We start from the raw sequence: 55,967 nt of genomic DNA, 5'->3' as shown, positions 1-55,967 counted from the left end.
CGCCGAACAGGTCGTGCAGCTGCTCTTTGGTCTCCGGTTCGACGGCCATGATCCAGCCGATGCGCGGCCATTCGAAGAGGCCGAAGTACTGCATCGGATGCGTGGCCGCATCCTTCCAGGCCGAATCGTGCATCCAGCCCGACAGCGGCAGCATGAACATCAGCAGGTACAGCACCCCATGCGCCGCATGCGCGCCCAGGCGCTCGAGCCGGCCGTAGCTGCCGGGCATCGGCGGCGGCCTGTGCGTGGCGCGCCAGAGCAGCCGCAGGATGGCCAGCCCGAGCACCGTGATGCCGATCGACTTGTGCGTGTCGACGACCGGTCGAATCCACTCGTCGCGCAGGCTTTCGGCCGACAGGCCCAGGATGACGTTCACCACCATCAACGCGGCGATCACCCAATGCAGGACGATGGCGGGTTTCGTGTATTTGTCGGGAATGGAAGGCATGCGGAATTTTCTGGCTTGGGCGGAGTCTGTCAGCATTGTCCGGGCCGCGGCCTGCGTACCTCCCGAATCCACTGGATCCCCATTTGAAAGACTCCCTCCAGCACGCCTTTGCCGCGGCCTCCCCCAGGCTGGCGCCACCTCCCACGCCCGGGCGCAGCGTGCTCATCCACGGCGGCGTGCTGCTGTTGTGGATCGGGCTGTTCAGCATGGCCTTCATGGCCGGTGGCGTCTGGAGCTGGTCCGTCGGCATGGCCTACGTGGCCTATGACACGGCGCTCCTGCTGTTCACCGCGTGGGCCACCTTGCCCATCCTTCGCGCGAAGACCCGGCTGGCGATGCCCGCGCCACCCTGCACCGTCGGCGTCATCGTCGCCTCGCACAACGAGGCCGCCGTGCTGCCGGTGACGCTGGGCGCCCTGCTCGCCCAGACCGATGCGCCCGACCAGATCGCGATTGCCGACGACGGCTCGACCGACGGCACCGCCGAACTGCTGCAGACGCGCTACGGCCTCATCGCCCCCGCGCTGGGCGAGATCAGCCCGGCCAGCGCCTTGTATCCATCGCTGCAGTGGCTGCGGCTGCCCCACGGCGGCAAGGCGCGCGCGCTGAACGCGGCCATGCTCTGCATCCGCACCGACACCGTGCTCACCGTCGACGGCGACACGCTGCTCGACGACAAGGCCATCGCCGCGGTGCGCCGTGCCTTCTCCGAGGAACCGTCGCTGGTCGCGGCCACCGGCGTCATCACGCCGGTCTGCAGCCGCAGCCTGGGCGGGCGCTGCTTCCAGTGGTTCCAGACCTACGAATACATCCGCAACTTCCTCTCGCGCTATGCATGGATGCGGCTCAACGGCCTGTTGCTGGTCTCCGGCGCCTTTGCCGGCTTCCGGCTCGACGCGGTGCGCGCGGTCGGCGGCTTCGACCCCGAATGCCTGGTGGAAGACTACGAACTCATCCACCGCCTGCACCGCTATGCGCAGGCGCACGGCTTGCCCTGGCGCGTGCGCGTGCTCGGCGATGCGCAGGCGCACACCGACGCGCCGAGCAGCGTGCCGGCGTTCCTGCGCCAGCGGCGGCGCTGGTTCGGCGGCTTCCTGCAGACGCAGTACCTGTACCGCGCGATGGTCGGCGACCGGCGCTACGGCTGGCTCGGCACCCTGATGCTGCCGGTGAAGGCGATCGACACGCTGCAACCGCTGTATGGCCTGGCCGCGTTCTTCCTGCTGCTGGTGTACCTGGTGCGCGGGGATCTCGGCGTGCTGGCGCCGGTGGCCGGCGTGATCGGCGCGAAGATCTTGCTCGACCTGGCCTTTCACCTGTGGTCGGTGTTTCTCTATCGGCGCTGGATCGGCAAGCACGGCGAGGCCGGGCTGTTCCAGGCCGTCATGGCCGCGCTGGTCGAGCCCTTCAGCTTCCAGATCCTGCGGCACACGGGGGCGGCGATGGGGTGGTGGGTTTTCCTGACCGGGAATCGGAGCTGGGGGCGGCAATCACGCGCGGGGCTGCGAGCGCGGGACGAGGACGGGCGGTCGCAGTGATGCGTTCGATCGCAAAGTCGTATCAGGCGTTTGCAGCCGCGCCGAAGCGGTAACTCGACACCACCAGCCCACCCATGAAGTCGTCCTCGTGATAGACGCGGACGCCCTCCTCCGACTCGGCCGCGCCGACGGCAACCATCAGCGGAATCAGGTGCTCCTCGCGCGGATGTGCCGCACGGGCCGACGGCGCCGCTGCCCACTGGCCCAGTTGCCGCGCACGATCCGCCGCTGCGCCCTGCACCACCGCTTCATCGAGCCAGTCGTCGAAGGCCTTCGACACCCCGTGCGCCTGCGGACCGAAGTTGCGCAGGTTGTGATAGCTGAGCCCGCTGCCGATGATGAGCACGTCCTCGTCGCGCAGCGGCGCCAGCGCGCGGCCCAGCGCGACGTGCTCCGCCGGATCGAGCCCGCGCCGCAGCGACAACTGCACCATCGGCACCTCCGCCTCCGGATAGATCGCGGCCATCGGTGAAAACGCGCCGTGGTCGAAGCCGCGCTCGGCATCGATCGCGGCCGGCAGGCCCGCGGCCTCGATCAACTGCTTCACGCGCAATGCCACGTCCGGCGCACCGGGCGCGTTGTAGTGGACCTGGTAGGTGTGCGCCGGAAAGCCGCCGTAGTCGTAGATCATCGGCGGCTTGGGGCTCGCCTGCACCGTGAAGGCAGGCTCCTCCCAATGTGCCGACACCATCAGGATGGCGCGGGGCTTGCGGCCGATCTGGCGCGGCATGTCGGCGAGCGACGCCTCCAGCCGGGCGTAGGTGTCGCCCATCTCCTTCTTCATCCAGGGCCAGGGGCCGCCGCCGTGCGAGATGAAATAGGTCGGCAGGCGCGTATTCGTGTGGGTCGTGTTCATGCTGGGAATCTCCGTTGCATCGAATGTAGTGATTTCCCCTGCAGAATTCGAGAGCGATCGATTCAATGATTCATTTCTCCACAGGAAACCATCCATGGACCGCCTGACCAGCCTGCGCGTCTTCCGCGAGGTCGTCGACGCCGGCAGCTTTGCCGCCGCGGCGGAGCGCCTCGCCATCTCCGCGCCCATGGCCAGCAAGCATGTTGCGCAGCTGGAGAAGTCGCTCGGCGCGCGCCTGCTGAACCGGTCGAGCCGGCACCTGAGCCTGACGGAGGCCGGCAGCGCCTGGTACGCGCAGAGCAGCCAGGCGCTGGACCTGCTGGATGCGGCGCAAGCCTCCATCGGCCAGCGTGACGAAACGCCGCGCGGGCAGCTCAAGGTCAGCGCGCCCGTCTGGTGCGCCACGCCGCGCTTCGCCCGCCTGCTGGCGGACTACCGCGAGCGCTGCCCCGAGGTGCTGGTCGACATGCACCTGGAGAACCGGAAGGTCGACCTGGCGGCGGACGGCCATGACCTGGCGCTGCGCGCCACCCACGAGCCTTCGCCCGCGCTGATCGCGCGACCGCTGTGCAAGGTGCAGTTCCACCTGGTGGCCGCGGCGGCGCTCGTGGAACGCGTCGGCACGCCCGCCGTTCCCGCCGACCTGGCGCGGCTCGGCGCCATCGTGCCGAGCTACGTCAACATCGAGGGACTCTCGCTCAAGGCAGCGGGCGGCCGGCAGGCGCCGCTGCGGCTGGCGCCGGTGCTGCGTTCCGACGACACCACTCTCAGCCTGCACGCAGTGCGCGCGGGCATGGGCATGGCCTTCCTGCCCGAATGGCTGGTCGACGACGACCTGGCGCAGGGGCTGCTCACGCGCCTCGTGCCCGACTACAGCGCGCCCGCGGTGACGCTGTTCGCGGTCTACACCAGTCGGCAATACATGGCGCCGAAGCTACGCAGCTTCATCGACTTCCTGGCGCAGCGCTTGTCGTGATGTACCGGATCAAGGCAGCAGCGCCCTGCCACCCTTGCCCTTCCAGGCGCGGCCAGCAAATCGAGATGCAACGATCTCATCGGGTGCAGCGAAAGGGTTCAGCCAAGGCCCTGTACAAAACATCGAGCGAGTTCGACACTCCGCATCCCGCACGACACCCGAGGAAAGTCATTGAATCCAGCAGACCCCAGCCGCACCGCACTTGCCACCTCCATGATGCGCGCAGTGCATTCGCGCACGGCCCCCAGGCCCGTGATCGACGACCCCTGGGGCGATCGCCTTGTGCCGGACTCCGTCCGCGCCGCCGCCCTGCAGACAGTGCTCGCGCGCATGGATTCCGAAGCGCGCGCGAAGGCACTGCAGGCGCCCGAGGCGGTGCTGGACGCTGCGTTGCGCGCCAATGCGGCCCACGCGGACGTCATTGTCCGGACGCGCTATGCGGAGGACGCGCTGGCAGCGGCTGCGCAGCGCGGCATCGACCAGTACGTGATGGTCGGTGCGGGCTTCGACAGCTTTGCGCTTCGCCAACCACCGTATGCCGAAGCCATGACGATCTTCGAAATCGACCATCCCGCGACGCAAGGGATGAAACGGCGGCGCCTGGACGAGTGCGGCGTGCATGTGCCGGACAACCTGCACTTCATCGCCGCGGACCTGGCCAGCGAAGGCCTCGACGCGGCGCTCGCCAGGTCATCGTTCCAACCCGGGCGGCCCACCTTCTTCTCATGGCTGGGCGTCACGATGTACCTCACGCGCGAGGCCAATCTCGCAACCTTGCGCGCCATCGCCTCGTGCGCAGCGCCCGGCAGTGAACTCGTCTTCAGCTACGTGGACAACGCCGTCTTCACGCCAGGGCACGCGCGCAGCGAGGCGTTCCGGCAACTCCAGGCTTCGGTCGCGTCGGCCGGCGAGGCATTCCTGTCTGGGTTCGATCCCACGACGCTCGAGGAAACGCTTCGCGAGACCGGCTTTCTGCTGCTGGAAGACTCAAGCGGCAACGAGACGGTCGCGCGGTACGACGAGACCGGCATCAACGGGCTGCGTTCAAGTGCTGCGGCGCATCTTGCGCATGTGCGAGTCGTCGGTGAAGCGCGTCAGCACAACGCGCCATAGTATTCAGCGCCACCCTACGGCCGATCGGCGCCCGCCCTCGGCAGCAGCCGCTTGATCCGCTGGCGCACCAGCGCGGGCGGAACGTGCGCCATCGCCCTGTCAAAGCCTCGGTTCCCCGCTTGGCCCAAAATCACCTCCCCGCACGAAGACCGTGTTGCGCCAGGAGCCGACTCCCCTTGTTCCGCCTTTTCGAAAAACTCCTCCACCCCTACCCGCCCTCCGAGCCCACGCTGCCGCCCTCGGGCTTCTTCGCCTTCGTCTGGGCCTGCACGGATGGCGTGCGCAGCAAGATCCTGGCGATGGCCTTGCTCACCGCAGTCATGTCGTCCTTCGAGGCATTGCTGTTCGCCATGCTCGGCCGCATCGTCGACTGGCTGGGCGGGCAGGACCCGGCGCGGCTGTGGCAGGAGCGCGGCGGCACGCTGATGTGGCTGGCCTTCGCGCTCGTCGCGAGCATCGGCGTGGTGGCGCTGCAGACCATCGTCAAGCACCAGACCCTGGCGGTGAACCTGCCGATGCGCCTGCGCTGGAACTTCCACCGGCTCATGCTGGGCCAGAGCATGGCCTTCTACCAGGACGAGTTTGCCGGCCGCATCACGGCCAAGGTCATGCAGACCGCGCTGGCCGTGCGCGACACCATCTTCGTGCTGGCCGACGTGCTGGTGGCCATGGCGGTCTACGTCGCCACCCTGATCGTGCTGGCGGCGGTGCTCGACCGGCAACTGATGCTGCCCTTCATCGCGTGGCTGCTGCTGTACATCGTGCAACTCTGGTTCTTTGTGCCGCGGCTCGGCCAGATCGGCAAGGCCCAGGCCGATGCGCGCGCGATGATGACCGGCCGCGTGACCGACGCCTACACCAACATCGCCACCGTCAAGCTGTTCTCGCACACGCACCGCGAGGCTGGCTTCGCACGCTCCGCGATGCAGGACTTCATGCAGACCGGCTATGGCCAGATGCGGCTGGTGAGCGCCTTCGAGATCAGCAACCACATGCTGAGCATGGGCCTGACCGCCGGCATGGCGGGCACCGGGCTGTGGCTGTGGTCGCAGGGCTCGGTGGGCATTGGCGCGGTGGCCGCATCGACCGCGATGGCCTTGCGCCTCCAGGGCATGTCGCACTGGATCATGTGGGAGATGACCAGCCTGTTCGAGAACATCGGCACCGTGCAGGATGGCATGAAGACGCTCTCGCGTCCGCGCAGCGTGCTCGACGCGCCCGATGCCGTCGCACTCGACGTGCCGCACGGCGAAGTCCGCTTCGAGCATGCGGTGTTCCGCTATGGCACGGAGGCGGAAAAGGGCCGCAACGTGATCGATCACATGAGCCTGACCGTCGCGCCGGGCGAGAAGATCGGCCTGGTCGGCCGCTCGGGCGCGGGCAAGTCCACGCTGGTCAACCTGCTCCTGCGCTTCCATGACCTGCAGGGCGGACGCATCCTCATCGACGGGCAGGACATCGCCCATGTCACGCAGGACTCGCTGCGCGCGCACATCGGCATGGTCACGCAGGACACGTCGCTGATGCACCGCTCGGTGGCCGACAACATCTCCTATGGCCGGCCCGACGCCGGCGCCGCGGCGGTCCGTGCAGCAGCAGAGCGTGCCGAGGCGCACGACTTCATCCAGACCCTCAGCGACGCCAGCGGCCGCCGCGCCTATGACGCCCATGTGGGCGAGCGCGGCGTGAAGCTTTCCGGCGGCCAGCGACAACGCATCGCCATCGCGCGCGTGATGCTGAAGGACGCGCCGATCCTGCTGCTCGACGAAGCCACCAGCGCGCTGGACTCCGAGGTCGAAGCCGCGATCCAGGCCAGCCTCTACCAGCTGATGGAAGGCAAGACCGTGATCGCGATCGCGCACCGGCTTTCGACCATCGCGGCCATGGACCGGCTCATCGTGCTCGACGAAGGCCGCATCGTGGAGCAAGGCGACCACAGGACGCTGTTGGCGCAAGGCGGGCTCTATGCGCGGCTGTGGTCGCACCAGAGCGGCGGCTTCCTGGGCGAGCTCGACGAGGAAGCGCAAGAAGAAGCGGCCTGATTCCTACACCACGCGACCACGCCCGCCGACAGCTTTGGCGCGCAATGCGCCTAAAACTTGAGTGGTCTTAAACAGAGGAGTCCTCCGTGAATTCCATCATCTATATCGTCGGGCTGGTCGTTGTCGTGGTTGCGGTGCTTTCGTTCTTCGGCCTTCGCTGAACGCGCCCACACTCGACGAGAGAGATTCCGCCTGACGGGACTCTGACCAGGTCCGTGGAGGACTTGATCGGAGTCTCCGAAAGGCGGCACTCGACGGGCTGCCTTGGCAGCCCTTTTCCATGGGGCAGCGCCGGGCATAATTTCAGCGCTCTGATGCCCAAGGGACGCTATTGAACACCGCACTGCGCGAAACCGATTGGCTGCTGAAGGATGCGGTGGTCACCGAGGCGGTGCAACTCGTCGAGCAGGCCGGGCCGCTCGACGACGCCGCCGCGCTTCGCGATGCGGTCGTTACGCAAACATCCCCCGCAGGCCGCATTGCCCGTCGCGCCGCTGCGCTTGGCGAGCGCATTGGTCTGCAAGCCGAACTGCGACGTGCGCGGCATTGGGCGCCCTGGGTCGGCTTGGGGATCGTGCTGGTGGTCGTGCTGGCCGGGCTGTCGCTGGCGGGCAATGTCGTCGGCGGCAGCGAGCGCCGCATCAACATCATGGTTGCGCTCGCGAGCCTGCTGGGCGTGCACCTGCTGACACTCCTCCTGTGGCTGGCCGGGCTGGTGCTGCCGCTCACCTCGTTCAACACTTCGCTGGGATGGCTGTGGATGGCCTTGACCGCGCGCGTCGCTGGCGGAAAGCGGGGCCAGACGCCCATGCTCCTGCGCGCGGCCACGCAGTTGCTCGGGCGCGCGCGGCTGGTGCCCTGGGCCTTCGGCTTCGTGAGCCATTGCATCTGGGCCTTGTCCTTCGCGGTAGTGCTGGCCGCGCTGCTCTTCGCGCTGGCCTTTCGCAGCTACACGCTGAACTGGGAGACCACGATCCTCGAACCCGGTTTCTTCGTGAATGGCGTGAAGTGGCTGGGCTGGGCGCCGGGCCTGCTGGGCTTCCCGGTGCCGGACGCGAGCACCGTGCTGGCCCCCATTGCCGGCGCGGCGGAGCAACGCGACTGGGCGCTCTGGCTTACCGGCTGCATCGTGACCTACGGCCTGCTGCCGCGCGTGTTCTTCGCCGTCGTCAGCGCGCTGGTATGGCAGCGCCGCAAGCGCCGCCTGCGGCCGGACCTCGCACAGCCCTACTACGTCAAGCTGCTCGCGCGCCTGGAGGCGATGGCGCCGGCCCGCATCGTCGATGGCGACCCCGGCTTCGTTCGTGGACAGTCGCCGATGGGCCTGGGTGCCGGCGAGACCAGCGACAGGCAGGTGCTGGTCGGCTTCGAGCTGCCGGAAGAAGCGCCGTGGCCGCCCGCCGGCCTGCCGCCCGCCGTCGCGCCGGTGCTGCATGTCGACGGCAGCGCCGGCCAGCGCCACGCCCTGCTCGCCACCATCGGCCGGCTGCGCCCGCGCACCTTGCTGATGGCCTGCCACGCCGCATCGAGCCCCGACCGCGGCACCGAGCGCCTGCTGCGCGAATTGCTCGCGCATTGCGGCGAATGTCGCCTGTGGCTGATGGCCGGTGACGAAGCCGCGCGCGGGCGTTGGCGGCGCTGGCTCGGCGACGTGGGGCTGGACCGCATCGAAGCCTGCGACGACCTTGCGGCGACACTGCGAAGCTCATGAACGACACCAGCATCCGCATCGCCGTCGTCGGCCACACCAATGCCGGCAAGACTTCGCTGCTGCGCACGCTCACGCGCCGCATTCGATTCGGCGAAGTGTCGGAGCGCCCCGGCACCACGCGCCATGTCGAGAAGATCGCGCTGGAAGTGGCTGGCCGCGCAGCCGTGACCTTCCTCGATACGCCGGGCCTGGAGGACGCGGTCAGCCTGCGCGAGCACCTTCAAGCCTTCACCGCCCGCGCGCCGACGCCGCCGGAGCGCATCCGCGCCTTCCTGCAAGGCCCGGAAGCGCATGGCGCCTTCGAGCAGGAGGCCAAGGTGCTGCGCGCGATGCTCGACGTCGACGCGGCCTTCCTGGTGATCGATGTGCGCGAACCGGTGCTGCCGAAGTTCCGTGCCGAGATCGAGTTGCTCAACTCCTGCGCGCGGCCGGTGCTGCCGGTGTTGAACTTCGTGCGCAGCGACGCCAGCCGCGAGCCCGCGTGGCGCGAACTGCTTTCCGCCTACGGCCTGCATGCCGTCGTGCGCTTCGACGCCGCCGCGCCCTTCGTGGGGGCCGAACGCGCGCTCTACGAGGACCTGGGCACGCTGCTGCGCGAGCGCCGCGAGCAACTCGCCCGCGTCGCCACGTCGCTTTCCGCCGAGGCCGGCGAACGCCGCGACGCCGCCGCCGCGCGCATCGCGGAACTGGTGGTCGACGTAACCACCGTGCGCCGCACCGTGCCATCCGGCGAATTCAACGATCCGACGCGGCGCCAGAAGCTCATCGCCGACCTGCAAGCCACCGTCTCCAGCAAGGCACAGCGTTGCGCAGACGACCTGCTTGCGCTCTATGGCTTCCGCGAAGGCGACGCCGACGAGGCGCCGCTGCCGCAGCTCGAAGGCCGCTGGAGCATGGACTTCTTCAGCGCCGAGGCGATGAAGGACGCCGGCCTGCGCCTGGGCAAGGGCGCGGCGGTCGGCGCTGCCGTCGGCGTGGTGGCGGACATGGCATTGGCCGGCCTGTCGCTGGGGGCGGCCACTGCCCTTGGCGCGACGATTGGCGGGGCGTTGTCGCAGGGCTTCGGGCCGATGGGCCGCAAGCTGGTCAACCTGATGAACGACGTGCAGGAGCTGACCGTGGAAGACCGCGTGCTGCAAGTGCTCGTGGCCTGGCTGCTCGCCTTGGTCCATGCGCTGGAGCAACGCGGCCACGCAGCCACGGGCCGCATCGCCGCATCGGCCGACCCGCAGGGCGAGCCATTCATCGGGCACCGCCTCGAAGCCATCGTCGAAGCCGCCGAGCCGGCGCGCGGCCACGCGGATTGGGAGGCTGGCCTGGGCACGCGCTGGTTCGCCCCGACCGAACGCCGGGAACTGGTCGACGAGGTGGCACGCGCCGTGCGTCCGGCCATCGAGCGGTCTTGAACAAGGAGCACACCGTGATGAAGGAAGACCTTGGCGATGTCACAGCGCCTGGCACCCTGCGCTTCGAGCGGCTGTTGCCCGTGGGCATTCACCGTGCGTGGGCCCACCTCGTGGAGCCCGAATTGCGCGCGCATTGGCTGGCCGGTGGCGCCATGGGCACGCAGCCTGGCGATGCTTTCGAGCTGCTGTTCGACCACACGGCGCTCAGCGGCGAACAGGCGCCCGAGCGCTTCAAGCAGTTCCGCGCGCCCGTGTCGCAAGCATCTCGCGTGCTGCAGATGGAGGAGCCGCATCTGCTGGTCCTGGCCTGGCGCAACGACGCCAACGGCCCTGGGGGTTCTGAAGCAAGGTTCGAACTGACAGCCCAGGGCGACAAGCAGACCGCGCTGCATCTGACGCACAGCGGCCTCCGCGGCGTGGCAGAAACGCGCGACGTGGCGGCCGGCTGGCATGCGCACCTGGGCGTGCTGCTCGACGTGCTGCACGGTCGCATTCCACGCCCCTTCTGGTCGCACCTGGACAAGGTCGCGGCCGAGTACGAAGCAAGCATCACCGAATGAACATGGAAGACGCCCTCCCCCATCCGCTCGTCATCGTCAAGGCCGGCGACACTTTCGACGAACTGCGCAACGAACACGGCGACTTCGAGCACTGGATTGCCGAGGGCCTCGGCGACACTTGCCTGCCGGTGGTGGTGCTCGATCCGCGCCGCGGCGATACGCTACCGGCGCCCGCGCAACTGTCCGCCGTGGTGCTGTCCGGCTCGCATTCGATGGTGTCGCACCGCGAGGACTGGAGCGAGGCCACCGCGGCCTGGCTCGCAAGCGTGGTCCGGCAGGGCAAGCCGGTGCTCGGCATCTGCTGGGGTCACCAGTTGCTGGCCCATTCGCTCGGCGGCGAGGCGGACGACCATCCCGGCGGCCTGGAGATCGGCACCGTGACGGTGTCGCTCACCGACGCGTCCACCGACGATCCGCTGTTCCAAGGCCTGCCGCGCGAGTTCCCGGCCAACGTGGTGCATCGGCAGAGCGCGCTGCGGCTGCCGCCCGGCGCCGTGCGCCTCGCGGGCAATGCCTTCGAGCCCCACCAGGCCTTTCGCGTCGGGGAGCGCGCCTGGGGCGTGCAGTTCCATCCCGAGTTCGACGCCGCCGCGATGCGCGGCTACGTCGACGCGCTGGCCGAGGACCTGCGCGCCGAAGGCGTCGACCCCGATGCACTGCGCGAGGACGTCCGAGCGACGCCTGCCGCCGCGCAACTGCTCGGCCGTTTCGCCCGACTGGCCGAAGCGCAGGACGCAACGGCGTCACGCTTGCGTTAAGGTGCACTTGTTCCCCCGGAGGTCCCTCATGCCCCTGCCCAGCCCCGCCACCCGGCCCCGCAAGCACTTCTCGATGATCCGAGGCTTTCACCTGGCCGACGCCTTCACCCTCGGCAACGCGGCGTGCGGCGTCGGTGGCGTGTTCCTTGCCATGGCCTATGCGGCCAAGGCGGACCTCCCCCTGTTCATGTGGGCGGCGGCGCTGGCACCCGCAGCCTTCATCTTCGACGTGTTCGACGGCCGCATCGCGCGCTGGCGCCAGACGCATTCGGCGCTCGGCCGCGAACTGGACTCGCTGGCCGACGTGATCTCCTTCGGCGTGATGCCCGCGGCGCTGGCCTTTGCCGCCGGCGCCAACGGCGGCTGGGATGCCGCGCTGCTGATCTATTTCGTCTGCTGCGGCGTGAGCCGGCTGGCCCGCTACAACGTCACGGCCGAGGCACTTTCCGAAGGCGCCGACAAGGTCAGGTACTTCGAAGGCACGCCCATCCCGACCAGCGTGGTGCTCGTGGGCGTGTTGGCATATGCCGCGTGGAAGGGCAATATCGGGGCCACGCTCTGGGGCGGCGCATGGACGCTCGGCCCCTGGGTGCTCCACCCGATCGCCTTGCTGTTCGCGCTGTCGGGCACGTTGATGATCAGCAAGACGCTGCGCATCCCCAAGTTCTGAGGAGCGCAAGCCATGAGGAGACGAGCATGCAGCTCTACTACAACCCGCACAGCCGCGCCGTCACTGCCAAGTGGATGCTGGACGAATGCGGCATCGACTACGAACTGGTGAACATCGACTTCAGCAAGCGCGAGCACAAGCAACCCACCTTCCTGCAGATCAACCCCGCCGGCAAGCTGCCGGCGCTGGTGGACGGACACACCCGCCTCTTCGAATGCGCGGCCATCTGCATGTACCTGGCCGAGCGCTTTCCGCAAAAGCGCCTGGCGCCACCGGTGGGCGCGGATGACCGCGGCCGCTACCTGTCGCTGATGGTGTATTCGACCTCGCAGCTCGAACCCGCGATGAGCGATGCCTTCATGAAGATCACGCCCACCGCTGCGCGCGGCTGGACGGGCTTCAGGGAGGCAGTGCACGTCGTGGAACGCGAACTGGGCTACGGCCCCTGGCTGCTGGGCGCCCAATTCACCGCGGCCGACATCATGATCGGCTCCGTCTTCATCTGGCAGAAACTCTTCGGCGGCCACTCGGGCAGCGCCAAGATCGACTCCTACATCAAGCGCCTGCTGGCCCGGCCCGCGGCAATGAAACTCGGCACAGCCTCCAGCAAGACTTCATGAGCAGCACCCACGCCGCATCCCTCGTCACCCCCGCCCACTTCCATCCCGACGGGCTCGACCTGCTGGTCCAGCTGGCTGCCGCAGAGCCGATCGCGCCCGCCTGCGACCACTTCTATTTCCTGCGCCACGGCCAGACCGGGCGCAACGCGCTGCGCATCTTCCAGGCGGCCGACGAGCCCCTGAGCGAACTCGGGCTGGCGCAGGCAGCGCAGGCCGCGAGCGTGCTGGCCGGGGAGACCATCCGCAGCGTCGTCTGCAGCGACGCGCCGCGCGCCCACGTCACGGCGCAGACCGTGGCGGCGCCGCACGGGCTGGTGCCGGCCGCCGACGCGGGCTTGCGCGAGCGGCATTTCGGCGCGCTCATCGGCACCTCGTCGGCCAACATCGACTGGGCCTGCGAGCCCGAGGGCGGCGAGACGCTCAAGCAGTTCGTCGACCGCAAGCGCGTCGCACTCGCCGCCGCGCTGGCCCAGCCTGCGCCCGTGCTCGTGGTCGCGCATGGCGGCAGCCTGTTCGTGCTGGCCGCGCTGCTTGGCGTGAAGATCGACCTGAGCGTCCTCGGCAACGCGCAGCCATTGCGATTCGAGCGCAACGGCCCCATCTGGTCGATCAGGGCGCTGCAGGCCAAGGGCGACGCAGAATCCGCCATTGCATAACCCGACACCATGGAATTCAAGGACTACTACAAGACCCTCGGCCTCGAGCGCGGCGCCACCGAAGACGAGGTCCGCAAGGCCTACCGCAAGCTCGCGCGCAAGTACCACCCCGACGTCAGCAAGGAAGCCGACGCCGAGGTGAAGATGCGCGACATCAACGAGGCCAATGACGTGCTGCGCGACAAGGAAAAGCGCGCTGCCTACGACGCGCTGGCCGACCGCGTGGCGCGCGGCGGATCGCCCGAGGGCGACTTCCAGCCGCCACCGGGCTGGGACACCGGCTACGAGTTCCACCGCGGCCCGGGCGCCGGCCCGGCTGACCATGCCGACTTCAGCGAGTTCTTCTCGTCGATCTTTGGCGCCGGTGAGCGGCGAGGCGCTGCGCGCCAGAACATGCGCGCACGCGGCGAGGACCATCACGCCGCCATCGAGATCGCGCTGGAAGACGCGCTCAACGGCGCCGAGCGCGAGATCACCTTGCGCGCCCAGACCATCGACGCGCAAGGCATGCCGCAGTGGGAGAACCGCACGCTCAGCGTGAAGATCCCGCCCGGCGTGCGGCCCGGCCAGTTCATCCGCCTCGCGGGCCAGGGCATGCCCGGCCACGGCGGCGAGCCGGCCGGCGACCTGTACCTGGAGGTGCGCATCGCACCGCATGCGCACTACCGCATCGAGGAGCGCGACCTGTACATGACGCTGCCGGTGACGCCGAGCGAAGCGGCGCTGGGCGCCAAGGTCGAAGTGCCGACGCCGACCGGCGGCGTGGTCGAGGTGACCGTGCCGCCTAATGCGCGCAACGGCATGAAGCTTCGGCTCAAGGGGCGCGGCCTGCCGGGCAAGACGCCGGGCGACCTGTACCTGCTGCTGGAAATCGCGCTGCCCCCCGCCGACAGCGATGCCGCCCGAGCCGCCTACGAGGCGCTCGCCAAGGCCTCGCCTTCCTTCAACCCACGCCGCCATCTGGGAGTTTGATCATGGCGACTCGTTCCGTGATTGCGACCACCACGGTGGTCAGTTCCTCGCAACCCCTGGCTGTGGCCGAGTTGGCCCACGCCTGCGGCGCCGACGTCGCCTGGGTGGTGCAACTCGTCGAGGTGGGCATCGTGCAGGCGCGCATCGAACAACAGCATGCGCCGCCGGCCCAATGGCGCTTCGGCAGCAGCGACCTGCAACGCGCATTGGCCGCGCGCCGGCTGGAGCGGGACTTTGGCGTGGGGCTGGATGCGGCTGCGCTGATCCTGGACTTGGAGCATGAAGTGCGCAGGCTCAAGGCGGTGCTGGCGTCGCGCGGCGTGGACTGACCATCCGCCCTTCGCGCGCTGCAGCCCAGGCGCAGCGCGTGACCTGTCCATTCATTTGATGACGCACCGAGCCCTCGTCGCTTGACCCCGCGTGCCGATGCCCTCAGGCTGTGATCCCGCCTTGTGGGGCCGCATTGGAGCGCAGCAATGAGCTATCAGGACATGAACAACGGCCGCCTTGGCGTGGGCGGCAACAAGAGCTCGATCGACTACCAGGAAGGCGTTGCGGCCCGGGACCGGCAACGCGAGCAGGCGCAGCGCGAGACCGCGCATGCCAGCAGGCCGTACTCAAGCGGAACGACCGATACCTATCGCCCCGGCACCTGGCACGCGCCCGGCGCCAGCGCAGGCGGCGGCCCGACTCTGGTGCAACCGGAGACCCTGGCCACCTCGGCAAAGTCAGGCGCCGGGCTGTTCGCGGTCCTCTGCGTCGGCTACATGCTGCTCCAAGGGGGCTGGACGCTCGGCAGCCTTGCGGTCTACGCGGGGGTGGGGGCGGTGGCGGGCGCGCTGGCGGGCGCGGCGCTGTACATCGCGCTCAAGGTGCTGGCTGTCGCGGCAAAGGTCGCCGGGGCCCTGCTGGTCATCGGCATCGTCCTGCACTGGCTGGGCGTCATCAACCTGTGGCCGATGCTCGCAAAGGCCAGGCACCTGCTCGGACTGTAATTGGCGGCTTGAAACCAGGCGACGTGCGAACCTTGAAGGAGCGGACCATGAAAGCAGCGCCAAGGGCAATCGTTGTTCCCCCTTCAGCGTGGCGCCGCGCCCACTCGCCGTTGCTCGCACTCGCCGCAGTGCTCCTCGCCGGCACAGCAGGGGCCGTCGATCAATGGATCGGCACCCCCACGGGGGCGGACTATTTCCGGGAAAACGCCAACGCCGCGATCCGCGATGCGATCGCATACAAGGGAAAGGCCGCGCAGTTCGAGGCCACGATCCAGGCTGCGCGCGAAGCCTACTTTCTGGCACCGCCGGCCAACCGAAGTGCCGCGGGCGCCGAGTTCGCCACGCGGCTTTTCGAAAAGGACATCGTCCTTGCCCAGGTCCTGGTCATCGATGGCGTCAATCCCCATTCGGACGCCGTGAACAAGCTGACCGCGGCACTGAATGGAGGGCGCGAACTCGACGGCGGCATTCCCCGTCCCGCCAAGGGCTCCTTCATGAGCTGGGTAAGGAGCATGCGCGGCGAACTGGGCGCGCGTGGCGACGATCAACTGATCCTCTTTGACGAAGCCGCATTCGCGAAGGCGCTGCGCGCAACCGAACCGCAGTACACGGCCTACCGTGCCGAACGAGACCAAGCGGAGATCAATCGTTGGGCCGGACAACATCCCACGCAAGAGGAAAAGGACCGCAAGCTCCCGCTGCGTGCCTCCAGGCCCCTTCCACCCAGCACCTTCATGCGCTTGAAGGATTCGCCGCCGCTCTTCAAGGTGGAACTGAAAAAGAGCGACGATGCCGGCGCCCTGATGCTCAACTGCGAATACGGCCCGTACCTCAATGCCAACGGCGAGCAGGACTACAGCAGCTACCTGTTCTGGAAATCGCGGCCGCCGGAAAACGTCCAATGGCTCATGGCCCGAGGGGTGGCCGACATGACCCGGGTTCAGGATCGCGCCCTCGAAGAGTGTCCCGCCCTCGAGGAGGATGCGCGCAAGGCCGCCAAGGTGCCGCAGAAGATCTTCCCGACCGAGGAGATGAGGAAACAGGCGCACGCGGAAGGCGATGCTCAGTGGAAGGCATCGCGGCCCGATATTTTTGGCAGGCCGGTGCCCGCCGCGCGAACCGCTCCGCCGGCCAACCGCATCGCGGAAGGCTCCGACCCCGACGCGAACCAGAAGACGCAGGCGCAAATCTCCCAGGAGCGCATCGCCAGGTCGCGAGAACAACAAGTGGCAGGCAGGGCGTGCTACACCGAATACGCCTCGAACCGAGCCTCCGACCCGGCCGGCGCGCGGGACAGATGGAGTGCATGCCTGCGCGCGGTCAGGGCTACGCCGTAGTTTCAGTTTCGGGTCGGAGCAAGCTCGCGCGTCAACGCGCCCTGGTATGTCACGAGACGACGGGCTTGCCAATTACTCTGTGCAAGACGGGCAGGCAACCGTTCCGAGTACCGCAATGGCGCCTCAATCCAGGCTGATATTCCCCCGCACCACCAACTCCCCATACACCTTCGACTTGGCCTCCACGTTCCGCGCGATCTCCTCCGGCGACCAGGCCAGCGGCTCGAAGGCGAAGGTGTCGAAGCGGGCGCGGATGTCGGGGTCGGCGATCACCTTGGCCATGTCCGCGTTGATCTTCGCCTTGATGGCCGCCGGCACGCCCTTGGGCGCGACCAGCGACACGAAGGAGTTGACCTCCAGCCCCGCAGGTCCGCCGGACTCGCCGATGGTCGGCACGTCCGGCATCTGAGGCACCCGCCTGGGCGCGGCGACCGCGATGTAGCGCAGCTTGCCGGCCTTGTAGATGCCCGCGCTCGACGGGAGGCTCGCGAAGGCCCAGGCGATGTCGCCCGAGCCGACGCTGGCGTACAGCTGCGACACCTCCTTGTACGGCACGTGCTGCATGCGCAGGCCGCCCGCCATCGCTTCGAGTTGCTGAGCGCCAAGGTGGCCGGGGCTGCCGATGCCCCATGAGCCATAGCTCAGCGCATCGGGCCTGGCCTTCGCGTCGGCGACCAGGTCGGCCATCGACTTCCACTTCGATTCGGTCGGCACCGCGACGAAGAAGGGTGTGCGAAACAGCGACGCCACCGGGTCGAAGGTCTGCAGCGGCTTGAAATTGCGCGACTTGTAGAGGTGCGGCAGCGCGGCAAGGTGCTCGCTGTCGAGCTGCAGCAGCGTGTAGCCGTCGGGTGCGGCGCGCGTCGCCTGTTCGATGGCGATGAAGCCGGCGCCGCCCGGCTTGTTGTCGATCACCACGCGCTGGTTCCACAGCTTCGAGAGCTTGTCGGAGACCAGGCGCAGCACCGCGTCGGGCCCGCTGCCCGCGGCAAAGGGCGTGACGATGGTGACGGGCTTCGACGGGTAGTCCGTGGCCTGGGCCAGCACCGGTGCGCTGAAGAATACGGCGGCGATGCCGGCCAATGCGAAGCGTGTTTTCATGATGTCGTTGCGGTCTCTTGCTGGATATGGATTTCTTTGGGCAGGGCGGGTTGTACCGCGGCGGCGTCGAGGCAGCGTTCGGGGCGCCAGCCGTAGAGCCATTCGACCGCATCGTGAAAGCGCTGCTCCGAGCGGCCTGGCCACAGGCTGTTGCGAACGAGCCGCTCCACGCCTTTCGCGTGATAGAGCCTGCCCATCTCGCGCACCGACAGCACCACACGCGCCGTGCGCGCCGCACGCGCCGATTCGTAGAGGCGAAAGGCGCGTGGCAGGTCGTCGGTGCCGTCTTGTTGCGAACGACATGCGCGAATGGCCTCGCCCAGCGTGACCGCATCCTCGAGCGCCATGCACGCGCCCTGCGCGAGGTACTGCATCATCGGATGCGCCGCATCGCCGATCAGCGTGGCCGGGCCTTGGCCCCAGTCCAGCACCGGCTCGCGGTCGGCCGTGCTCCAGCGCTTCCACGAGGTTGGGCGGTCGAGCAGTTGGCGCGGGGTGGGATGGATGCCCTGGAAGTACGACAGCACCTCTTCCTTGCTGCCTTCGGTGACGCCCCACTCCTCCTTGTCGCGACTGTGGAAGGTCACGACCAGGTTGTACTGCTCGCCCGCGCGCAGCGGGTAGTGCACCAGGTGGCAATCAGGGCCGGCCCACACCACGGGCGCGTTCATGCGCAGCTCCGGTGGCATGTCGGCGGCCGGCACCACGGCCCGGTAGACCACATGGCCGGACACGCGCGCCTCGTCGCCGACCAGCCTGGCCCGCACCACCGACTTCACACCGTCGCAGCCCACCACGGCACCGGCGCTGAAGCGGCGACCGTCCTTCGTGGTCACTGTCACGCCGTCGTCGCGGATATCGACCTCTGCCACCGCCGCGCCGGTGTGAAAGCGGATGCGCGGATCACTGCGCACCGCGTCGAATATCGCGCCGTGCAGGTCGGCACGGTGGCTCACCGCATAGGGATTGCCGAAGCGCTTGCGAAACGATTCGCCCACCGGCACCGAAGCCACTTCGGTGGCGTCGACCGCATCCATCATCACGAGGCGATCGGTGAACACCGCCTTTCGCCGCACCTCATCGCCCACACCCAATGCGTCGAGCGCCGCGAAGGCATTGGGGCCGAGTTGCAGGCCGGCCCCGATCTCGCCGATGGAGGAGCTTTGCTCCAGCAGTTCGACCTGCAGGCCGAGGCGCGCCAGCGACAGCGCAGTGGCCAGCCCGCCGATGCCACCGCCGACCAGCAATACCGATGCACGTTCAGGATGCGTCATGGTGGATTTGCTCCTTCAGTCGATGCGAACGGACAGCGGCGAAAAGCCGTCGATCCGCACGGTGATGGTCTCGCCGCGCTTCACCGCGCCCACGCCTTCGGGCGTACCGGTGAAGATCACGTCACCGGGCTGCAAAGCGAACAGCGTCGACAGGTTCGCGATGACTTCGCTCACCGACCAGATCAGGTTGCGGATGTCGCTCTTCTGGCGCGTAGCGCCATCGACTTCGAGCGTGATGGCGCCGGCGTTGTATTCGCCCATCTTGCTGATCGGCCTCACCGGGCCGATGGGCGCGGAATGGTCGAAGGCCTTGCCTATTTCCCAGGGCCGGCCCTGCTCGCGCATCTTCATCTGCAGGTCGCGCCGCGTCATGTCGAGGCCGACCGCGTAGCCGTAGATGTGGCTGGCCGCCTGCTGGACCGGGATGTCGCTGCCGCCCTTGCCGATCAGCACGACGAGTTCGGCCTCGTAGTGGTAGTTGGCCGTCTGCGCCGGATACGGCAGCGCAGCCGTGGTGCCCGCGGGCACCGGGATCACCGACGCATCGTCGTTCGGCTTGCAGAAGAAGAACGGCGGCTCGCGGTCCGGGTCGAAGCCCATCTCGCGCGCATGCGCCGCGTAATTTCGGCCGACGCAGTAGACGCGGCGCACGGGGAACAGGTCGGTTGAACCTTCGACCGGCAAGCCGACGACGGCCGGCGGTGTGATGACATAGGACATGGTGCCTCCTGCCGCAACGATGGCGGCGAATGGTTGAGATGGAAAGCGGTCGCGCAGTGCGCGACTCAGAAGGCTTCGCGCAGGATGCCCATGGCCTGTTGCACCGGGCGATCGGAAAAACTGAACAGCACGACCTCGTCATCCGCCGACAGCTTGAGCGGCGCCCACGACGGCACGACGAAGGTATCCCGCGGCCCGAACGCCAGCCGCTGGCCGCCGATGTCGGCCGTGCCGTGGCCTTCGACCACGCTGTAGACCGCGCCATCGGTCTGCCGATGCGCCTTGCCGGCAAAGCCCCCGGGCAGCAGTTGCAGGAAGGTCGCGATGGTCGGCATCGGCGAGCCGCCGGTCAGCGGGTTGATGTAGCGCAGCTTGTGGCCGTGCCAGGCGTCCGGCGCTTCCTGCCGTTGTAGTGTGGCCAGCGCCTCGCGGCTGCGCGCATAGGAATAGTTGAAGATCGGCGACGTAGGCGACTGGTGGTCGTGTTTCACCGGCACCATGTTGTGGCCGAAGCGCGCCATGCTGTGACCTTCGGGCACCGCCACCTTCTGCGCCTTCGCATCGTCGTTCTCGGCAAAGCCTGCATCGAAGAAGCGCACCATCGGGATGTCGAGCCCGTCGAGCCACACCACCGGCTCGCTGCTGCCGCCGATGCCCTCGTTGCCATGGTCATGCCAGGCCCACGAGGGCGTGATGATGAAGTCGCCGGGGTACATGGTGGTGCGCTCGCCGCCCACCGTGGTGTAGGCGCCCTTGCCGTCGACGATGAAGCGCAGCGCCGACTGCACATGCCGATGCGAGGGCGCGATCTCGCCCGGCATGATGAGTTGCAGGCCCGCGTAGAGCGACTGCGTGATCGACGAGCGCCCCGGAAGGGCCGGGTTCTCGAGCACCAGCACGCGGCGCACCGCTTCCTCGGCCGTGATGAGCGCGGCGGATTCCATCAGGAAGGGGCGGATCTCGTCGTAGCGCCAGATCGCCGGCACGCACGGCGTCTGCGGCTCGCGCGGCACCAGCGCGTGCAGTTCTTCCCACAGCGGCGTGAGGCCGAGCGGCTTGATTCGGTCGTAGAAGTCCTGCCGCTCGGGTGGACGCGCGGCGGCTTGGGCGGGGCGGTTGGCAACGGCGGTGTTCATGGAGCGGATTGTTCGCCGCCGCCACTATTCCTTCAAGCACACTGGCGGATACTTCGAATTGCGTTTTTGAATACTGGAGCAAGCGATGGCAAAGCTGGACGTGGAGTGGCTGGCCGTGTTCGACGAGGTCTACAAGACCGCGAGCGTGTCGAAGGCGGCGGACCGTCTCGGCATGGCGCAGGCCGCGGCCAGCACCGCGCTCAACAAGCTGCGCGCGCACTTCGACGACCGGCTGTTCGCGCGCACCGCGCAGGGCATGCAGCCCACGCCGCATGCTCAGCAGATCTACCCAGCGCTGCGCGAGGCATTGGCCCAGCTCGCACTCGCGCGCGGCAGCCAGGCGGCGTTCGACCCTCATACGGCGGATCGCCACTTCCGCATCTGCCTGACGGACATCAGCGAGGTGGTGCTGCTGCCCCGGCTGCTGAACCATGTGCGGCGCGAGGCCCCCGGCGTGCAGATCGAGACCGAGATCGTCTCGACCGCCAGCGGCCGTCGCTTGGAGGACGGCGAGGTCGACCTGGCCGTCGGCTTCATGCCGCAACTGGAGGCCGGCTTCTACCAGCAGGTGCTGTTCCGCCAGAACTTCGTCTGCCTCGTTGCGAAGGACCATCCGCGCATCGGCCAGAAGCTCACGCGCAAGGCCTTCGCCGCCGAGGCGCATGCGCTGGTTTCGTCTTCAGGCACTGGTCATGCCATCGTCGACAAGACCATCGCGCGCCACGGCATCGAGCGGCGCATCGCCGTGCGCCTGTCGAGCTTTCTCGGCGTGGCGCGCATCGTGGCGCAGACCGAGCTGATCGTTGTCGTGCCGCGCATCCTCGGGCAGATCCTGGCGACGCAGGAACCGGTGAAGCTGGTCGAGCCGCCGATCGCGCTGCCGGCCTATGCCGTCAAGCAGCACTGGCATGAGCGCTTTCATGCAGACGCCGGCAACGCCTGGCTGCGCCGCACGATCGTCCAGTTGTTCGGCGAGGGCGGAACTGGCGCGTGAGCGAATGCGCCTATGCGCCGGTACGAAGCTCGTAGCGGGCAAAGGCCACCGAACCCTTCTGGATGCAGCTGTGCAGGGTGAAGCCGAAGCCTTCGTACAGCGTGCGCAACGCCGTGCGATCCGCCACGCAATCGAGGCGCAGATAAGGCAAACCCATGCTTTCGGCCCGCGCCTTGGCGAAGGCGAGCAGCGCAGCGGAGACGCCCTGGCCCGCCCACTGCCGGCGCACCGCGAGCTTGTGGATGAAGGCCGAACTGCCGCTGTCGATCTCGGGCCAGAAGTACGGGTCTTCCAGATCGAACCTCGCGACTCCCACGATCTCGCCACCCTTGTCACGCGCGGCGAAGAACAGCCCCGCCGCCACATCGCGCAGCACGCGCTCGTCGCTGACGGCCGACGCGACCCACAGCGCCCTGCCGCCATCCGCCAGCCATTGCGCGGCCTCCTGCAGCACAGCCGCAACCTGCGGCGCGTCGGCGACCGCGGCCTGCCGGATGTCCAGCATCAGGCCAGCATCTTGTCGACGATCAGGTGCCAGTGCACCGCCTCGACCGGCGTGATCGACAGCCGGTTGCCCTTGCGCAGCACCAGCATGTCGGCCAGCGCGGGTGTGTCGCGCAGTCCCGGCAAGGCCAGCAGGCGCGTCTTGCGCAGGGCCTGCACGTCGAGCAGCAGCCAGCGCGGGTCCTCTGGCTTCGACTTGGCGTCGTAGTACGGCGACTTGGCATCGAACTGTGTCGGGTCGGGCCGCGTTGCGGAGGTCACGCGCGCGATGCCGTAGATGCCGGGCTCAGGGCAACTGGAGTGATAGAACAGGACGCCGTCGCCGACCTTCATCGCATCGCGCATGAAGTTGCGCGCCTGGTAGCTGCGCACGCCGGTCCACGGCACGGTGGCGTCGGGGGCGGCCAGCGCGTCGTCGATCGAGCATTCCTCGGGTTCGGACTTCATCAACCAATAGTTGGGCATGGCATGTAACGTCTGTTGTGAGCCGGGGCCCGATTTTGCCGTGGCAAACTGCGGCCCGCTTCGCGACCTCGCCTCCCCCTTGTCCTGCCAATGAGTACTTCCGAAATCTTCCTGATCGCGATGCTGATCATCTTCACCGGCCCGTACCTGATCTGGCGGCTGGGGCGCACCGAGTACTTCGCGCCGCTGGTGATCGTGCAGATCATCACCGGCGTGCTGCTCGGTCCCGGCGTGCTGGGCGCCATCTATCCGGACTACTACAACTTCGTCTTCAGCGCGCCGGTGATCCAGTCGCTCAGCGCCATCGCGCAATGGGGGGTGATGCTGTTCGTCTGGATTGCCGGCATCGAGCTCGACCTGCGCGAGGCGTGGACGCATCGGCGCGAAAGCGGCATCACGGCCGGTCTTGCGCTGGGCGTGCCGCTGGTGTTCGGCAGCGTCGCCGGCATCGGGATGGCGATGTACCCGGGATGGATGGGCGCGCAGGCGCAGACCTGGCAATTCGTGCTGGGCATCGGCATGTCATGCGCCGTGACCGCGCTGCCGATCCTGATCCTGCTCATGGAGAAGCTCCACATCCTCCGCCAGCCGATCGGCCAGCGCATCCTGCGCTATGCGAGCCTGGACGACATCGCGATCTGGAGCGTGCTGGCGCTCATCCTGCTGGACTGGGAGCGCGTCGGCAGGCAGGTCGCGTTCCTCGCGTTGTTCGCTATGGCCAGCGCCGCCTTCCGCTGGCTGATGGTGCGCATTCCGGAGCCGGATCGCTGGTATGCCGGCATCGTCTGGCTGGCCGCCTGCGGGCTGGGCGCCGACTGGTGCGGCCTGCACTACATGGTGGGCGCCTTCATTGCCGGCGCGGTGATGGATTCGCACTGGTTCGACCAGGCCGACATGGACTCGCTGCGCCACAAGCTGCTGATGGTGGTGATGCCGGTGTACTTCCTGAGCACCGGGCTGCGCACCAACTTCCAGGGCGGCGGCGCCGCGGTGCTCATCGCCGCGGCGGTGCTGCTGGTGGCATCGGTCGGCGGCAAGCTGATCGGCACGCACATCGCAGGCCGCGTCCTTCGATGGAAGCCCGGCGAAGGCTCCCTGGTCGGCTGGCTCCTGCAGACCAAGGCGCTGATCATGATCGTCTTCGCCAACGTGCTGCTCGACAAGGCCCTGATCACCAACGCGACCTTCACCGCACTGCTGCTGATGGCCGTGGCCAGCACGATGCTGACCGTGCCGGTCGTCTCGCCCAAGCTGGCGCGGATGAAGGAGATCGTGTTTCGCAACCGTTAGATCAGGCGCGCACCGCTTGGGCGCCGAGTTCCGCCCGCTTGTCGTGGCCGATGACGAGCACCAGCGCAAAGGCGACGACCGACAGCAGCGCAAGGAACAGCACCGCATAGAAGTCGTTGCCCATCTTGTCCTTCAGCATGCCGAAGATCGTCGGGCCGATGTAGCCGCCGAGGTTGCCGATGGAATTGATCCACGCGATGCCGGCCGCCGCCGCCACGCCGCTCAGCAATGCGGTCGGCACGGTCCAGAACACGGGCAGCGCGGCGAAGATGCCGAACGCGGCGAGCGTCACGGCCGCCATCTTCGGGATCGGCGCGGAGATCTCGGCCGCGGCAACCAGCCCGACGAAGATGCAGGCCAGCGGGATCAGCAGGAACACCTTGCGCTCCTTCGTCGCGTCGGACCAGCGGGTCCAGAACAGCATCGCGATCGCGCCGATCAGGTACGGGAAGGCGTTGATGAAGCCGATCTCCACGTTGCCCAGCCCGCCGAAGCCCTTGATGATCTGCGGCAGGAAGAAGCCCAGGCCGTAGAGCGGCACCGTGATGCCCATGTAGACGAAGCCCAGTGCGATCACGCGCCAGTTGAACAGCGACTGCGTCCACGAGATCTTGTGAATCGACTCGCGGTTGCGGCGCTCGGCCTCGAGCGTGCCCTGCAGCCAGTCGCGCTCTTCCGTGGTCAGCCACTTCGCGTCCTTGGGGCGGTCCGGCAGGTACAGCAGCACGAAGAAGGTCAGGACCAGCGCCGGCACGGCTTCGAGGATGAACAGCCATTGCCAGCCGTGCATGCCGTTCACGCCTTCCATGTTCAGGATGAAGCCCGAGATCGGCGAGCCGATCACCGTCGAGATCGGGATCGCGAACATGAACCAGCCCACGATGCGTGCGCGGTACGCCGCCGGAAACCAGAGCGTGATGTAGAAGATCACGCCGGGGAAGAAGCCCGCTTCGGCAATGCCGAGCAGGAAGCGGATCACGTTGAAGCTCGTCGCCCCGCCGACCCAAGCCTGCGCGGCCGAGATCAGGCCCCAACTGAACATGATGCGGGCGATCCACCTGCGCGCGCCGAAGCGCTCCAACGCCAGGTTGCTCGGCACTTCGAACAGGAAGTAGGCGATGAAGAAGATGCCGGCGGCGCTGCCGAAAATGGCGGCGGTGAAGCCCAGGTCTTTCGACATCGAGGCGCCGGCAAAGCCCAGGTTCACCCGGTCGAGGTAAGCGACGAAATAGCTGACCATGAGCAGCGGCAACAGGCGCCAGCTGACCTTGGACACGGTTCTTTGCTCTATCGAATTCACATTTATTCTCCGGTGTTTTAATTTGTGACGCACAAGCGTCGGCAGGTTATACCGCGCGCGGCGCTCGCGTGCTTGCGACCATGGCGACCGGTGCCGGGCGCAGCGGCGCACCCTGACCGACGCTTGCATTTGCACCATCGCCGGTGGCTTGACAACACCCCCGGTCACTTCAATACTCAACCCTTTGGTTGACTATTGAAAACCCGATCCACCAGTTCGACCCAAGAGGCCTGACATGACCCATCAAGGAAGTTGCCACTGCGGGCGCAACAAGTTCGAGGTCGAAGGCGATATCGCCTCCGTCACCGAGTGCAACTGCTCGATCTGCCAGCGCAAGGGCGCGTTGCTGTGGTTCGTCTCGCGCAGCGCCCTGCACCTGCTCTCACCCGAGTCGGACGGCAGCGTCTACCAGTTTCACACGCATGCGATCAAGCACCACTTCTGCCCGCATTGCGGCATCCACACCTACGGCGAAGCCAAGACGCCCGACGGCAACACGATGGCGGCCATCAATGCACGTTGCATCGAGGGCATCGACTTGCAGGCAATCCCGGTCCAGCACTTCGACGGCCGCTCGATGAAGTAAGGCGTGCGGAAGTCCGATCGGGCTCAGCGCCAGACGCCGAGCGCCGAAAGCAGCGTGCGCACCGTCATGAAGACCAGGATCAGCGAGCCCACCGTCCACAGCGTGGCGCGCATGTCGTGGGTCTGCGCGCTCAGGTAGGCCGCGAAGTGAAGAAACCGTGACACGACATACCCATACAGCAACACCTGCGCCAGCAGCAACGGCGGGCCGGTCAGCACGTACAGGAAACCGGCGGCCAGGAAGAACGGCAGGTTCTCCAGATCGTTGAGATGAATGCGCCGGATGCGCTCGACTGGCTCGTGGGGTTCGAGCTGCCGCGCATCGGGGTGCGGATTGAGCGGCGTCTTGCGCAGGTCCTCGGGCGAGCGGAAACCGCCATTGACCTGCAGCATGCGCGCGACGGTCAGCCAGGACATCGCCACCGCCTTGAGGATCATGAGCGTGGCGGCGATCGCGTAGGTCGCGAACAGCGGGTCTTGCAGGCTCAGTTTGTCCATGGTGCTTTCCGATCGCGTGGGGTCAATGCATGCGGATCATGGCCTCGTACGCATCGGCCAGTTGCTCGAGTGCTTCGCTGCAGCGACCGCGCCTGGACGATCCATGCATCAGCGCCAGCGTCTGCGGTTCAAGTCTTGCGAGGGCGCGAATCGTCGGCGCTGTCGCCAGTGAAAGCGACGTGGCATGGAACAACTCCTCCGCCGCCAGCGCGGGGCCGACGATGTCGCCTTCGATGAGGGCCGGGCCATTGCCACAGTGCGTGAACAGGTCGCCGCAGAACAGGGTTCCGGTGCTTTCCTCGAACAGCACGCGCGCTTCCCAGTTGTGCGGCACATGGGGCGTGTCGATGTGCCTGACGCGCTTGCCGCCCAGGTCCATCACCTCGCCATCGGCCAGCTTGCGCGGCGGCCGGTCGCAGAGGTCGTCCAGCGACACCATGCAGCCGGTCGCGCCGTGCGCGACTTCGGCCTGCGGTGCGGCCGCGAGGAATTCGTTCATGGCGCCGCATTCGTCGGCCTCGACATGGCCGAAGGTGATCCAGCGCAGGCGTTTCAGCGCAACGATGCGCGCGACGGCCTCGGAGACCAGCGGGAACATGCGTCGCGGCCCCGTATGAAACAGCAGCGGCTCGTCGGCGTCGATGAGGAACTGGTTGAAGGTGAAGCCGCCGGGCGCTGCGTCAGGGACGCAGGTCGAGATGCGGTAGATGCGGTCGGCGATCTCATGGGTGCTGGCTTGCATGGTGGCTCTCCATGGGGCGGATGCGAAAGCATGTTCTTTTTTCTACCATCAGTCAATAATTTTTCTTTAGGTTGGTTTTATTGCCCGTTGGTGGAATAATTCGATCGAACCGCCCCTCCAATCGCCCGACATGTCCGCGCCGAAGCCACGCCCCACCCCCGACGAAAGTCCGGCAGTCACGGCGCGCGTGGCCCGTCGCGAGCAACGGCGCAACCGGTCACGAGAGGAAATCCTGGAAGGCGCACGTCGCGTGCTGTTGCGAAGCGGGATCTCCGCCACCACGCTGGACTCCGTCGCCAGGGAAATAGGCGTGTCGAAGGCGGCGCTCTACTACTACTTTCCGTCGAAGGATGCGCTGCTGTTCGAGTTGGTCTACGGGGCCCTCGACGCGCACGCCCAGGCGGTGCACGGCGCCACCGGGAAGGCGCGCAATGGCGGCGACGCGCTGCGCGCCATCGTGCGTGAGACGGTCCATGCATTCGCGCCGCGCATCGACGACTTTCGCCTGGCCTTCCTCCACGGCCAGGTCGCCAGCCCGGGCTCGGTGCATTGGGACGAGCAGCAGTTCCAGCGCATTCGTCCGCTCAACGACCTCTGCTTTGCCGACGCCGCGAAGATGCTCGCCGAAGAACGGAAAAAGCGCCCCGGCCGGGCGCGCGTCGAACCGAGGCTGATGGCGTTCCTTGCTTACCTCGCGGCCGTGGGAATGCTCACGATGAAGGGCATGGTCGAGAGCGTGGACGACCCGCTCGCCTATTCCGACGAGCAGCTCATCGAAGGCTTCGCGCGCGTGTTCGAGGCTGCCGCTGGGCCTTAGCGCATGCCGGAGCGGCGGCCCGCCGAACCGCTCAAATCAGTCGGCCTTTTGCAGCAGCTTGATGACGCTGGAGAAATCCAGCGCACCGTTGCCCGCGAGGCTGTGTGCGGCATAGAGGTTGCGCGCCATGCCGCCCAAGGGCGTTGCGGCGCGCACAGCGGCGGCGTTCTCCTGCGACAGGCCCAGGTCCTTCAGCATCAGGTCGGTCCCGAACCCGCCGGCATAGTTCTTCGACGCGGGCGACGTGTCCATCACGCCCGGCATCGGGTTGTACTTTTCGAGGGCCCAGTTGCCGCCCGAACTGCGCCGCATGATCTCGGACAGCACCTTCGGGTCGAGCCCGTTGGCCACACCAAGGGCGAGCGCTTCGGATGTGCCGATCATCAGGATACCGAGCAGCATGTTGTTGCAGATCTTGGCCGTCTGGCCGGCCCCTGCCTCGCCCGCGTGGAAGATGTTGGCACCCATCTTTTCCAGCACGGGACGGGCGCGCTCCAGGTCTTGCACGCTGCCGCCGACCATGAAGGTGAGCGTGCCCGCGATCGCACCGCCGGTACCGCCTGACACGGGCGCATCGATGACCGCGATGCCCCGCTTGCCCGCGGCCTCGGCGACCTTGCGCGATGTGGCCGCGGCAATGGTGCTGCTGTCGATGACCAACGTGCCCGGCGCGATGTGTTCGAGCAGCCCGGGCTTGCCGTCCCCGCCGAGGTAGAGCCCTTCGACATGCGCACTGGCCGGCAGCATGCTGACGACCACTTCGGCGCCTGAGACGGTGTCGGCGGCCGAAGTGGCAATGGGCAACCCTTCGGCCGCGAACTTTTTGCAGGCCTCGACCGAAAGATCGAAGGCGCTCAGCGCGTGGCCCGCCTTGAGCAGGTTCAGGGCCATCGGGCCGCCCATGTTGCCAAGGCCGATGAATGCGATCTTCATGTTGTACGTCTCCAAGGGTGTAGTGAATACGGGATCGGGCAGCCGGCCGCGAAGGATGCAAAGGTTCCGCGAAGGACGCGAAAGAACTCGAGGAAGAAAATCTGGTATTCCTTTCGCGTCCTTCGCGAAACCTTCGCGTCCTCTGCGTCCGGATGTCCGCATTTCTTTCTCACACGAGCCCCGCCAGCTCCGGCGCCATGTCGCCGCGCTCGCGCAAGTGGTCCTCGATGAAGGCGGGCGTGATCTCTTCGATGGTGGCCGGCGTCCACTTCGGGTTGCGGTCCTTGTCGACGAGCAGGGCGCGGATGCCTTCGGCGAAATCCTTGTTCGCGCAGCAGCCGAGCGAGGCCCAGTACTCGAGCCGGAACACTTCCGCGAGGGACATGCGGTGCACGCGCTGCCAGAGTTCGAAGCTCAGCGCAGCCGAGCTTGGCGCGCCCTTGGCGAAGGTCTCGGCAGCTGTCTGCACCCACTTGTCCTCGCTGCGGTAGGCGCGCAGCCGCTTCGCGATATCGAGCAGGTCGTCGCCGGCCATCAAGGCGTTGACCTCGTCGAAGTGCTCGCGCACCTTGGACGGCGGGGTCTCCGCGCCCTCCCCGGCCTTCAGCAGGATGCGCGAGAGCGCGGCGCGATCGGCCTTGGCATTGCCGCTCCATGTGCTCGCCATGATGGCATCGAGCACCTGCTGCTTGCGCTCGTGCGGCACGAACAGGTCGGCCAGGCCGCAGAAGATCGCGTCGCTCGCATTGAAGTTGACCCCGGTGAGCGCCAGGAACAGGCCCACCCGGCCCGGCATGCGGCGCAGGAACCAGCTCCCGCCGACATCCGGATAGAGGCCGATGTTGATCTCCGGCATCGCGAGCCGGCTCTGCGCAGTGACCACGCGATGCGACGCACCGGCCATGAGCCCGATGCCGCCACCCATCACGATGCCGTGCGCCCAACACAGGAAGGGCTTGGGAAAGGTGTGGATCAGGTAGTCGAGTTCGTACTCCTGCGCGAAGTAACGCTCCGCGTATGCGTTGCGCGCCGGTCCGACTTCGAGCAGCGTTTGATAAAGCTTTCGCAGGTCGCCGCCCGCACAGAAAGACTTCTCGCCAGCCGCTTGCAGCAGCACGCCGACGATGTCGCTGTCAGCCGCCCATTCCCGCAGCTTGGGCGTGAGCAGCGCAACCATCTCCACGGCAAGCGCATTGAGGGAAGCCGGTGAATTCAGCGTGGCCACGCCGAAGCGCTGGCCGCTGGCGGTATTGATTTCGTGGAAGAGGACGACGGGGTCTGACATGTTGTTGAGATTGGATGAATGCGGGGACCCGAACGCAGAGGGAAGTCAAAGGCTACGCAGAAGTCGCAAAAGAATCCGAGGAAATTTTGATGGATGTTCTATTGCTACTTTTGCGAATCCTTTGCGACTTCTGCGTTCGGCTGTCCGCATTGCGTTCGGCTTTCCGAATTGACGTAGCTCAGCGAATATCTGCATCTCCCTCGAGCAGCTTGCGCGCGACGATCACGCGCATGATCTCGTTGGTGCCTTCGAGGATCTGGTGCACGCGCGCATCGCGCACCAGGCGCTCCAGCGGGAACTCGCTCAGGTAGCCGTAGCCGCCGTGCAGCTGCAGCGCGTCATTGCAGACGTTGAAGCCGGCGTCGGTGGCAAAGCGCTTGGCCATCGCGCAATAGGTGCTGGCGTCGGCATGTCCGGCGTCGAGCTTCGATGCGGCCAGGCGCACCATCTGCCGCGCGGCGACGAGTTCCGTCGCCATGTCGGCGAGCTTGAACTGCAGCGCCTGGAAACTGGCGATCGGCTTGCCGAACTGCTGGCGCTCGTTCAGGTAGCGCCGGGCTGCGTCGAGCGCACCCTGCGCCGCGCCCACCGAACAGGTCGCGATGTTGATACGCCCGCCGTCGAGGCCCTTCATCGCGATGCGGAAGCCCTCGCCTTCGCTGCCGAGCAGATGGTCGGCCGGCACGCGCACGTTGTCGAAGTTGATGGTGCGCGTGGGCTGGCTGTTCCAGCCCATCTTGTGCTCCTTCTTGCCGTAGCTCACGCCGGGCGCATCAGCAGGCAGGGCAAAGGCCGAGATGCCACCCGCGCCGCCGCCGCCGGTGCGTGCCATCAGCACGAGCACATCCGTCGAGCCAGCGCCGGAGATGAAGGCCTTGCCGCCGTTGATGACGTATTCACCGTCCTTCAGCTCGGCGCGCGTCTTGAGCGAACCCGCATCCGAGCCAGCGCCCGGCTCGGTCAGGCAATACGAGGCCAGCTTGCGCCCGCTCGTCAGGTCCGAACCCCAACGCTGGCGCACGGCCTCGGTGCCCCAGGTGCCGAGCATCCAGGTCGCCATGTTGTGGATGGTGATGAAGGCGGTCGTCGAAGGGTCGATGGCTGCCATCTCCTCGAATACCAGCGTCGCGTCCAGGCGCGGCAGCGCGAGGCCTTCGATGCTCTCCGGTGCGTAGAGGCCGCAGAAACCCAGCGTGCCGGCCTTGGCGATGGCGTCCCTGGGAAAGAATGCATCGGCATCCCATTGCGCTGCATGGGGTGCGAATTCGGCCAGCGCGAAGTCACGGGCCGTTTGCGCGAACGCGCGCTGTTCTTCAGTGAGTTCGAAATTCATGGAACGAATGATCGGGCATTCTTTCTCCCTCTCCCCTCCGGCGAGATGGTCGGGGTGAGGGGGCTGCGGCGGAGGACGGCTGAGCGAATTTCTACCGCCCGTGCCCTCACCCCGCCCTCTCCCCGGGGGAGAGGGAGCAAGTCACTTCAGACTGATCGTCGTGTTGACGCCATGACTCACGGTGCTGTCATCGAACCAGCGCGACGTCACCGTCTTGGTCTGCGTGTAGAACAGGATGACCTGCTTGCCGTACGGGCCCAGGTCGCCCAGCTTCGACGCGCGCGAACCGGTGAACGAGAACATCGGCACCGGCACCGGGATCGGCACATTGATGCCCACTTGCCCGACGTCGATGTCTTCCTGGAAGCGGCGTGCCGCGGCGCCCGACTGGGTGAAGATCGCGGTGCCGTTGCCGTTCGGATTGGCGTTGATCATGTCGATGGCATCGTCGATGCTGTCGGCATTGGCCAGGCACAGCACGGGGCCGAAGATTTCCTGGTCATAGATGGTCATGCCGGGCTTGACGTCGGCAAACACCGTCGGGCCGACGAAGTTGCCTTTCTCGTAGCCCTGCACCGTGGGCTTTCGGCCATCGAGGGCCAGCGTGGCGCCATCCGCCACGCCGCGTTCGATCAGGCCGTTGACGCGGTCGTAGGCGGCGCAGGACACCAGCGGGCCGATGTCGACGCCCTTCTCCGTGCCGGCGCCGATCTTCAGCGTCTTCGCCTTTGCGACCAGGTCCGGAACCCACTTCTGCGCATCGCCGACGAGCACCGCGACCGACACCGCCATGCAGCGTTGGCCCGCCGCGCCGAAGCTCGCGCCGGCCAGTGCGTTGAGCGTCTGCTCCTTGTTGGCATCGGGCATCACGATGGCGTGGTTCTTCGCGCCCATCATGCATTGCACGCGCTTGCCGGTGAGCGTGGCGCGGTTGTAGACGTGCGTGCCGACCTTGGTCGAGCCGACGAAGGAGATCGCCTTGATGTCCTTGTGGTCGCAGATGGCGTTGACCACCGCTTCGCCGCCGTGCACCACGTTGAGCACGCCGGGCGGAATGCCGGCTTCGAGCGCGAGTTCGCACAGGCGCATCGTGACCATCGGGTCTTGCTCGGAGGGCTTCAGCACGAAGGTGTTGCCGGTGACGATGGCCATCGGGAACATCCACAGCGGGATCATCGCGGGAAAGTTGAACGGCGTGATGCCGGCACACACGCCCAGCGGTTGCAGCAGCGTGTAGGTGTCGACGCCGCTGGCCACGTTGTTGGCCATCTCGCCGAGCTGCAGGTTGCCGATGCCGGCGGCGTGCTCCACCACTTCGAGGCCGCGGAACACGTCGCCTTCGGCGTCGGGCAGGGTCTTGCCTTGCTCGGCCGTGAGGATCGCGGCCAGTTCGCCCATGTTCTCGCGGATCAGTTGCTGCAGCTTGAGGAAGATGCGGGCGCGCGCGCCGATGGCCGTCTTCTTCCAGGTCTTGAAAGCTTCTTGCGCCGAGGCGACCGCGGCATCGACCTCGGCCTGCGTGGCGAACGGCACGCGGGCCAGCACTTCCTGCGTGGCCGGGTTGACGATGTCGCGCCATTCGGTGGTCGTCGACTCGACGAGCTTGCCGCCGATGAGCAGCTTGACGGTGGCGACCTGGGTGGTCGGCGTGGTGGTGGCGTCCATTTGTCTGTGTCTCCTTGGGGGGGCGTGAAATTTCAATGCAGGCCGGCATCCTAGCTTTGCAGTTTTGCGATAGCAATAGACAAATATGCACCCGTGATCTGCATAATCGCAACGCATGGACTGGGACAACCTTCGCTACTTCCTGGAGCTGGCGCGCTCGGGCACCTTGATGAGTGCGGCGCGCCGTCTGGAGGTCGATCACACGACCGTGGCGCGGCGCATCCAGGCGCTGGAAAAGGAAGTCGGCACGCCACTCTTCTCGCGCGAAGCCGGGGGGCATCGGCTGACCGAAGCAGGCCGGCGCTTGACGCCGCAGGTCGAGTCGATGGAGAGCGCATTCCAGGCTGTGGCGAGCACGGCGCCCGCCGCGCAGCAGGGCTTGTCGGGCGTGGTGCGCATCGGGGCCACCGAGGGCTTTGGCACGGTCATCCTCGCGCCTCGACTCTCGCTGTTCGCCCGGCAACATCCGGGCCTGACCATCGACCTGCTCGCGATGCCGCGGCTGGTGCACCTGTCGCGGCGCGAGGCCGACATCGTGATCTCGCTGGAGCGCCCGGCCCGCGGCGCCGTGGTCGTCACCAAGCTCACCGACTACACGCTGCGGCTCTACGCCGCCAAGGCCTATCTGTCGCAGCACAAGCCGATCCAGGCACGCGAAGACCTGCGCGGCCACAGCTTCATCAGCTACGTGGACGACCTGCTTTTCAGCAAGGAACTGCAGTACCTCGACGACCTGCACAAGCCCGACGCCTTCGCGCTGCGCAGCACCAGCATCCTGGCGCAGCATCGTGCGACGGCAGCGGGCGCCGGCATCGCGGTGCTGCCGGCCTTCATCGCGGACGAGGACAAGTCGCTGCGCCGCGTGCTGCCTGAACTGCCGCAGGCCAACCTCACGCGGACCTTCTGGATGTCGATGCCGGTGGAGAACAAGCAGCTCGCAAGGATGCAGGCGGTGTGGGGGTTTTTGCGGGAGACGGCGGAGGCGCAGCGCGAGATCCTCATGGGTTTGAAATCCACTGCTGCATAGGAAAAACACGGGATCTGCGGAAGCCATGTCTTCCGCAGGACACTCGCAGGAGGCAATGCTAGATTCAGCCCGCGAGCCTCGCTGGCAATCGCATCGCAATCAAGCACAACAACATTCAGGGAATCATCATGAAGTCCATTCTTCTGGCCGGGGCATCGGCGCTCGTCCTTTCTGCCTGCGGCAGCACGGCAACATCGCCCAACACCGCAACGCCCGAACCCAAGGCACAGGCGCCTGCGACAAGGACCGCAGCAAACACTTCCCCATGCGCGGCCAACTTCTCTTCATCGGGCAGCTTCATATCTGGCAAGAAGTTTTCAACCCAGGTCCCGCTGCCGGGGGTCAGCAAGGACACGGCATTCACCAAGGCCTACGGCTCGCTGGCGAAGAGCGGCTACCAGATCGTCCAATCGGACAAAGGCGCCGGCGTGATCTCGGCGGCACAAGGGGTCAGTTTCTCCAAGGGAGGCAAGAGCGTGCCTCTCAACGTCGTCGTGCAAAGCGAGGGCAAGGGCTCGTCGGTCTCTTTCAGCTTCTCCATCACGGGTGGTCTGAGCACATCGGAAGACGCTGTGCGCGACGAGTTCTGCCGGATTGCCGGCGACATGGGTGCCAAGCCCTGAGGCAACCAAGCGTTCGCGCGTGACGCAAACGCCGGATCTCTTCGCGACCGCAGCTGAGCTCACCCGCTGACCTGCCGTTACAGCCCCACGGTGGACGGATACAAGCCCGCCGTCCCACAATGATCTGATGAACAAACGCCACTTCCTCGGCGGCGCGGCCCTTGCCGGGCTGTTGCCTGTTGCCACCGGCGTCGCGGCTGCCGATGCGCCTCGCAAGGGTCCTGGCCTGCTGACCGTCAGCGGCGCCATCGGCAAGTCCAACCGGGGCCCTGTCGATGCGGCGCTCGACCAGTTGATGGTCAAGCACAAGGTCAGCTTCGACAAGGCCTTCGTGATCGACGCCGATGCCTTGGGCCGCCTGCCCGCCGTCAAGATCAAGCCGACACTCGAGTACGACGCCAAGGTGCACACGCTCTCCGGCCCGTTGCTCACGAGCGTGCTGGAGACGGTGGGCGTGGCGCCCGACGCGATGCTCGGCATGCGCGCGGTGGACGGCTACGTGGTGCCGCTGAAGATGGCGGATGCGCGCACCTATCGAATGATCGTCGCCACGGAGATGGACGGCGTGCCGCTCGTGTTGGGCGGGCTGGGCCCGCAATGGGCGATCTACGAGGCCGACACGCTCGCGGCGTTCAAGGACAAGCCGCTGAAGGAACGGTTCGCACTGTGCCCGTGGGGGCTGTACAGCATCGAGGTCTCGCGCAGCTGAAGGCGCCCACCGGGGCGACAGGCTCGCCATCGGAGCGATGAAATGAGCCCACCAGACCCCTACATCCTCGGCTACCGCCAGGCGGAACAAGACCGACTGGAGCGCCAGGCGCTCGAACTCGCGGATGAATCGAACTGGCTGTTCGACCAGATCGGCGTGAGCGATGGCTGGCGCGTCGTGGAGGTCGGCTGCGGCCCGCGCGGCTGCCTTGATCTCCTCTCGAGCCGCGTCGGCGCGAAAGGCCGCGTCGTCGGCGTGGAGCGCAGCAGCGAGCAAGCAGAAACGGCGCATCGATTCGTCACCGAGCATCACCTGTCGAACGTCGAGGTCCTTGACGCAGATGCCAGATCCACCAGCCTGGCGACCGGCACCTTCGACCTGGCCACCGCGCGGCTGGTGCTCGTCAACGTTCCGGAACCACGGCAGATCGTTGCGGAGATGGTGCGCTTCGTGCGGCCCGGCGGATTCGTCGCCCTGCACGAGCCAGACGCGACATTCCAGCGATGCGAGCCGCCGCACCCCGCGCAGACACGTCTCCTGCAACTCCTGGACATCTACGCGAAAGCGAACGGCATCGATCGCGAGATCGGGCTCAAAGTGCCAGGCATGCTGCGCGAGGCAGGGATCGTCGACGTGCACGTGCATCCCATGGTCCATCTGTATCCCCTTGGCCATGGGCGCCGCATGCTGGTGCTCGATTTCGTCGAGAACGCACGCGGCCGGCTCATCGAGAACGGCGTGGTCGGACAGGACGATCTCGATGCATTGACCGCGGCATTGGGACGACACCTGGAGGATCCCGCAACGCTGGTCGTTTCATCCCTCTTCATCCAGGCATGGGGACGCGTACCGGCTTGACGCTCTCCGTCGGAACGCAAGACACCGCCAACGTGCCCGTTACTTCACCCAGATATCCAACGGCACCGCCGGCCGGTCCGGGCAAGTCATGGAGCCGGTGTACCGATCGGTCAAGCGCCCGCTGAAGCTGCACTCGACGCCATCGACGAGAACCGTCGCCTTCATCTCCGACGGAAACCGGGAAAGCTGGAAGCGGATCTCCCCGGCCTTGGTCTCGGGGCCTTCCTGGGTGCAGACGCCGACGTGCGTCAGCGTCATCGGCCCGGTGTATTCCTTCGCGCGTCCCGAGACTTTCTCGGCGACGGTCCCGGTCCACTCCCATTCGCCGAAGACGCCGGAATAGCCGACGACCTCCAGCGAGGCTGCGCCAGCCACCTGCGTGGCCGCCGCGGCCATGGCAATCACCAAGATGCTGCGGGTCGTCATGATGGCTTTCACGGGTGCTTCGCCAGGAACGTGCGCGCATCGGCCACGTCGGTGCGGCCCTTGTCGGCGCCATCGGCGATGGTGACGACCTCGCCGAAGTGCGCGCGTGCCGCCGACGCGTTGCCGCTCTTTTCGGCGGCCTTGGCCGCGCCCACGGTGGCGCCCAGGCGGTTCGGTTCCTTCCTGAGCGTGGCCTCGTAGGCCAACAATGCATCGCCGGGCCTGCCTTGTGCCATCAGCATATCGCCGTACAGTTCGCGCGCCGGCTTCAGGACACCCGGCGTCACCGGATGCTTGTCGGTCGCGTCCTCTGCATCGGCCGCGGCGTTCATCGCCTTGAGGGCCTCGTCGGGTTTGCCGTCCGCATACAGCACCCATGCCGACGCCACCTGGCGCTGGATCTCGACCTGCTGCGACCAGTAGGCGTCCTTTGCATCACGCAGCTTGTCGCGCATCTCAGCGAGCTTCGCGATGTCGACATTCGCGGCCGCCGGGTCACCCGATCGCGCGGCGCCCAGGGCGCGGGCAAAGTACGTGATCGCCTGGACCTGCGGCAAGGCGCTGGGGCGGACCGGCAGCTCCGATGCGGCCTTCCAGTCGCCCCGTTCGACCACATAGCGCGCGGGCGACGCAGCCAGCGCGTACGGCCCGGCCACGGCCGTCTCCGTGAAGCCCGTGACTTGACCCATCTCGTCGACGACAGCCTTGGCGGCGCCGTCCTTTCCCAGTTGCAGGTTCGCATAGACGAGGTAGTCCATCGCATGCAACTGGTCGTTGCCCTCCTTGCCCAGCGCCGCGACGCGTGCGGATTCCGTGTTGGAGGCGATCGACTCCTTCCAGTAGCCGAGGCGCGTGAACACATGCGAGGGCATGTGCTGCGCGTGCGCCGCCGCCGGCGCGATGGCGGCATAACGCCGGGCGGCATCGAGGCCCTTGGCCGCGAGCGCAGGCGAATCGTAGAGATGGATCAGGTAGTGGGCAACGCCGGGATGCTGCGGCTGGCGCCTGGCGATCTTCTCCAGGATGTCCGCGCCCTTGAGCTGGTTGGCATAGGTCTTGTCGGTGGCCGGCGCCGAGACGTTGAGCGCGAGCGCGTAGTAGATCTGGGCCTCGTCGTCGTCGGGATAACGCAGCGCCAATTGCTCCATGGCCTTGGTGTAGGCAAGGACGCGCGTGCGGTGGTCGATCTTGTCGTAGTCGGTGTACATGGCGCCGAGCGCATCGATGTAGTCGCGTTCGCGCTGGGTGTTCGGTGCGCCGGCCGCAATGCCCTTTCCCTTGGCGATCGCAATGGCGCCTTCGGCCAGGTTCTTCTCGGGCGGCGGCGTGTGGGGGTTCCACAGCAGGCTCAGCGCCATGCCCCAGTACGCCATCGCGCAGGCCGGATCGGCCTTGGCGACGTCGTCGAAGGCATTCCGGGAAGCGCGATACCAGAACGAGTGCTGGTAGAGCATGGCGCGGTCGAACAGCGCCTGCGCCTTCTGCGTGCAGGACACGTCGAAATGCACCTTGCCGAGCTTTTCATCGACCGCCTGACCAAAGGCCGGCGAGACCAGCGTCGTGCCGACCACCACTGCGGCAAACAGCACCTCACCGAGGCGCGATCTCCGGCTGCGAGCGCGAATGAGCGTGGGATTTTTCATGGACGGCCCCGTGACTCGATGAACAGGACATCCGAGCCAGAGCGGAGAAGCGCGCACCGCCGGTTGGACCCGGGCAACGAGCGGCGCGCAACATCATGCGCCTGGTCGCGGCCGATTGCGAGTGAATCAGTCACTTCGGTGCGCCGGCGGCCGAAAACGAACCCGCCGCCCGCCTTGCACCGGAGCCCCGCCAGCCGGACAATTTCCGCGGCCCCAAGGGCGCCGTCCTCACGTTTGCCCGCATCCGGTTCGGCGCGCCCGGACGTAAAACACGGTACCGTCCCCTTTTTCGAGGGCGGAAGGAGACGATCCATGCCAAGCCGATCGAACGGCCTTTCGGCCGAACTGGAGAAAGTGCGCACGCTGGCCCTCGTGGGCCCGTCCGCCAGCGGCAAGACCACCCTCGCCGAACTCCTGCTCAAGAGCGCCGGCGCCATCGGCGCCACCGGCAGCGTGGAGCGCGGCAGCACCGTGAGCGACCATGACCCGATCGAGCGGCGCATGCAGCACTCGCTCAACTCGTCGGTGATGCACCTGACGCATGGCGCGACCCGCATCCACCTCCTGGACACCCCCGGCGGCCCCGACTTCCTCGGCCAGAGCCTGCCGGCGCTGGAAGCCGTCGAGACCGCCGCGGTGGTCATCAACGCCGCCACCGGCATCGAGCCGATGGCCGTGCGCATGATGGAGTACGCGGCGTCGCGGCATCTCACGCGCATCATCATCGTCAACAAGATCGACTCGCAGGGCGTCTCGCTGCCGGGCCTGCTGGCGGACATCCAGGCCGCCTTCGGCCGCGAATGCCTGCCGCTGAACCTGCCCAACGCGATGGACAAGAAGGTGGTGGACTGCTTCTTCAACCGCCACGGGCAGTCCGACTTCGGCCCGGTGGAGGCGGCGCACCGGGCGCTGGTCGAGCAGGTGGTGGAGGTCGATGCGGCCTTCGTGGACCGCTACCTGGAGGAAGGCGACGTCGACCCGTCGGAATTGCACGCCCCGCTCGAACAGGCGCTGCGCGAAGGGCACCTGATTCCGGTGTGCTTCGTCTCCGCGCGCAGCGGCGCGGGGATAGCCGAGTTGCTGGACGTGATCGTGCGGCTGTTGCCCGACCCCACCGAGGCCAACCCGCCGGACTTCCTCCTTGGCGAAGGCGCGGAAGCCAGGCCGATGCCGGTCTCGCCCGACCCGTCGCTGCATGTGCTCGCGCATGTGTTCAAGGTCACGGTCGACCCGTACGTCGGCAAGATGGGGATCTTCCGCGTGCACCAGGGCACCCTCACCCGCGACAGCCAGCTCTTCATCGGCGATGGCCGCAAGCCCTTCAAGGTCGGCCACCTGTTCATGCTGCAGGGCAAGAACTACGTGGAAGTGCAGCGCGTGTTGCCCGGGGACATCGCGGCCGTGGCCAAGGTCGACGAGATCCATTTCGACGCGGTGCTGCACGACGCGGCCGAGGACGACCACGTGCACCTTGCGCCGCTGGACTTTCCGTATCCGGTGCATGGCCTGGCCATCGAGCCCAAGCGGCATGGCGACGAGCAGCGCATGTGGGAGATCCTCGGCAAGCTGGTCGATGAGGACCCGTGCCTGCGGCTGGAACATGCGGTCGTCACCAACGAAACCATCGTCTACGGCCTGGGCGAGTTGCACCTGCGCGTGCTGCTGGAACGGCTGCGCGAGGTCTACAAGTTCGAGGTCAACACACGCCCGCCGCGCATCGCGTATCGCGAGACGGTGACGATCCCGGCCGAAGGCCACCACCGGCACAAGAAGCAGAGCGGCGGTGCCGGTCAGTTCGGCGAGGTGTTCCTGCGAATCGAGCCGCTGGAACGCGGGGCCGGATTCGAGTTCGCCGACGAGGTGCGTGGCGGCACCATTCCGGGCCAGTTCATTCCCGCGGTGGAGAAAGGCGTGCGCGAGGTGCTGGAGCACGGCGCCATTGCCGGCTACCCGGTGGTGGACGTGCGCGTGGTGGTGTACGACGGCAAACACCACAGCGTCGACAGCAAGGACATCGCTTTCGCGACGGCCGGGCGCAAGGCCTTCATCGCGGCCATCCAGGCAGCGCGCGCGATCGTGCTGGAACCGGTGGTGAACATCGACATCGCCTCGCCGGATCGCGTGGTCGGCGACGTCACCGGTGACCTGTCAGGCAGGCGCGGGCTGGTGACGGGGACCTCCAATGGGGCGGCCGGCATGGTGCTGATTCGGGGGCAGGTGCCGCTGGCGGAGCTGTCGGGCTACCAGTCGCGGCTCAATGCGCTGACCAGCGGACAGGGGAGGTACACGATGGAGCTGTCGCACTACGAGGCTGTACCGCCGGCGGTGCAGCAGACGTTGATGGGGCAGCATCATCAGAAGGATGAGGAGTGACGTAGTTGCCTGGCGCCTGACGACGAAGCGGCCCGAATACCGCCGCGGATATGCGGATCTGTGGGGCGACGGCCATGAAAGCGCACTGGCCCACGCTGAAACAGAAAAGCAGTCGCATCTGCACTCAGGCCTTGTCGGCCTTGCCCGCAGCGTTGGCGAACTTGCTCAGCATCGTGTCGACAAACCAGGGCCGGCGATTCTCGTCTTCCGCGCGCTCCTTGCGACGGATCGCGTTGCGAACCACGATCGATCCGGCATAGCGCACCGGTTCCGGCGGAAAGCGCCCCAGCGGGCCCTGCGTCAGGGGGCTGCGCGTCCACGCGTTGTCCTGGCCCAGCAGCATCGACGACAGGATCTGGCCGCCCATGTAGCTCGGCCCCACGCCATTGCCCGAATAGCCGAAGCCGTAGCTGATGTGCGGCGCGCCATCCAGCCTGCCGAAGAACGGAAAGCCGGTGACCGAACGGTCGGAGGGACCATTCCAGCTCGCCGTGATCGGCGTGTCGCGCAGCGCGGGAAAGAACGAGTGCAGTGCTTGCGTGAGTTGCGCCTCGTAAGGAGAACGCTGGTCGAAGACGGGCGCGATCCGCCCGCCTCGCGCGAAGGTATTGCCGCCCTTCCCCAGCATGATCCGACCGTCCACGGTGCTGCGGTAGTAGTAGACGAAGGTGCGTGAATCCAGCACCGACACACCGTTGACCAGGCCGATCTCACGCAGCAGTTCGGGGCACTTCTCGGTGATCACCATGTCGCTCGACACGATCGCAATGCTTCGCTCGAACTGGGCGAATGTGCTGGCCATCCAGGCATTGATCGCCAGCACGACCTTTGTCGCCTCCAGGCTGCCGCAGGGCGTGCGGACGACCGCTGGATGGCCGGTGCTGAATTCGAGCATCGGGCTGCGCTCGTAGATGCGCACGCCCATTGCAAGCGCCACGCGGCGCAGCCCGCGCACCAGCTTGCCGGGATGCACCGTCGCGGCCGTGGGCGAATAGACGCCCGCGAGGTTGCGGGCCGAGCCGGAGCGGCGAGCCACCTCGCCGGGCAGCAGCGGGAAATAGCTGTGGATGCCGCGCTCCTCCAGCGCACGCATCACCGGGTCGAGCACGCCGACCTGGGCTTGCGACGTGGCGGTGTAGAGCGTGCCGTCCATGCGCAGGTCGGCATCGATGTCGTGGGCGCGACAGAACGCCGCGATGTGCCCGACGGCTGCCTCGGACGCCTTGACCAGCCGGATGGCCTCTGCCTCGCCGAAGAGGCGGCGCAGGGTGAAGAACTTGGCCGACCAAGTCAGTAGGCAGCCGCCGTTGCGCCCGCTTGCGCCGGCCCCGCAAAGATCGCTTTCGAGGATCGCGATGTCCAGCGATGGGTCCTGCTGCTTGGCCTGGATCGCGGTCCACAAGCCGGTGAAACCGCCGCCAACGATGCAGACGTCGGCACGCTGGCTGCCCTGCAATGCCGGCGCCAACTCACCGTCGTTGAACAAGGCTTGCTCGATCCAGAAGGGTCGCATGCCTCGCTCCTACACCGCTGGCTGAGCGGAACGAACGGCGGCGCTGATCTTCATGTGCCGCACGAAATGCGAAAGCCCCGGAACGACGGCGTCCGCAGACTTGGCGGCATCGTCCCAGCGCCGCACGCGCACGGCATCTTCCGCAAACGGCAAGGCACCGAACGCCATCCCCTGTGCCTCGTCGAACACGCCGCCTTGCAACACGAGGCTGCGCCGCGAGTCGGGCGACAAGGTCTCGAGATAGCCGGGCTCCCGCGCGCAGAGGTAGCGCTTGGCATCGACGTGCAGGCGTATCGGCTCCAGCGTCTCCGGCCCGAAGAGCGGACGCAGGAACGGCAGGCAGCGGTACTGGTGCAGGTCGTCGAGGCCGTGCTGTGTCGGCGTCTTGCCGAAGTCGTGCAGCAGATGGCCAAGGTCATGCAGCAAGGCGGCCGTGATGAGCGCGCTGCCCGCACCGGCCTCCTCGGCCAGGTGTGCGGATTGCAATGCGTGGCCCAACTGGGTCACGGGCTCGCCGTCGTACTGCTCATGCCCTTTGGCCTCGAACACGCGAACGATGTCTTCGATCGTGAGGCTCATGGCTTACCAGGGCAGCGAGTAGGTCTTGCTGTTGGTGAAGCTCTTCATCGCTTCCAGCACGCCTTCCTTGTAGCCGAGTCCCGAGTCCTTGATGCCGCCGAACGGCGTGAGTTCCAGCCGGTAGCCCGGCACCTCGCGGACGTTCACGCTGCCGACGTTGAGCTCGCGGATGAATTTCGTGATGTAGTCGAGTCGGTTGGTGCACACCGCCGACGACAAGCCGTAGGCCGTGCCGTTGGAGATGCGGATGGCATCGTCGATGTCCTTGAAGCGGATGACCGGTGACACGGGCCCGAAGGTCTCCTGCTTCGCGACGGTCATCTCCGGATCGACCCCGTCCAGCACGGTCGGCGAATACAGTGCGCCGCGGCGAACGTTGCCGCACATCAGCCTCGCGCCGCCGGCGATGGCTTCGTTGACCACCTTCTCGAACTGGATCGCCGCGGCTTCGTCGATCACCGTGCCCATGTCCACGCTCTTGTCCATCGGGTCGCCGTACTTCAGGGCACGAGTCTTCCGCACCAGCAACTCGACGAACTGGTCGGCCACGGCCTCGTGCACCAGCATGCGCTTGATAGCGGTGCAGCGCTGGCCGGAGTTCTTGTAAGAGCCGCTGGCCGCGAGTGTTGCCGCTTCTTCCACGTCGGCGTCTTCCATCACGATGATGGGATCGTTGCCGCCGAGTTCGAGGATCTGGCGCTTGTAGGTGGCCTTGCCCGCGATGTACTTGCCGATGGCCACGCCACCCGTGAAGGTGACGAGGTCCACGTCGGGATGGGTCAGCATCTCGTCGGCAATCTCGCGCGGGTCGCCGGTGATGACCGACAGCATCTGTGGCGGCAGTCCTGCCTCGTAGAGGATGTCCGCCAGGACGAATGCGGTCAGCGGTGTCTTCTCGCTGGGCTTGAGCACCATCCGGTTGTTGGTCGCGATCGAAGGCGCCACCTTGTGGATCACCTGGTTCAGCGGATGGTTGAACGGCGTGATGGCGGTGATGACGCCCAGCAGCGGCTCGCGCATCGTGTAGACCTTGCGGCTCTTGCCGTGGTGCGTCAGGTCGCAGGAGAACACCTGGCCGTCGTCCACCAGCGCCTGGTTGGCGGCGAACAGGAGCACGTCGGAAGCGCGTCCCACCTCGTAGAGCGAATCCTTGCGGCACAGGCCCGACTCCAGCGTGATGGTGCGGGAGATCTCGTCCAGGCGCGAGGCGATGATCTCGCCGGCGCGCATCAGGATCTTGTAGCGTTCGTAGCGTGTGAGCGTCGGCTTGTAGTCGCGTGCGATGCGATAGGCGCGGCGCACGTCTTCGAGCGTGGCCTTGGGCACGGTGGCGACTACCTCGCCGGTGTACGGGTAGGCGACCTCGATCACCTCGTCGCGATAGACGCGCTCGCCGGCGATGCGCAGTGCTTCGCAGTGGATGTCGGCTGGCTTCGGCATGGGCTGGCTCATGGGTGTTGTCTCCTCGCGGCTTTATTGGGCGTGGTTCAGGGCAAGGTCGAGCGCGTCGAAGTTGCGCAGGCGACGGCTGCTTTCGACGCCGTCGACACGACGGTTGCAGATCAAGGGCACACGCTGCTCCGACACCCCGCCGTGCGAGCGCAGCGGCACTTCGAGCGCAGAGAGGTCGTGGCGGCTGGCCGAGGTGCCGATGACGGTGTTGCGCTCGCTGACGACGACGATGTCACCAATGCGGTCCGGTGGCAACTCGAAGCGCTTCGCGGCCTCGGCGCGCGACAGCACGGACTCCATGCCGGGCAATTCCTCGATGCGTTCGATCCACCGGGCGGCCGTCGCCTCGTCCGGTGCGTAGACGGTGGCGAAGGAGCCCAGCGCACCGTGGTGGACCACGTACGGGTCGGTGATCGGGAGAATGACGCGCGCAGCCTCTGCGCCGTACCAGCCATCCAGCACATCCTGGAGGTAGATGACGTTGGGCTTGCCGTCGGTGTCGTGCTTGTCGTTCATGCCGTGGTCGGCGGTCAGCACGATGGTGGCGCCTAGCGCGTCGAGTTCGGCCAGGTAGCGGTCCATCATTGCGTAGAACGCATTCGCGGCCGGACTGCCCGGTGCGGCCTTGTGCTGCACGTAGTCCGTCGTCGAGAGGTACATCAAGTCGGGGCGGCGCGTCTCCATCAGCTTGACGCCGGCAGCGAACACGAACTCGGAAAGCTCCGCGCTGTAGACCGAGGGCACTGGCAGTTGCACGAGATCCAGCACGTTGTCGATGCCGTTCTCTTGCTGGGTCGCCTCGTCGGCCTTCTCCGAGGAGAAGCAGATGCCCTTCATGTGGTTGCCCAGGAGCTTGCGCAGCTTGTCCTTGGCGGTGACCACCGCGACCTTGGCGCCACCATCGGCGAAGGCCGCCAGCACGGTGCCGGCGCGCAGGTACTTGGGGTCGTTCATCATCACTTCCTTGCCGAGTTCACGGTCGAAGAAGTAGTTGCCGCAGATGCCGTGCACGTTGGGCGGCGCGCCGGTGACGATCGACAGGTTGTTGGGATTGGTGAACGACGGCACCACGCAGTCGGCCAGCAGGTTGGCACCGGTGCGCATCATCTTTTCCAGGTACGGCGCAACGCCCGCCTCCACCGCGGCATCGAGGTAGGCCGGCTCGCAGCCGTCCACGCACACCACGACCACGGGCCGCTGCATCCAGCGGTAACTTCTCGCGTTGACTTCGATCGACTGGGGATTCACTTCATGCTCCTTGTTGATTGGAAGAGTTGGATTTGGGCGAGCCGGCGTCGGGCCGTCCCATGGCCGTGTGCATGCGACTGCGGCTGTCGGCGACGTGTTGCCGCATGACGCGCCCTGCGCGCTCGGCGTCGCCCGATGCAATGGCGTCGACGATGTCCCGGTGCTCGTCGACGGAGACGCGCAGGCCGCCACCGTCGTCGAGTGCGCGCATGCGGAACAGGAGCAGTTCCTTGATCAGGCGCTTGTAGGTCTCGATGAGCTTCTGGCTGCCGGCGGTTTCCAGCAGCACCTCGTGGAATTGCAGGTTCAACTGGGCGTATTGCTCGACATCCTTGGCCTTGGCCGCGGACCCCATGGCCTTGAGCATGCCCTTGAGGCGTTCGATGCCATCCGGCGTGATGGCCCTGGTCACACGGCGTCCGATGATTTCCTCGAGCGCTTCGCGCAGCTCGTAGATCTCGTCGGCTTCCTCGAAGGCAATCTCCCGCACGAACACGCCTCGGTTCTTTTCATTGCGCACCAGCCCCGCTTCCTCGAGCGCCCGCAGCGCCTCGCGGATCGGGCCGCGGCTGGTGCTGAAACGCGTTGCGAGTTCGCTCTCGTTGACGCGACTGCCCACGGCCAGCTCGCCGGTCATGATGAGTCGTTCGATCTCTTCCTGCACCAGCATGGGCAACGAACTGGACTGGAAGAAGGCCAGGGCGGCGGCGGGTTTGCTTGAGTTCATGAGACTGATTCTCGGCGCCAAACTGCAAACTGTCAACAATTTAATATTGACAGTCATCAGTTGACGTTCTACATTGAATGCACCAAAGCGGCCGTCACGACGCGCTTGGGCCCGAGTCAGCAACCCAATTCCTACCCCCTCAGGACGAAACGATGAACTCAAGCAACGGCATTCGCCAACTCTCCACGGCACTCTGCGCGACGGCCCTGGCCTTCGCCCTCACCAGCGCTTCGGCACAACAAAAGACCACCCTGCTCGTCTACACCGCGCTCGAAACCGACGCGATGAAGCTCTACAAGGACGGCTTCGAGAAGGCCAACCCGGACATCGACATCCGATGGGTGCGCGACTCGACCGGCATCGTCACGGCCAAGCTGCTGGCAGAGAAGGCCAACCCGCAGGCGGACGTGGTGGCGGGGCTTGCGGCCAGCAGCCTTGCCCTGCTCGAACAGGAAGGCATGCTCGCGCCCTATGAGCCCAAGGGCTTCAAGGAACTGACGCCCGCGTACTCCGACACCGCCCGGCCGCCGGCCTGGGTGGGCATGGACGTGTGGGCGGCGACGATCTGCTTCAACACCGTCGAAGCGCAAAAGCGCGGACTGCCGAAGCCGGAGACCTGGAAGGACCTGGCCAAGCCGATCTACAAGGGCGCGATCGTGATGCCGCACCCGGCCTCCAGCGGCACCGGCTACCTCGACGTGGCCGCATGGCTCCAGATGTGGGGCGAGAACGATGGCTGGAAGTACATGGACGCGCTGCACGAGAACATCGCGCAGTACGTGCACTCCGGCTCCAAGCCCTGCAAGCAGGCCGGTGCCGGCGAGTTCCCGATCGGCATCTCCTTCGAGTTCCGCGCGCACCAGGTCAAGAAGTCCGGCGCCCCGGTCGAACTGGTCTTTCCGAAGGAAGGGCTGGGCTGGGACATCGAGGCCACGAGCATCATGAAGGGCACCAAAAAGATGGAGCAGGCCAAGCGCCTGGCCGACTGGATGGCCAGCAAGGAAGCCAACCAGGTCACCGCCAACTGGTGGGCCGTGGTGGCCTATCCCGGCGTCGCGAAGAAGCTCGAAGGCATCCCCGAGAACTACGAGAAGCTGCTCTCGAAGAACGACCTGAACTGGTCGGCCAAGAACCGCGACCGCATCCTGACCGAGTGGAGCAAGCGCTACGACGGCAAGTCGGAAGCCAAGCCCAACTGATCCGCAACGAGAGCAACAAGATGGACATGACCGACACCAGGTTCCTCGGCAGCGAGCCGACCACCGCCGGCGCACTCGAGGTGATCGGCATCCGCAAGGATTTCGAATCCTTCAGTGCCCTGCGCGACGTGCACCTGCGCGTCAATCCGGGCGAGATGCTCTGCTTCCTGGGCCCCTCGGGGTGCGGCAAGACCACGCTGCTGCGGATCATCGCCGGGCTGGAGACGCAAAGCGCCGGACAGATTCTGCAGAACGGCAAGGACGTGTCCTGGCTGCCGCCCGACCAGCGCGACTACGGCATCGTGTTCCAGTCGTACGCGCTGTTTCCGAACCTCACGATCGCGGACAACATCGCCTACGGGCTGGTCAACGGCAAGGTGAAGAAGGCCGAGGTCAAGGCGCGCGTCGAGGAACTGCTGAAGCTGGTCGGCCTGCCAACCTCGGGACGCAAGTATCCGAGCCAGCTCTCCGGCGGGCAACAGCAGCGGGTGGCATTGGCGCGCGCGCTGGCGACGCGCCCCGGCCTCCTGTTGCTGGACGAGCCGCTGTCGGCGCTCGATGCGCTGGAACGCATCCGCCTGCGCGGCGAGATCCGCCGCTTGCAGCGCCAGGTGGGCATCACCACCATCATGGTGACGCACGACCAGGAAGAGGCCCTGTCGATGGCCGATCGCATCGTGGTCATGAACCACGGCGTGATCGAGCAGGTGGGGACGCCGATGGACATCTACGAAAGGCCGGCTACGCCCTTCGTGGCCGACTTCGTGGGCAAGGTCAACGTCCTGCACGGTTACGCGCTGGGCGGCAACCTCTTTCGCGTCGGCGACATGGAACTGCAATGCGATGCCTGCGACAGCGGCTTCGAGCCGGGCGATGAGGTCAACCTCTACCTGCGGCCGGAAGACCGCCTGGTGGAGAACCTCGCGCACGACACCCCGAACCGGATGAGCGCGCTCGTCAGCAAGGTCGAGTTCCTCGGCGGCCTGTGCATCGCCGAAGTCACGGCCGATGCGCTCCATGGCCAGAGCCTGGGACTGCACTTCTCGCTCAACCAGTTGCATGACCTCGACATCCGCGAAGGCAATCGCATCGAGATCGCCCTGCGGGCCAACCGCATCCGCGCCTTTTGCAGCAGGACGGCCAAGTCATGAATGCGCTTGCACGCCCTTACCCGTCGGCCGCCATGGCCGCGGCTCGCCCGGGAATGCGCTGGAGCCGCGACGACCTGATCGCGCGAGCGGTGCTGTTCGCCATCATGGCCATGCTGTTCACCTTCCTGATCGCGCCGCTCTTCACGATTCTCGTGAACGCGGTGCAGGACAAGAACGGCAGCTTCGTCGGATTGGCGCACTTCATCACCTACTTCCAGACCCCCAGCCTGTTGCGTGCCGCCTGGAACTCGATCTGGGTGGCCGCTGTCGTCGTGATGATCTCGGTGCCCATGGCCTTCGTCTGCGCCTATGCGCTGACACGCACCTGCCTGCCGATCTGGTTCAAGGGCACGTTCAAGCTGGTCGCGCTGATCCCGCTGCTGGCGCCTTCGTTGCTGGCGGCCATCTCGTTCGTGCAGTGGTTCGGCAACCAGGGTGCGCTCAAGTCATTGCTGATGGGCGCTTCGATCTATGGCGCACCCGGCATCATCCTGGCCGAGGTCTACAACACCTTCCCGCACGCGCTGATGATTTTGGTCACCGCGTTGTCGCTCGCAGATGGCAGGCTCTATGAAGCCGCCACGGCCTTGCGCGCGCCTCCATGGCGCCAGTTCATGACGATCACCCTGCCCTCCTGCAAGTACGGCCTGATCAGCGCCGCGACGGTCGTTTTCACCTACGTGGTCAGCGACTTCGGCGCCCCCAAGGTCATCGGTGGCAACTTCAACGTGCTGTCGGTCGACGTGTTCAAGCAGGTGGTGGGGCAGCACAACTTCTCGATGGGTGCGGTCGTCGGCATGCTGCTGCTCATTCCCTCCATCCTGTCGTTCGCCATCGACTACACGGTGCGCCGCAAGCTGAAGGCGCAACTGACCGCGCGCTCGGTCCCGCATGTGCCGAAGCCGCGTCCGCTGGCCGATTCGCTGCTGGCCGGGGCCTGCATCGTGGTGTGCACGCTGCTGCTCGCCACCATCGGCATGGCCGTCTACACCTCATTCATCACGCTGTGGCCCTACGACCTGTCGCCGACGCTCAAGCACTATCACTTCGCGCTGATCGAAAGCGACATGGCCGCGGCCTACACCAACAGCCTGATCGTTGCGATCTCGACGGCCGTCGGCGGATCGCTGATCGTGTTCGTCGGCGCCTACCTGATCGAGAAGACGCGCAACCTTGTCATGATGAAACGCGCCATGCACCTCATGGCCGTGCTGTCGATGGCGGTGCCGGGCCTGGTGCTGGGCCTGGGCTACGTGATGTTCTTCAATCACCCGGCCAATCCGCTCAACGGGCTCTACCAGACGATGACGATCCTGGTCCTGTCGATGATCATCCACTACTACACGTCGAGCCATCTCACCGCCGTGACCGCGCTCAAGCAGATCGACAACGAGTTCGAAGCCGTCTCCGCCTCGCTGAAGGTGCCGGCCTTCAAGACCTTCCTGCGCGTCACCGTGCCGGTGTGCCTGCCGGCGATCCTCGACATCGGGCGCTACTTCTTCGTCGTCTCGATGGCCAGCCTGTCGGCCGCGATCTTCCTGTACTCGCCCGACACCATCCTGGCGTCGGTCGCCATCATGCACCTCGACGACGCCGGCGACATCGGGCCAGCGGCTGCACTCGCCAGCCTGATCGTCGTGACGTCGATCCTCGTGTGCATCACCTATTCGCTGTTGACGCGCGTGCTGCTCGCGCGCACGCAGGCCTGGCGCAACCTGCGCCGCAGCTGATTCTTTCATTCCATCGCTCTTCCCACAGGAGACACCATGAGCCAAGCGCGTTCACCGATCCTTCTCACGCCCGGTCCGCTGACCACATCCGACAAGACCCGCACGGCCATGCTGCGTGACTGGGGCTCGTGGGATTCCGACTTCAACCAGATCACCGCAAGGATCCGCCAGCAGGTGCTGCGCATCGTTCACGGCGAGGCCTCGCATGAATGCGTGCCGCTCCAGGGCAGCGGCACCTTCTCGGTGGAGGCCGCCATCGGGACGATCGTCCCGCGCGACGGCCACGTGCTGGTGCCGAACAACGGCGCCTACTGCCAGCGCATCGCGAAGATCTGCAAGGTGCTCGGCCGCCGCGTGACCACCATCGACTACAGGGAAGACCAGCAGATCCAGGCCGCCGACGTCGACCGCGCCCTGGCGGCAGACCCTTCGATCACGCATGTGGCGCTGGTCCATTGCGAGACCGGCACCGGCGTGCTCAATCCCCTTCACGACGTCGCACTGGTCGTGGAGAAGCATGGCTGCGGCTTGATCGTCGATGCGATGAGTTCCTTTGGCGCCATCGACATCGACGCCCGCAAGACGCCGTTCGATGCGGTCGTCGCCGCCTCGGGCAAGTGCCTCGAAGGCGTGCCCGGCATGGGCTTCGTCATCGTCAGGCGCAGCACCCTGGAAAAGTGCGAGGGCAACAGCCATTCGCTCGCCATGGATCTCTACGACCAGTGGGTGTACATGGGCAAGACGACGCAATGGCGGTTCACGCCGCCCACCCACGTCGTCGCTGCATTGGACGAAGCGATCACGCAATACGTCGAGGAAGGCGGACTCGAAGCGCGCGGCGGGCGCTACGCGCGCAATTGCAAGGCCTTGGTCGACGGCATGGCCGCGCTGGGATTCCGCAGCTACCTCGACCCTGCCATCCAGGCGCCGATCATCGTCACCTTCCACGCGCCCGACGATCCGAAATACGACTTCAAGACCTTCTACCAGGAGGTCAAGAAGCGCGGCTACATCCTTTACCCCGGCAAGCTCACGCAGGTCGAAACCTTCCGCGTGGGATGCATGGGGCACTTTGGGGACGCGGGGATACCTGGAGCGGTCGCGGCGGTGGCCGAGACGCTCGAGGCGATGGGGGTTCGGCAAGTCGTTGCGACTGCTACCGTTTGAGCCTGGGGTCATCCTGCAGTCCCGCGTGCGGCCGTCGCCAGTCCGGCACGGCCGCACCAAATGTCGAGAGATCCATCCCTGCCAGCGCCTGCTTCACCTGTTCGACGCCTCGCCGGGCGGCGGCTTGGCCGCCAAGGGAGATATCGATCGCACACGGGTGCGCGGAGACGGGCGTCGACTGCAGGCCCGTCCCGCGCTGAAAAAATCGGGCAACAAACGAAACACGACGCCCGGCTCCGCGCAACGCGCTTGAAACCGCCCCCTCCGATCATTGCGGTGCGCCTGCTTCAACAGCGCCCTGTTCGATACACCCCCGCCGCCCGATACGGAGAACCTTCAAATGACCCCCCGTCGCATTCAACTTGCCGCAGCGATCGCCGCTGCACTTCTCGCAACCGCCACCATCGCCTCCGCGCAAGACAGCAGCGCGCAGCCGGCTGTGCACACGATGGGCGAACATCCGGCCATCCTGGTCAAGCGCCAGGTGCCGCACATCGACCCTAACACCTTCATCCTCATGCACCCGGCCGGCCTGTTCATCGTCGCGGGGCCGACACTGACCGAAGACCAGCCCGCAGTCATCGCGGCGCGCGCGCCATCGCAGGTCGCGAACGAAGAAGCGATGGCGGGGACAGCCCTTCGGCGCCCCGACCTGTCGGCCGCCGTGGCAGTGAGCGCGAGCGAGCACTGAGGGGCCTGGCGCGGCCGCCCTGGCCGCCGCGACCGGCACCGCATCTCGATTGCCAAGTGAAATTCGGCTGGTGCCGATAGACTCTGCCCTCACCGCGTTGAGGGGACCCCCACGATGAGTCAGGCAGCCGAGAATTCCAGCCCTGTCGTGCTGGTCGTCGACGACGAGCCCGAATTGCGTTCGCTGCTGGACGAGTACTTCGGACGCCACGGCTTCACGGTGTACACCGCCGCCGATGCCGCCGAAGCGCGGCTGGCGGTGGCGTCCAGGGCACCGGCGCTGGCCATCCTCGACATCAACATGCCCGGCGAGAACGGCTTGTCACTGGCACGCTGGATGCGCGAAACGCAGCCGGGCATCGGCCTGGTGATGCTGACCACCGCCGGCGAGTCGATCGACCGCATCATCGGGCTGGAACTCGGCGCCGACGACTACCTGCCCAAGCCCTTCGAGATGCGCGAGTTGCTGGCCCGTGTGCGCGCCGTGCTGCGCCGCGCCGTGGTGCTGGCTGCCGCCACGCCGACGTCCCCGGCCATCGCGCCAGCCGGCGAATCGCGGCGCATCGCCTTCGGCGCCTACCGGCTGGACCTCGACGAGAGGCGCTTGCGCGATGCCGACGGAAGAGACATCGAGATCAGCGCCGCGGAGTTCGACCTGCTCGCCCTCTTCGCCCGCCATCCGAACCGGCCTCTGAACCGCAACCAGATCATGGAACAGGCACACAACCGCGGCTGGGACGTGTTCGACCGGTCCATCGACCTGCGCGTGATGCGCCTGCGCCGCAAGATCGAGCGCAACCCCGACCGGCCGGAACTGATCAAGACGGTTCGCAATGTCGGCTACGTCTTCGTGCCTGCCACCGCGCAAGAATGACAAGAAGGGCCAGCCGGATGATTCCATCGCGTGAACTCAGCTCGCTCGGCATGATGCGATGGGCCGAGATGCCCGCCGCGGTGCTCGACCAACGCCTCTCCAGCGTGCTCCTCGAGCACATCACGGCGCGGCTCTCGGTCATCGACCGCGGCCACCGCTACGTCTACGCGAACCGCGAGGTGCTCGAGTTCCTTGGCCGACCGGCCAGCGACGTGATCGGGCACCACCTGTCGCAGGTGGTCGGTGCGGCAGCCTACGCCGGCTATCAACCGCTTGCGACGCGGGTGTTTTCAGGAGAGGCGCTGCGGCTCGAAGGCTGGGTCGAGTATCCGGGCCACGGGCTGCGTTATCTGCGCGAGACCTTCATCCCGTATGGCCCGGTCGATGGCGAGGTCGAGGTGGTGGCCGTGTTCGGCCGCGACCACACGGAGCTCAAGTTGCGCGAGCAGGAATTGGCCTCGCGCCTGGACGACCTGAACACGAGCGAGGCGCTGAAGACGGCCATCGTCGACCACGCGCTGGCGGCTTTGGTGACGACCGACGAGGTGGGGCAGATCGTCGAATTCAACCCGGCGGCCGAGGCGATGTTCGGCCGCACGCGCGCTGCCGTCATGGGGCGCCCCGTCAGCTTGGTGATCATGCCGGAGCGCTATCGCGGTCCGCACGAGGCGGGCATGCGTCGCCTCCAGGCCGGCGGCGCACCGCGCTTCATGGGCAAGCGCCTCGAGATGTACGCGCTGCGCGCCGACGGGACCGAATTTCCGATGGAGATGGTGCTGTGGCGCACCGATGCGCACGGCCATGTGTTCTACACGGCGTCGATCGCCGACCTGTCGGAGCGACACGCCGCCGCCACGCAGATCGCCCGCCAGCGCGAGGCCTTGCGACAGAGCGAAAAGCTGACCGCCATGGGCAGCCTGCTCGCCGGCGTGGCGCACGAGCTGAACAACCCGCTGGCGATCGTGATGGGGCGTGCCAGCCTGCTCGAGGAGAAGTGCGAATCGCAGCCCGAATTGCGTGCCGATGCGCAACGCGTGCGCGAGGCGGCCGAGCGTTGCGGGCGCATCGTGCGCACCTTCCTGAACATGGCGCGCAGCCGGCCCACGACACGCGGCCTGGTCGCCCTGAACGGGATGGTGCGCGCCGCGGTGGAGATGCTGCAGTACGGCTACCGCACGCACGGCATCGACCTGGAGCTCACGCTCGCCGATGCGCTCCCCGATGTCAACGTGGACGGCGACCAGATCGGCCAGGTCGTCATGAACCTGCTCGTCAATGCACAGCAGGCGCTCGCCGGCGCGCAGGGTGCGCGCCGTGTGCATGTCGAGACAGGACTCGAACCCGCACGCGCTGGCTGCGAAGCGCGCGTGTGGCTGCGCGTTTCCGACAACGGGCCGGGCGTCTCGAGCGATGCCCGGGAACGCGTGTTCGAGCCCTTCTTCACCACCAAGCCGGATGGTGTCGGCACCGGGCTGGGCCTGGCGGTCTCGCGCACGGTCGCGCGTGACCACGGCGGGGAACTGGCGCTCGAGCCCGAATCGCCGCAAGGCGCGAGCTTCAGGCTCAGCCTGCCGATCGACGGCGTCGCGGTCGCCGACACGGCGCCGGCCGAAACGGCGGCCTCCGGTGCATCGCTGCAGGCCCGCATCCTCGTGGTCGACGACGAGGCCGAGCTGGCCGACGTCATGCGCCAGATGCTGGAGAACGCAGGCTACGAGGTGGCGACGGCGGAGTCGGGTGCCGTCGCGCTGGAACTGCTGGCGACCGCGCGCTTCGACGCGGTCATCTCCGACCTGCGCATGCCCGACATGGACGGCGCCGGCCTGTGGCGCGAGGTGTCGGCGCGGCATCCGCTGCTGGCGCGCAGCATGCTGTTCGTCACCGGCGACACGCTCTCCCCCGATGCACGCGAATTCCTGCGCGGCGCGCGCTGCGACTCGCTGGACAAGCCGTTCTCCAAGGCCGACCTGCTGGCGCGGGTCGCCGACCTGTTGCGCTGATCGGTCTCGCTCAGGATGCCAGGGCCGGCTCGCGCGAGGCCTCGATCATGGTGCGGCTCACGATGCCGTACATCGCGGTCCAGGCTTCGCGAACCTCGGGCGTGAAGGCGTCCCCCAGGCCCTGTTCCAGCGTCAGCAGCAGCGCGCCGCCGACGGTTGCGTAGTGGGCGTCGACCACGCCATAGCCGACGTGGCGCGCACCGAGGTTGCGCAGCACCGGCATGAGCACGTCGGGCTTCCCGAGCAACCCGACCGCGCTGCCGATCATCGTCATCAGGCGCTCTCCCTGATGCACCATGTCACCGCGAAACAACGCGCGCAGCGACGGGTCCGCGTCGAACAGGTGGCCGTAGAAAAGCGCAGCGGCTTGCGGGGCGATGGGTCGCACGAGCGCGAAGCTGTCGCGGACGAGTTGGACTTGATGGGCTTGCATCTGGATTCCTCAAGGTTGGAAACGACATCGGCAGGGGCAGGGGTGGCTGCTGCTGCCAATGGTCTGCAACCCGGGTATCCGCCGCGTTTCAGCGGCCGGGTCCGGCGTGTTTCATTTGTTGCGGCTCTCACGCCGCTGCGACCGATCGGCTCCTCCCCAACCTAACCCCAAGGCTCGCAGCAAGCTGGCATTCAGCGGCTTTTTCGCGATCGACCGGTCTGCCTGGAACTTGACCTTCGCCGACC

General features: G+C 66.8%; 54 protein-coding genes (1 of these 54 only partly in view). 31 read left to right on the top strand and 23 right to left on the bottom strand.

Annotated elements, in window-relative coordinates; all coding sequences use genetic code 11:
- A protein-coding gene (locus HB681_RS05485; protein WP_213953755.1) for a cytochrome b crosses the window boundary here: on the bottom strand, positions 1-448 show its 5' portion. Its footprint begins 116 nt before the window's first position; only the first 448 of its 564 coding nucleotides appear in the window; it begins with the start codon at positions 446-448; its stop codon lies beyond the left edge, outside the window.
- A gap of 83 nt (positions 449-531) precedes the next feature.
- On the opposite strand from HB681_RS05485, the gene HB681_RS05480 reads away from it, so the two are divergent.
- Positions 532-1,986, top strand: a complete 1,455-nt coding sequence (locus HB681_RS05480) for a glycosyltransferase (protein WP_213953754.1) — start codon at positions 532-534, stop codon at positions 1,984-1,986.
- 22 nt (positions 1,987-2,008) lie between these two features.
- Here the strand turns inward: HB681_RS05480 and HB681_RS05475 are convergent, their stop codons facing one another.
- The gene (locus HB681_RS05475; RefSeq protein ID WP_213953753.1) at positions 2,009-2,842 is read right to left on the bottom strand and encodes a class III extradiol ring-cleavage dioxygenase; all 834 of its coding nucleotides are present in this window, start codon (positions 2,840-2,842) and stop codon (positions 2,009-2,011) included.
- Between the two features lie 94 nt (positions 2,843-2,936).
- Here HB681_RS05475 and HB681_RS05470 point away from each other — a divergent pair, with 94 nt between their 5' ends.
- The 14 genes from HB681_RS05470 to HB681_RS05405 all read left to right on the top strand — a co-directional run bounded on the left by HB681_RS05470 (position 2,937) and on the right by HB681_RS05405 (position 16,658).
- Positions 2,937-3,818, top strand: coding sequence for a LysR family transcriptional regulator (locus HB681_RS05470; protein WP_213953752.1), 882 nt, complete (start codon positions 2,937-2,939; stop codon positions 3,816-3,818).
- Between the two features lie 171 nt (positions 3,819-3,989).
- On the top strand, positions 3,990-4,931 hold the full coding sequence (locus HB681_RS05465) for a class I SAM-dependent methyltransferase (RefSeq protein ID WP_213953751.1): 942 nt from the start codon (positions 3,990-3,992) through the stop codon (positions 4,929-4,931).
- Positions 4,932-5,107: 176 nt separating this feature from the next.
- Positions 5,108-6,973 carry an ABC transporter ATP-binding protein gene (locus HB681_RS05460; protein ID WP_213953750.1) on the top strand — a complete coding sequence of 622 codons (1,866 nt, stop codon included), beginning with the start codon at positions 5,108-5,110 and terminating at the stop codon, positions 6,971-6,973.
- Between the two features lie 331 nt (positions 6,974-7,304).
- A complete protein-coding gene (locus tag HB681_RS05455) occupies positions 7,305-8,684 on the top strand; it encodes a DUF2868 domain-containing protein (RefSeq protein ID WP_213953749.1) in 1,380 nt (459 codons plus the stop codon).
- The gene (locus HB681_RS05450) at positions 8,681-10,090 is read left to right on the top strand and encodes a GTPase/DUF3482 domain-containing protein (RefSeq protein WP_213953748.1); all 1,410 of its coding nucleotides are present in this window, start codon (positions 8,681-8,683) and stop codon (positions 10,088-10,090) included. The genes HB681_RS05455 and HB681_RS05450 overlap by 4 nt, the downstream gene beginning before the upstream one ends.
- Positions 10,087-10,650, top strand: coding sequence for an SRPBCC family protein (locus HB681_RS05445; RefSeq protein WP_256734820.1), 564 nt, complete (start codon positions 10,087-10,089; stop codon positions 10,648-10,650). Before HB681_RS05450 ends, HB681_RS05445 begins: the two co-directional genes overlap by 4 nt.
- Before the next feature lie 2 nt (positions 10,651-10,652).
- Entirely contained in the window at positions 10,653-11,408 is a 756-nt protein-coding gene (locus tag HB681_RS05440; RefSeq protein ID WP_213953747.1) for a glutamine amidotransferase, read from the top strand.
- A gap of 28 nt (positions 11,409-11,436) precedes the next feature.
- Complete coding sequence (locus HB681_RS05435; protein ID WP_256734819.1) at positions 11,437-12,078, top strand: CDP-alcohol phosphatidyltransferase family protein; 642 nt, start codon at positions 11,437-11,439, stop codon at positions 12,076-12,078.
- A 26-nt stretch (positions 12,079-12,104) separates the two neighbouring features.
- The gene (locus HB681_RS05430) at positions 12,105-12,698 is read left to right on the top strand and encodes a glutathione S-transferase family protein (protein ID WP_213953746.1); all 594 of its coding nucleotides are present in this window, start codon (positions 12,105-12,107) and stop codon (positions 12,696-12,698) included.
- Positions 12,695-13,354 carry a histidine phosphatase family protein gene (locus tag HB681_RS05425; RefSeq protein ID WP_213953745.1) on the top strand — a complete coding sequence of 220 codons (660 nt, stop codon included), beginning with the start codon at positions 12,695-12,697 and terminating at the stop codon, positions 13,352-13,354. Before HB681_RS05430 ends, HB681_RS05425 begins: the two co-directional genes overlap by 4 nt.
- Before the next feature lie 9 nt (positions 13,355-13,363).
- Entirely contained in the window at positions 13,364-14,326 is a 963-nt protein-coding gene (locus HB681_RS05420) for a DnaJ C-terminal domain-containing protein (RefSeq protein ID WP_213953744.1), read from the top strand.
- A 2-nt stretch (positions 14,327-14,328) separates the two neighbouring features.
- The gene (locus tag HB681_RS05415; RefSeq protein WP_213953743.1) at positions 14,329-14,655 is read left to right on the top strand and encodes a chaperone modulator CbpM; all 327 of its coding nucleotides are present in this window, start codon (positions 14,329-14,331) and stop codon (positions 14,653-14,655) included.
- A 147-nt stretch (positions 14,656-14,802) separates the two neighbouring features.
- Positions 14,803-15,321 carry a hypothetical protein gene (locus HB681_RS05410; RefSeq protein WP_213953742.1) on the top strand — a complete coding sequence of 173 codons (519 nt, stop codon included), beginning with the start codon at positions 14,803-14,805 and terminating at the stop codon, positions 15,319-15,321.
- Complete coding sequence (locus HB681_RS05405; RefSeq protein ID WP_213953741.1) at positions 15,279-16,658, top strand: hypothetical protein; 1,380 nt, start codon at positions 15,279-15,281, stop codon at positions 16,656-16,658. The genes HB681_RS05410 and HB681_RS05405 overlap by 43 nt, the downstream gene beginning before the upstream one ends.
- A 123-nt stretch (positions 16,659-16,781) precedes the next feature.
- Here HB681_RS05405 and HB681_RS05400 read toward each other — a convergent pair whose 3' ends face one another.
- The 4 genes from HB681_RS05400 to gtdA form a co-directional block, all read right to left on the bottom strand.
- The gene (locus HB681_RS05400) at positions 16,782-17,759 is read right to left on the bottom strand and encodes a tripartite tricarboxylate transporter substrate binding protein (RefSeq protein ID WP_213953740.1); all 978 of its coding nucleotides are present in this window, start codon (positions 17,757-17,759) and stop codon (positions 16,782-16,784) included.
- Entirely contained in the window at positions 17,756-19,033 is a 1,278-nt protein-coding gene (locus HB681_RS05395; protein WP_213953739.1) for a 3-hydroxybenzoate 6-monooxygenase, read from the bottom strand. The genes HB681_RS05400 and HB681_RS05395 overlap by 4 nt, the downstream gene beginning before the upstream one ends.
- Positions 19,034-19,048: 15 nt before the next feature.
- On the bottom strand, positions 19,049-19,753 hold the full coding sequence (locus HB681_RS05390; protein ID WP_213953738.1) for a fumarylacetoacetate hydrolase family protein: 705 nt from the start codon (positions 19,751-19,753) through the stop codon (positions 19,049-19,051).
- 65 nt (positions 19,754-19,818) lie between these two features.
- Positions 19,819-20,889: a gentisate 1,2-dioxygenase gene (gene gtdA, locus HB681_RS05385; RefSeq protein WP_213953737.1), complete on the bottom strand. Its 1,071-nt coding sequence runs from the start codon at positions 20,887-20,889 to the stop codon at positions 19,819-19,821.
- 85 nt (positions 20,890-20,974) lie between these two features.
- Here gtdA and HB681_RS05380 point away from each other — a divergent pair, with 85 nt between their 5' ends.
- On the top strand, positions 20,975-21,883 hold the full coding sequence (locus tag HB681_RS05380; protein ID WP_213953736.1) for a LysR family transcriptional regulator: 909 nt from the start codon (positions 20,975-20,977) through the stop codon (positions 21,881-21,883).
- 10 nt (positions 21,884-21,893) lie between these two features.
- On the opposite strand, the gene HB681_RS05375 is transcribed toward HB681_RS05380, so the two are convergent.
- Complete coding sequence (locus tag HB681_RS05375) at positions 21,894-22,385, bottom strand: GNAT family N-acetyltransferase (protein WP_256354145.1); 492 nt, start codon at positions 22,383-22,385, stop codon at positions 21,894-21,896.
- Between the two features lie 2 nt (positions 22,386-22,387).
- On the bottom strand, positions 22,388-22,852 hold the full coding sequence (locus HB681_RS05370; RefSeq protein ID WP_213953734.1) for an EVE domain-containing protein: 465 nt from the start codon (positions 22,850-22,852) through the stop codon (positions 22,388-22,390).
- Positions 22,853-22,942: 90 nt separating this feature from the next.
- Here HB681_RS05370 and HB681_RS05365 point away from each other — a divergent pair, with 90 nt between their 5' ends.
- Complete coding sequence (locus tag HB681_RS05365) at positions 22,943-24,142, top strand: cation:proton antiporter (protein WP_213953733.1); 1,200 nt, start codon at positions 22,943-22,945, stop codon at positions 24,140-24,142.
- 1 nt (position 24,143) lies between these two features.
- Here HB681_RS05365 and HB681_RS05360 read toward each other — a convergent pair whose 3' ends face one another.
- Positions 24,144-25,418, bottom strand: coding sequence for an MFS transporter (locus tag HB681_RS05360; protein ID WP_345944626.1), 1,275 nt, complete (start codon positions 25,416-25,418; stop codon positions 24,144-24,146).
- 259 nt (positions 25,419-25,677) lie between these two features.
- Here HB681_RS05360 and HB681_RS05355 point away from each other — a divergent pair, with 259 nt between their 5' ends.
- Entirely contained in the window at positions 25,678-26,028 is a 351-nt protein-coding gene (locus HB681_RS05355; RefSeq protein WP_213953731.1) for a GFA family protein, read from the top strand.
- 23 nt (positions 26,029-26,051) lie between these two features.
- On the opposite strand, the gene HB681_RS05350 is transcribed toward HB681_RS05355, so the two are convergent.
- Together HB681_RS05350 and HB681_RS05345 are read right to left on the bottom strand one after the other, a co-directional pair.
- Positions 26,052-26,525, bottom strand: a complete 474-nt coding sequence (locus HB681_RS05350) for an MAPEG family protein (protein WP_213953730.1) — start codon at positions 26,523-26,525, stop codon at positions 26,052-26,054.
- A 22-nt stretch (positions 26,526-26,547) separates the two neighbouring features.
- Positions 26,548-27,267: an MBL fold metallo-hydrolase gene (locus HB681_RS05345; RefSeq protein WP_213953729.1), complete on the bottom strand. Its 720-nt coding sequence runs from the start codon at positions 27,265-27,267 to the stop codon at positions 26,548-26,550.
- Between the two features lie 130 nt (positions 27,268-27,397).
- Here HB681_RS05345 and HB681_RS05340 point away from each other — a divergent pair, with 130 nt between their 5' ends.
- Complete coding sequence (locus tag HB681_RS05340) at positions 27,398-28,084, top strand: TetR/AcrR family transcriptional regulator (RefSeq protein WP_213953728.1); 687 nt, start codon at positions 27,398-27,400, stop codon at positions 28,082-28,084.
- A gap of 36 nt (positions 28,085-28,120) precedes the next feature.
- Here the strand turns inward: HB681_RS05340 and mmsB are convergent, their stop codons facing one another.
- The 4 genes from mmsB to HB681_RS05320 all read right to left on the bottom strand — a co-directional run bounded on the left by mmsB (position 28,121) and on the right by HB681_RS05320 (position 33,300).
- Positions 28,121-29,017 (bottom strand): 3-hydroxyisobutyrate dehydrogenase, encoded by an 897-nt coding sequence (mmsB, locus tag HB681_RS05335; RefSeq protein WP_213953727.1) that lies wholly within the window; start codon positions 29,015-29,017, stop codon positions 28,121-28,123.
- Between the two features lie 169 nt (positions 29,018-29,186).
- Positions 29,187-30,302: an enoyl-CoA hydratase/isomerase family protein gene (locus tag HB681_RS05330; protein ID WP_213953726.1), complete on the bottom strand. Its 1,116-nt coding sequence runs from the start codon at positions 30,300-30,302 to the stop codon at positions 29,187-29,189.
- A gap of 178 nt (positions 30,303-30,480) precedes the next feature.
- Complete coding sequence (locus HB681_RS05325) at positions 30,481-31,635, bottom strand: acyl-CoA dehydrogenase family protein (RefSeq protein ID WP_213953725.1); 1,155 nt, start codon at positions 31,633-31,635, stop codon at positions 30,481-30,483.
- 141 nt (positions 31,636-31,776) lie between these two features.
- Complete coding sequence (locus HB681_RS05320) at positions 31,777-33,300, bottom strand: CoA-acylating methylmalonate-semialdehyde dehydrogenase (protein WP_213953724.1); 1,524 nt, start codon at positions 33,298-33,300, stop codon at positions 31,777-31,779.
- Positions 33,301-33,415: 115 nt separating this feature from the next.
- Between HB681_RS05320 and HB681_RS05315 the strand changes: the two genes are divergently transcribed.
- From HB681_RS05315 to HB681_RS05300, 4 genes are all read left to right on the top strand, one after another.
- A complete protein-coding gene (locus tag HB681_RS05315; protein WP_213953723.1) occupies positions 33,416-34,327 on the top strand; it encodes a LysR family transcriptional regulator in 912 nt (303 codons plus the stop codon).
- A 128-nt stretch (positions 34,328-34,455) separates the two neighbouring features.
- Positions 34,456-34,950 (top strand): hypothetical protein, encoded by a 495-nt coding sequence (locus HB681_RS05310; protein WP_213953722.1) that lies wholly within the window; start codon positions 34,456-34,458, stop codon positions 34,948-34,950.
- A gap of 127 nt (positions 34,951-35,077) precedes the next feature.
- On the top strand, positions 35,078-35,659 hold the full coding sequence (locus HB681_RS05305) for a molybdopterin-dependent oxidoreductase (protein ID WP_213953721.1): 582 nt from the start codon (positions 35,078-35,080) through the stop codon (positions 35,657-35,659).
- Between the two features lie 42 nt (positions 35,660-35,701).
- A complete protein-coding gene (locus HB681_RS05300; protein WP_213953720.1) occupies positions 35,702-36,517 on the top strand; it encodes a methyltransferase domain-containing protein in 816 nt (271 codons plus the stop codon).
- 39 nt (positions 36,518-36,556) lie between these two features.
- Here the strand turns inward: HB681_RS05300 and HB681_RS05295 are convergent, their stop codons facing one another.
- Positions 36,557-36,955 (bottom strand): hypothetical protein, encoded by a 399-nt coding sequence (locus HB681_RS05295; protein WP_213953719.1) that lies wholly within the window; start codon positions 36,953-36,955, stop codon positions 36,557-36,559.
- Positions 36,952-38,586, bottom strand: coding sequence for a hypothetical protein (locus tag HB681_RS05290; protein WP_213953718.1), 1,635 nt, complete (start codon positions 38,584-38,586; stop codon positions 36,952-36,954). Before HB681_RS05290 ends, HB681_RS05295 begins: the two co-directional genes overlap by 4 nt.
- A 312-nt stretch (positions 38,587-38,898) precedes the next feature.
- On the opposite strand from HB681_RS05290, the gene fusA reads away from it, so the two are divergent.
- The gene (gene fusA / locus HB681_RS05285) at positions 38,899-40,959 is read left to right on the top strand and encodes an elongation factor G (protein ID WP_213953717.1); all 2,061 of its coding nucleotides are present in this window, start codon (positions 38,899-38,901) and stop codon (positions 40,957-40,959) included.
- 124 nt (positions 40,960-41,083) lie between these two features.
- On the opposite strand, the gene HB681_RS05280 is transcribed toward fusA, so the two are convergent.
- The 5 genes from HB681_RS05280 to HB681_RS05260 are packed head-to-tail and all read right to left on the bottom strand — an operon-like array spanning position 41,084 to position 46,478.
- Positions 41,084-42,472, bottom strand: coding sequence for an FAD-dependent oxidoreductase (locus HB681_RS05280; protein ID WP_213953716.1), 1,389 nt, complete (start codon positions 42,470-42,472; stop codon positions 41,084-41,086).
- 9 nt (positions 42,473-42,481) lie between these two features.
- A complete protein-coding gene (locus tag HB681_RS05275) occupies positions 42,482-43,051 on the bottom strand; it encodes a phosphonate degradation HD-domain oxygenase (RefSeq protein WP_213953715.1) in 570 nt (189 codons plus the stop codon).
- Positions 43,052-43,054: 3 nt separating this feature from the next.
- Positions 43,055-44,503, bottom strand: coding sequence for a phosphonoacetaldehyde dehydrogenase (gene phnY, locus HB681_RS05270; RefSeq protein WP_213953714.1), 1,449 nt, complete (start codon positions 44,501-44,503; stop codon positions 43,055-43,057).
- A 21-nt stretch (positions 44,504-44,524) separates the two neighbouring features.
- On the bottom strand, positions 44,525-45,751 hold the full coding sequence (phnA, locus tag HB681_RS05265; RefSeq protein WP_213953713.1) for a phosphonoacetate hydrolase: 1,227 nt from the start codon (positions 45,749-45,751) through the stop codon (positions 44,525-44,527).
- A gap of 1 nt (position 45,752) precedes the next feature.
- On the bottom strand, positions 45,753-46,478 hold the full coding sequence (locus HB681_RS05260) for a phosphonate utilization associated transcriptional regulator (protein WP_213953712.1): 726 nt from the start codon (positions 46,476-46,478) through the stop codon (positions 45,753-45,755).
- A gap of 152 nt (positions 46,479-46,630) precedes the next feature.
- Between HB681_RS05260 and HB681_RS05255 the strand changes: the two genes are divergently transcribed.
- The 7 genes from HB681_RS05255 (at position 46,631) to HB681_RS05225 (ending at position 55,289) form a co-directional block, all read left to right on the top strand.
- Positions 46,631-47,677, top strand: coding sequence for a putative 2-aminoethylphosphonate ABC transporter substrate-binding protein (locus HB681_RS05255; RefSeq protein ID WP_213953711.1), 1,047 nt, complete (start codon positions 46,631-46,633; stop codon positions 47,675-47,677).
- A gap of 20 nt (positions 47,678-47,697) precedes the next feature.
- On the top strand, positions 47,698-48,828 hold the full coding sequence (locus HB681_RS05250; RefSeq protein WP_213953710.1) for a putative 2-aminoethylphosphonate ABC transporter ATP-binding protein: 1,131 nt from the start codon (positions 47,698-47,700) through the stop codon (positions 48,826-48,828).
- Positions 48,825-50,558, top strand: coding sequence for a putative 2-aminoethylphosphonate ABC transporter permease subunit (locus HB681_RS05245; RefSeq protein ID WP_213953709.1), 1,734 nt, complete (start codon positions 48,825-48,827; stop codon positions 50,556-50,558). Before HB681_RS05250 ends, HB681_RS05245 begins: the two co-directional genes overlap by 4 nt.
- A gap of 36 nt (positions 50,559-50,594) precedes the next feature.
- On the top strand, positions 50,595-51,725 hold the full coding sequence (locus HB681_RS05240) for a 2-aminoethylphosphonate--pyruvate transaminase (protein ID WP_213953708.1): 1,131 nt from the start codon (positions 50,595-50,597) through the stop codon (positions 51,723-51,725).
- 340 nt (positions 51,726-52,065) lie between these two features.
- A complete protein-coding gene (locus HB681_RS05235) occupies positions 52,066-52,416 on the top strand; it encodes a hypothetical protein (RefSeq protein ID WP_213953707.1) in 351 nt (116 codons plus the stop codon).
- A 114-nt stretch (positions 52,417-52,530) separates the two neighbouring features.
- A complete protein-coding gene (locus tag HB681_RS05230; RefSeq protein WP_213953706.1) occupies positions 52,531-53,289 on the top strand; it encodes a response regulator in 759 nt (252 codons plus the stop codon).
- A 17-nt stretch (positions 53,290-53,306) separates the two neighbouring features.
- Complete coding sequence (locus tag HB681_RS05225; protein WP_213953705.1) at positions 53,307-55,289, top strand: PAS domain S-box protein; 1,983 nt, start codon at positions 53,307-53,309, stop codon at positions 55,287-55,289.
- 10 nt (positions 55,290-55,299) lie between these two features.
- Here the strand turns inward: HB681_RS05225 and HB681_RS05220 are convergent, their stop codons facing one another.
- Positions 55,300-55,722, bottom strand: a complete 423-nt coding sequence (locus tag HB681_RS05220) for a globin family protein (RefSeq protein WP_213953704.1) — start codon at positions 55,720-55,722, stop codon at positions 55,300-55,302.
- Positions 55,723-55,967 lie beyond the last annotated feature (245 nt).

Source organism: Variovorax sp. dw_954 (genome assembly GCF_018449755.1).
GTDB lineage: Bacteria > Pseudomonadota > Gammaproteobacteria > Burkholderiales > Burkholderiaceae_C > Variovorax.
Note: the sequence above shows the minus strand (reverse complement) of the source record. Positions and strands in the feature narration are given on the sequence as shown.

Excerpts from the sequence above, each read along its gene's own strand:
- HB681_RS05475 (WP_213953753.1), bottom strand. The coding sequence starts at position 2,842 with ATGAACACGACCCACACGAATACGCGCCTGCCGACCTATTTCATCTCG.
- HB681_RS05470 (WP_213953752.1), top strand. The coding sequence starts at position 2,937 with ATGGACCGCCTGACCAGCCTGCGCGTCTTCCGCGAGGTCGTCGACGCC.
- HB681_RS05450 (WP_213953748.1), top strand. The coding sequence starts at position 8,681 with ATGAACGACACCAGCATCCGCATCGCCGTCGTCGGCCACACCAATGCC.
- HB681_RS05440 (WP_213953747.1), top strand. The coding sequence starts at position 10,653 with ATGGAAGACGCCCTCCCCCATCCGCTCGTCATCGTCAAGGCCGGCGAC.
- HB681_RS05435 (WP_256734819.1), top strand. The coding sequence starts at position 11,437 with ATGCCCCTGCCCAGCCCCGCCACCCGGCCCCGCAAGCACTTCTCGATG.
- HB681_RS05430 (WP_213953746.1), top strand. The coding sequence starts at position 12,105 with ATGCAGCTCTACTACAACCCGCACAGCCGCGCCGTCACTGCCAAGTGG.
- HB681_RS05425 (WP_213953745.1), top strand. The coding sequence starts at position 12,695 with ATGAGCAGCACCCACGCCGCATCCCTCGTCACCCCCGCCCACTTCCAT.
- HB681_RS05420 (WP_213953744.1), top strand. The coding sequence starts at position 13,364 with ATGGAATTCAAGGACTACTACAAGACCCTCGGCCTCGAGCGCGGCGCC.
- HB681_RS05415 (WP_213953743.1), top strand. The coding sequence starts at position 14,329 with ATGGCGACTCGTTCCGTGATTGCGACCACCACGGTGGTCAGTTCCTCG.
- HB681_RS05410 (WP_213953742.1), top strand. The coding sequence starts at position 14,803 with ATGAGCTATCAGGACATGAACAACGGCCGCCTTGGCGTGGGCGGCAAC.
- HB681_RS05400 (WP_213953740.1), bottom strand. The coding sequence starts at position 17,759 with ATGAAAACACGCTTCGCATTGGCCGGCATCGCCGCCGTATTCTTCAGC.
- HB681_RS05395 (WP_213953739.1), bottom strand. The coding sequence starts at position 19,033 with ATGACGCATCCTGAACGTGCATCGGTATTGCTGGTCGGCGGTGGCATC.
- HB681_RS05390 (WP_213953738.1), bottom strand. The coding sequence starts at position 19,753 with ATGTCCTATGTCATCACACCGCCGGCCGTCGTCGGCTTGCCGGTCGAA.
- gtdA (WP_213953737.1), bottom strand. The coding sequence starts at position 20,889 with ATGAACACCGCCGTTGCCAACCGCCCCGCCCAAGCCGCCGCGCGTCCA.
- HB681_RS05380 (WP_213953736.1), top strand. The coding sequence starts at position 20,975 with ATGGCAAAGCTGGACGTGGAGTGGCTGGCCGTGTTCGACGAGGTCTAC.
- HB681_RS05370 (WP_213953734.1), bottom strand. The coding sequence starts at position 22,852 with ATGCCCAACTATTGGTTGATGAAGTCCGAACCCGAGGAATGCTCGATC.
- HB681_RS05365 (WP_213953733.1), top strand. The coding sequence starts at position 22,943 with ATGAGTACTTCCGAAATCTTCCTGATCGCGATGCTGATCATCTTCACC.
- HB681_RS05355 (WP_213953731.1), top strand. The coding sequence starts at position 25,678 with ATGACCCATCAAGGAAGTTGCCACTGCGGGCGCAACAAGTTCGAGGTC.
- HB681_RS05350 (WP_213953730.1), bottom strand. The coding sequence starts at position 26,525 with ATGGACAAACTGAGCCTGCAAGACCCGCTGTTCGCGACCTACGCGATC.
- HB681_RS05345 (WP_213953729.1), bottom strand. The coding sequence starts at position 27,267 with ATGCAAGCCAGCACCCATGAGATCGCCGACCGCATCTACCGCATCTCG.
- HB681_RS05340 (WP_213953728.1), top strand. The coding sequence starts at position 27,398 with ATGTCCGCGCCGAAGCCACGCCCCACCCCCGACGAAAGTCCGGCAGTC.
- mmsB (WP_213953727.1), bottom strand. The coding sequence starts at position 29,017 with ATGAAGATCGCATTCATCGGCCTTGGCAACATGGGCGGCCCGATGGCC.
- HB681_RS05330 (WP_213953726.1), bottom strand. The coding sequence starts at position 30,302 with ATGTCAGACCCCGTCGTCCTCTTCCACGAAATCAATACCGCCAGCGGC.
- HB681_RS05325 (WP_213953725.1), bottom strand. The coding sequence starts at position 31,635 with ATGAATTTCGAACTCACTGAAGAACAGCGCGCGTTCGCGCAAACGGCC.
- HB681_RS05320 (WP_213953724.1), bottom strand. The coding sequence starts at position 33,300 with ATGGACGCCACCACCACGCCGACCACCCAGGTCGCCACCGTCAAGCTG.
- HB681_RS05315 (WP_213953723.1), top strand. The coding sequence starts at position 33,416 with ATGGACTGGGACAACCTTCGCTACTTCCTGGAGCTGGCGCGCTCGGGC.
- HB681_RS05310 (WP_213953722.1), top strand. The coding sequence starts at position 34,456 with ATGAAGTCCATTCTTCTGGCCGGGGCATCGGCGCTCGTCCTTTCTGCC.
- HB681_RS05305 (WP_213953721.1), top strand. The coding sequence starts at position 35,078 with ATGAACAAACGCCACTTCCTCGGCGGCGCGGCCCTTGCCGGGCTGTTG.
- HB681_RS05300 (WP_213953720.1), top strand. The coding sequence starts at position 35,702 with ATGAGCCCACCAGACCCCTACATCCTCGGCTACCGCCAGGCGGAACAA.
- HB681_RS05290 (WP_213953718.1), bottom strand. The coding sequence starts at position 38,586 with ATGAAAAATCCCACGCTCATTCGCGCTCGCAGCCGGAGATCGCGCCTC.
- fusA (WP_213953717.1), top strand. The coding sequence starts at position 38,899 with ATGCCAAGCCGATCGAACGGCCTTTCGGCCGAACTGGAGAAAGTGCGC.
- HB681_RS05280 (WP_213953716.1), bottom strand. The coding sequence starts at position 42,472 with ATGCGACCCTTCTGGATCGAGCAAGCCTTGTTCAACGACGGTGAGTTG.
- HB681_RS05275 (WP_213953715.1), bottom strand. The coding sequence starts at position 43,051 with ATGAGCCTCACGATCGAAGACATCGTTCGCGTGTTCGAGGCCAAAGGG.
- phnY (WP_213953714.1), bottom strand. The coding sequence starts at position 44,503 with ATGAGCCAGCCCATGCCGAAGCCAGCCGACATCCACTGCGAAGCACTG.
- HB681_RS05260 (WP_213953712.1), bottom strand. The coding sequence starts at position 46,478 with ATGAACTCAAGCAAACCCGCCGCCGCCCTGGCCTTCTTCCAGTCCAGT.
- HB681_RS05255 (WP_213953711.1), top strand. The coding sequence starts at position 46,631 with ATGAACTCAAGCAACGGCATTCGCCAACTCTCCACGGCACTCTGCGCG.
- HB681_RS05250 (WP_213953710.1), top strand. The coding sequence starts at position 47,698 with ATGGACATGACCGACACCAGGTTCCTCGGCAGCGAGCCGACCACCGCC.
- HB681_RS05245 (WP_213953709.1), top strand. The coding sequence starts at position 48,825 with ATGAATGCGCTTGCACGCCCTTACCCGTCGGCCGCCATGGCCGCGGCT.
- HB681_RS05240 (WP_213953708.1), top strand. The coding sequence starts at position 50,595 with ATGAGCCAAGCGCGTTCACCGATCCTTCTCACGCCCGGTCCGCTGACC.
- HB681_RS05235 (WP_213953707.1), top strand. The coding sequence starts at position 52,066 with ATGACCCCCCGTCGCATTCAACTTGCCGCAGCGATCGCCGCTGCACTT.
- HB681_RS05230 (WP_213953706.1), top strand. The coding sequence starts at position 52,531 with ATGAGTCAGGCAGCCGAGAATTCCAGCCCTGTCGTGCTGGTCGTCGAC.
- HB681_RS05225 (WP_213953705.1), top strand. The coding sequence starts at position 53,307 with ATGATTCCATCGCGTGAACTCAGCTCGCTCGGCATGATGCGATGGGCC.
- HB681_RS05220 (WP_213953704.1), bottom strand. The coding sequence starts at position 55,722 with ATGCAAGCCCATCAAGTCCAACTCGTCCGCGACAGCTTCGCGCTCGTG.